The sequence below is a fragment of the Exiguobacterium sp. s138 genome, from assembly GCF_018618775.1.
In the GTDB taxonomy this organism is placed as follows: Bacteria; Bacillota; Bacilli; order Exiguobacteriales; family Exiguobacteriaceae; genus Exiguobacterium_A; species Exiguobacterium_A artemiae.
This window is the reverse complement of record NZ_JACSMW010000003.1, coordinates 518,305-569,179: the sequence shown is the minus strand read 5'-3', so window position 1 is coordinate 569,179 and position 50,875 is coordinate 518,305. Positions and strand designations below refer to the sequence as shown.

General features: G+C 48.2%; 55 protein-coding genes, 3 tRNA genes and 1 rRNA gene (1 of these 59 cut by a window edge). 39 read left to right on the top strand and 20 right to left on the bottom strand.

Annotation, left to right across the window (positions count from 1 at the left end; translation table 11 throughout):
* From rrf to KNP91_RS10030, 8 genes are all read left to right on the top strand, one after another.
* A 5S ribosomal RNA gene (rrf, locus tag KNP91_RS10065) occupies positions 1-98 on the top strand; the annotation flags it as partial.
* Between the two features lie 166 nt (positions 99-264).
* Positions 265-341: transfer RNA gene (locus KNP91_RS10060), tRNA-Met, on the top strand.
* A gap of 33 nt (positions 342-374) precedes the next feature.
* Positions 375-451, top strand: a tRNA-Met gene (locus tag KNP91_RS10055).
* Positions 452-557: 106 nt separating this feature from the next.
* On the top strand, positions 558-1,004 hold the full coding sequence (gene tsaE, locus KNP91_RS10050; protein WP_012371663.1) for a tRNA (adenosine(37)-N6)-threonylcarbamoyltransferase complex ATPase subunit type 1 TsaE: 447 nt from the start codon (positions 558-560) through the stop codon (positions 1,002-1,004).
* Positions 1,001-1,654, top strand: a complete 654-nt coding sequence (tsaB, locus tag KNP91_RS10045) for a tRNA (adenosine(37)-N6)-threonylcarbamoyltransferase complex dimerization subunit type 1 TsaB (RefSeq protein ID WP_012371662.1) — start codon at positions 1,001-1,003, stop codon at positions 1,652-1,654. Before tsaE ends, tsaB begins: the two co-directional genes overlap by 4 nt.
* A complete protein-coding gene (rimI, locus tag KNP91_RS10040) occupies positions 1,647-2,102 on the top strand; it encodes a ribosomal protein S18-alanine N-acetyltransferase (protein ID WP_012371661.1) in 456 nt (151 codons plus the stop codon). The genes tsaB and rimI overlap by 8 nt, the downstream gene beginning before the upstream one ends.
* Positions 2,099-3,109 (top strand): tRNA (adenosine(37)-N6)-threonylcarbamoyltransferase complex transferase subunit TsaD, encoded by a 1,011-nt coding sequence (gene tsaD, locus KNP91_RS10035; protein WP_483297834.1) that lies wholly within the window; start codon positions 2,099-2,101, stop codon positions 3,107-3,109. The genes rimI and tsaD overlap by 4 nt, the downstream gene beginning before the upstream one ends.
* Before the next feature lie 30 nt (positions 3,110-3,139).
* Entirely contained in the window at positions 3,140-3,709 is a 570-nt protein-coding gene (locus tag KNP91_RS10030) for a hypothetical protein (protein WP_214849969.1), read from the top strand.
* A 47-nt stretch (positions 3,710-3,756) separates the two neighbouring features.
* On the opposite strand, the gene KNP91_RS10025 is transcribed toward KNP91_RS10030, so the two are convergent.
* The gene (locus KNP91_RS10025; RefSeq protein ID WP_214849966.1) at positions 3,757-4,422 is read right to left on the bottom strand and encodes a haloacid dehalogenase type II; all 666 of its coding nucleotides are present in this window, start codon (positions 4,420-4,422) and stop codon (positions 3,757-3,759) included.
* 159 nt (positions 4,423-4,581) lie between these two features.
* Here KNP91_RS10025 and KNP91_RS10020 point away from each other — a divergent pair, with 159 nt between their 5' ends.
* Together KNP91_RS10020 and tnpB are read left to right on the top strand one after the other, a co-directional pair.
* Positions 4,582-5,235, top strand: a complete 654-nt coding sequence (locus tag KNP91_RS10020) for a TVP38/TMEM64 family protein (protein WP_214849963.1) — start codon at positions 4,582-4,584, stop codon at positions 5,233-5,235.
* A 166-nt stretch (positions 5,236-5,401) separates the two neighbouring features.
* Complete coding sequence (gene tnpB / locus KNP91_RS10015) at positions 5,402-6,493, top strand: IS200/IS605 family element RNA-guided endonuclease TnpB (RefSeq protein ID WP_214849960.1); 1,092 nt, start codon at positions 5,402-5,404, stop codon at positions 6,491-6,493.
* 117 nt (positions 6,494-6,610) lie between these two features.
* Here tnpB and KNP91_RS10010 read toward each other — a convergent pair whose 3' ends face one another.
* Entirely contained in the window at positions 6,611-7,075 is a 465-nt protein-coding gene (locus tag KNP91_RS10010; RefSeq protein ID WP_012371655.1) for a flavodoxin, read from the bottom strand.
* Positions 7,076-7,172: 97 nt separating this feature from the next.
* Positions 7,173-7,493 carry a winged helix-turn-helix transcriptional regulator gene (locus tag KNP91_RS10005; protein WP_285801099.1) on the bottom strand — a complete coding sequence of 107 codons (321 nt, stop codon included), beginning with the start codon at positions 7,491-7,493 and terminating at the stop codon, positions 7,173-7,175.
* 183 nt (positions 7,494-7,676) lie between these two features.
* Between KNP91_RS10005 and KNP91_RS10000 the strand changes: the two genes are divergently transcribed.
* Positions 7,677-8,075, top strand: coding sequence for a DoxX family protein (locus KNP91_RS10000; RefSeq protein ID WP_214765522.1), 399 nt, complete (start codon positions 7,677-7,679; stop codon positions 8,073-8,075).
* A gap of 21 nt (positions 8,076-8,096) precedes the next feature.
* Positions 8,097-8,690 carry a flavin reductase family protein gene (locus tag KNP91_RS09995; protein ID WP_214765519.1) on the top strand — a complete coding sequence of 198 codons (594 nt, stop codon included), beginning with the start codon at positions 8,097-8,099 and terminating at the stop codon, positions 8,688-8,690.
* Between the two features lie 66 nt (positions 8,691-8,756).
* Here the strand turns inward: KNP91_RS09995 and KNP91_RS09990 are convergent, their stop codons facing one another.
* Positions 8,757-9,149, bottom strand: a complete 393-nt coding sequence (locus tag KNP91_RS09990) for a hypothetical protein (protein ID WP_214765517.1) — start codon at positions 9,147-9,149, stop codon at positions 8,757-8,759.
* Positions 9,149-11,050 carry an ABC-F family ATP-binding cassette domain-containing protein gene (locus KNP91_RS09985; RefSeq protein ID WP_214765537.1) on the bottom strand — a complete coding sequence of 634 codons (1,902 nt, stop codon included), beginning with the start codon at positions 11,048-11,050 and terminating at the stop codon, positions 9,149-9,151. The genes KNP91_RS09990 and KNP91_RS09985 overlap by 1 nt, the downstream gene beginning before the upstream one ends.
* Before the next feature lie 156 nt (positions 11,051-11,206).
* Here KNP91_RS09985 and KNP91_RS09980 point away from each other — a divergent pair, with 156 nt between their 5' ends.
* The 12 genes from KNP91_RS09980 (at position 11,207) to KNP91_RS09925 (ending at position 19,874) form a co-directional block, all read left to right on the top strand.
* Positions 11,207-11,866 (top strand): redox-sensing transcriptional repressor Rex, encoded by a 660-nt coding sequence (locus KNP91_RS09980; RefSeq protein WP_214765514.1) that lies wholly within the window; start codon positions 11,207-11,209, stop codon positions 11,864-11,866.
* Positions 11,866-12,069 carry a twin-arginine translocase TatA/TatE family subunit gene (locus KNP91_RS09975; protein ID WP_214765511.1) on the top strand — a complete coding sequence of 68 codons (204 nt, stop codon included), beginning with the start codon at positions 11,866-11,868 and terminating at the stop codon, positions 12,067-12,069. Before KNP91_RS09980 ends, KNP91_RS09975 begins: the two co-directional genes overlap by 1 nt.
* Positions 12,070-12,076: 7 nt before the next feature.
* Positions 12,077-12,856 carry a twin-arginine translocase subunit TatC gene (tatC, locus tag KNP91_RS09970; RefSeq protein ID WP_214765508.1) on the top strand — a complete coding sequence of 260 codons (780 nt, stop codon included), beginning with the start codon at positions 12,077-12,079 and terminating at the stop codon, positions 12,854-12,856.
* Between the two features lie 107 nt (positions 12,857-12,963).
* Positions 12,964-13,036, top strand: a tRNA-Ala gene (locus tag KNP91_RS09965).
* 245 nt (positions 13,037-13,281) lie between these two features.
* Complete coding sequence (locus tag KNP91_RS09960) at positions 13,282-17,025, top strand: S8 family serine peptidase (RefSeq protein WP_214849957.1); 3,744 nt, start codon at positions 13,282-13,284, stop codon at positions 17,023-17,025.
* Between the two features lie 168 nt (positions 17,026-17,193).
* Positions 17,194-17,352, top strand: a complete 159-nt coding sequence (locus KNP91_RS09955; protein ID WP_012371645.1) for a hypothetical protein — start codon at positions 17,194-17,196, stop codon at positions 17,350-17,352.
* A 93-nt stretch (positions 17,353-17,445) separates the two neighbouring features.
* Positions 17,446-17,895 carry a hypothetical protein gene (locus tag KNP91_RS09950; protein WP_214849954.1) on the top strand — a complete coding sequence of 150 codons (450 nt, stop codon included), beginning with the start codon at positions 17,446-17,448 and terminating at the stop codon, positions 17,893-17,895.
* Between the two features lie 14 nt (positions 17,896-17,909).
* The gene (locus tag KNP91_RS09945; protein ID WP_214849951.1) at positions 17,910-18,065 is read left to right on the top strand and encodes a hypothetical protein; all 156 of its coding nucleotides are present in this window, start codon (positions 17,910-17,912) and stop codon (positions 18,063-18,065) included.
* An 84-nt stretch (positions 18,066-18,149) separates the two neighbouring features.
* A complete protein-coding gene (locus KNP91_RS09940; protein ID WP_214849949.1) occupies positions 18,150-18,386 on the top strand; it encodes a hypothetical protein in 237 nt (78 codons plus the stop codon).
* Positions 18,387-18,406: 20 nt separating this feature from the next.
* On the top strand, positions 18,407-18,868 hold the full coding sequence (locus tag KNP91_RS09935; protein ID WP_214849947.1) for a hypothetical protein: 462 nt from the start codon (positions 18,407-18,409) through the stop codon (positions 18,866-18,868).
* An 18-nt stretch (positions 18,869-18,886) separates the two neighbouring features.
* On the top strand, positions 18,887-19,363 hold the full coding sequence (locus KNP91_RS09930; protein WP_214849945.1) for a hypothetical protein: 477 nt from the start codon (positions 18,887-18,889) through the stop codon (positions 19,361-19,363).
* Between the two features lie 25 nt (positions 19,364-19,388).
* Complete coding sequence (locus KNP91_RS09925) at positions 19,389-19,874, top strand: hypothetical protein (RefSeq protein ID WP_214849944.1); 486 nt, start codon at positions 19,389-19,391, stop codon at positions 19,872-19,874.
* Positions 19,875-20,124: 250 nt separating this feature from the next.
* Here KNP91_RS09925 and KNP91_RS09920 read toward each other — a convergent pair whose 3' ends face one another.
* From KNP91_RS09920 to KNP91_RS09905, 4 genes are read right to left on the bottom strand one after another with little or no spacing between them, the layout of a single operon-like run.
* A complete protein-coding gene (locus KNP91_RS09920; protein WP_214849943.1) occupies positions 20,125-21,132 on the bottom strand; it encodes a FecCD family ABC transporter permease in 1,008 nt (335 codons plus the stop codon).
* Complete coding sequence (locus KNP91_RS09915) at positions 21,129-22,175, bottom strand: FecCD family ABC transporter permease (protein ID WP_051523867.1); 1,047 nt, start codon at positions 22,173-22,175, stop codon at positions 21,129-21,131. The genes KNP91_RS09920 and KNP91_RS09915 overlap by 4 nt, the downstream gene beginning before the upstream one ends.
* 24 nt (positions 22,176-22,199) lie before the next feature.
* Positions 22,200-23,111 carry an iron-hydroxamate ABC transporter substrate-binding protein gene (locus KNP91_RS09910; protein ID WP_026831833.1) on the bottom strand — a complete coding sequence of 304 codons (912 nt, stop codon included), beginning with the start codon at positions 23,109-23,111 and terminating at the stop codon, positions 22,200-22,202.
* 3 nt (positions 23,112-23,114) lie between these two features.
* Entirely contained in the window at positions 23,115-23,906 is a 792-nt protein-coding gene (locus KNP91_RS09905) for an ABC transporter ATP-binding protein (RefSeq protein WP_026831834.1), read from the bottom strand.
* Positions 23,907-24,089: 183 nt separating this feature from the next.
* On the opposite strand from KNP91_RS09905, the gene KNP91_RS09900 reads away from it, so the two are divergent.
* The 3 genes from KNP91_RS09900 (at position 24,090) to KNP91_RS09890 (ending at position 26,747) form a co-directional block, all read left to right on the top strand.
* Complete coding sequence (locus KNP91_RS09900) at positions 24,090-25,148, top strand: NAD(P)/FAD-dependent oxidoreductase (RefSeq protein WP_214849941.1); 1,059 nt, start codon at positions 24,090-24,092, stop codon at positions 25,146-25,148.
* Between the two features lie 155 nt (positions 25,149-25,303).
* On the top strand, positions 25,304-26,599 hold the full coding sequence (locus KNP91_RS09895) for a cation:dicarboxylate symporter family transporter (protein ID WP_214849940.1): 1,296 nt from the start codon (positions 25,304-25,306) through the stop codon (positions 26,597-26,599).
* A gap of 1 nt (position 26,600) precedes the next feature.
* Positions 26,601-26,747, top strand: a complete 147-nt coding sequence (locus KNP91_RS09890; protein WP_214849938.1) for a hypothetical protein — start codon at positions 26,601-26,603, stop codon at positions 26,745-26,747.
* A 77-nt stretch (positions 26,748-26,824) separates the two neighbouring features.
* Here the strand turns inward: KNP91_RS09890 and KNP91_RS09885 are convergent, their stop codons facing one another.
* Both KNP91_RS09885 and KNP91_RS09880 read right to left on the bottom strand, forming a co-directional pair.
* Positions 26,825-27,058, bottom strand: a complete 234-nt coding sequence (locus KNP91_RS09885; RefSeq protein WP_214765486.1) for a DUF4305 domain-containing protein — start codon at positions 27,056-27,058, stop codon at positions 26,825-26,827.
* 21 nt (positions 27,059-27,079) lie between these two features.
* Entirely contained in the window at positions 27,080-27,772 is a 693-nt protein-coding gene (locus KNP91_RS09880; protein ID WP_214849936.1) for a CPBP family intramembrane glutamic endopeptidase, read from the bottom strand.
* A 220-nt stretch (positions 27,773-27,992) separates the two neighbouring features.
* On the opposite strand from KNP91_RS09880, the gene groES reads away from it, so the two are divergent.
* The 5 genes from groES (at position 27,993) to KNP91_RS09855 (ending at position 32,208) form a co-directional block, all read left to right on the top strand.
* Positions 27,993-28,277, top strand: coding sequence for a co-chaperone GroES (groES, locus tag KNP91_RS09875; protein WP_012371631.1), 285 nt, complete (start codon positions 27,993-27,995; stop codon positions 28,275-28,277).
* Positions 28,278-28,296: 19 nt separating this feature from the next.
* Complete coding sequence (gene groL, locus KNP91_RS09870; protein WP_214849935.1) at positions 28,297-29,943, top strand: chaperonin GroEL; 1,647 nt, start codon at positions 28,297-28,299, stop codon at positions 29,941-29,943.
* 234 nt (positions 29,944-30,177) lie between these two features.
* Positions 30,178-30,669: a GIY-YIG nuclease family protein gene (locus KNP91_RS09865; RefSeq protein WP_214849933.1), complete on the top strand. Its 492-nt coding sequence runs from the start codon at positions 30,178-30,180 to the stop codon at positions 30,667-30,669.
* Positions 30,670-30,704: 35 nt separating this feature from the next.
* Positions 30,705-31,280: a GNAT family N-acetyltransferase gene (locus KNP91_RS09860; protein ID WP_214849932.1), complete on the top strand. Its 576-nt coding sequence runs from the start codon at positions 30,705-30,707 to the stop codon at positions 31,278-31,280.
* Complete coding sequence (locus KNP91_RS09855; protein ID WP_214849929.1) at positions 31,267-32,208, top strand: HEAT repeat domain-containing protein; 942 nt, start codon at positions 31,267-31,269, stop codon at positions 32,206-32,208. The genes KNP91_RS09860 and KNP91_RS09855 overlap by 14 nt, the downstream gene beginning before the upstream one ends.
* Before the next feature lie 68 nt (positions 32,209-32,276).
* Here the strand turns inward: KNP91_RS09855 and KNP91_RS09850 are convergent, their stop codons facing one another.
* Entirely contained in the window at positions 32,277-34,079 is a 1,803-nt protein-coding gene (locus KNP91_RS09850; RefSeq protein WP_251135975.1) for an LTA synthase family protein, read from the bottom strand.
* A 184-nt stretch (positions 34,080-34,263) separates the two neighbouring features.
* On the opposite strand from KNP91_RS09850, the gene KNP91_RS09845 reads away from it, so the two are divergent.
* The 4 genes from KNP91_RS09845 (at position 34,264) to wrbA (ending at position 40,518) form a co-directional block, all read left to right on the top strand.
* Entirely contained in the window at positions 34,264-36,423 is a 2,160-nt protein-coding gene (locus KNP91_RS09845) for a hypothetical protein (RefSeq protein ID WP_214849927.1), read from the top strand.
* Positions 36,424-36,627: 204 nt separating this feature from the next.
* Positions 36,628-38,652: an acyltransferase family protein gene (locus tag KNP91_RS09840; RefSeq protein ID WP_214849925.1), complete on the top strand. Its 2,025-nt coding sequence runs from the start codon at positions 36,628-36,630 to the stop codon at positions 38,650-38,652.
* Positions 38,653-38,774: 122 nt separating this feature from the next.
* Positions 38,775-39,809 carry a DUF2332 domain-containing protein gene (locus KNP91_RS09835; protein ID WP_214849922.1) on the top strand — a complete coding sequence of 345 codons (1,035 nt, stop codon included), beginning with the start codon at positions 38,775-38,777 and terminating at the stop codon, positions 39,807-39,809.
* Positions 39,810-39,915: 106 nt separating this feature from the next.
* A complete protein-coding gene (wrbA, locus tag KNP91_RS09830; RefSeq protein ID WP_214849919.1) occupies positions 39,916-40,518 on the top strand; it encodes an NAD(P)H:quinone oxidoreductase in 603 nt (200 codons plus the stop codon).
* A 42-nt stretch (positions 40,519-40,560) separates the two neighbouring features.
* On the opposite strand, the gene KNP91_RS09825 is transcribed toward wrbA, so the two are convergent.
* Positions 40,561-42,996, bottom strand: a complete 2,436-nt coding sequence (locus tag KNP91_RS09825) for an ATP-binding protein (protein WP_214849916.1) — start codon at positions 42,994-42,996, stop codon at positions 40,561-40,563.
* Between the two features lie 250 nt (positions 42,997-43,246).
* Between KNP91_RS09825 and KNP91_RS09820 the strand changes: the two genes are divergently transcribed.
* Positions 43,247-43,420: a hypothetical protein gene (locus KNP91_RS09820; RefSeq protein ID WP_012371618.1), complete on the top strand. Its 174-nt coding sequence runs from the start codon at positions 43,247-43,249 to the stop codon at positions 43,418-43,420.
* A gap of 52 nt (positions 43,421-43,472) precedes the next feature.
* On the opposite strand, the gene KNP91_RS09815 is transcribed toward KNP91_RS09820, so the two are convergent.
* Complete coding sequence (locus KNP91_RS09815) at positions 43,473-44,486, bottom strand: zinc-binding alcohol dehydrogenase family protein (RefSeq protein WP_214765531.1); 1,014 nt, start codon at positions 44,484-44,486, stop codon at positions 43,473-43,475.
* A gap of 179 nt (positions 44,487-44,665) precedes the next feature.
* On the opposite strand from KNP91_RS09815, the gene KNP91_RS09810 reads away from it, so the two are divergent.
* On the top strand, positions 44,666-45,103 hold the full coding sequence (locus tag KNP91_RS09810) for a hypothetical protein (protein WP_214765463.1): 438 nt from the start codon (positions 44,666-44,668) through the stop codon (positions 45,101-45,103).
* Positions 45,104-45,274: 171 nt separating this feature from the next.
* Here KNP91_RS09810 and KNP91_RS09805 read toward each other — a convergent pair whose 3' ends face one another.
* The 4 genes from KNP91_RS09805 to KNP91_RS09790 form a co-directional block, all read right to left on the bottom strand.
* Positions 45,275-45,772 carry a PCYCGC domain-containing protein gene (locus KNP91_RS09805; protein ID WP_214849912.1) on the bottom strand — a complete coding sequence of 166 codons (498 nt, stop codon included), beginning with the start codon at positions 45,770-45,772 and terminating at the stop codon, positions 45,275-45,277.
* 93 nt (positions 45,773-45,865) lie between these two features.
* Positions 45,866-46,783, bottom strand: a complete 918-nt coding sequence (locus KNP91_RS09800) for a metal ABC transporter substrate-binding protein (RefSeq protein ID WP_214849909.1) — start codon at positions 46,781-46,783, stop codon at positions 45,866-45,868.
* Positions 46,780-47,631 carry an iron chelate uptake ABC transporter family permease subunit gene (locus KNP91_RS09795; protein WP_214849986.1) on the bottom strand — a complete coding sequence of 284 codons (852 nt, stop codon included), beginning with the start codon at positions 47,629-47,631 and terminating at the stop codon, positions 46,780-46,782. Before KNP91_RS09795 ends, KNP91_RS09800 begins: the two co-directional genes overlap by 4 nt.
* 5 nt (positions 47,632-47,636) lie before the next feature.
* Entirely contained in the window at positions 47,637-48,380 is a 744-nt protein-coding gene (locus KNP91_RS09790) for a metal ABC transporter ATP-binding protein (protein WP_012371612.1), read from the bottom strand.
* A 235-nt stretch (positions 48,381-48,615) separates the two neighbouring features.
* On the opposite strand from KNP91_RS09790, the gene mgtE reads away from it, so the two are divergent.
* The gene (mgtE, locus tag KNP91_RS09785; RefSeq protein ID WP_214765455.1) at positions 48,616-49,968 is read left to right on the top strand and encodes a magnesium transporter; all 1,353 of its coding nucleotides are present in this window, start codon (positions 48,616-48,618) and stop codon (positions 49,966-49,968) included.
* Positions 49,969-50,055: 87 nt separating this feature from the next.
* Here mgtE and KNP91_RS09780 read toward each other — a convergent pair whose 3' ends face one another.
* Together KNP91_RS09780 and KNP91_RS09775 are read right to left on the bottom strand one after the other, a co-directional pair.
* On the bottom strand, positions 50,056-50,688 hold the full coding sequence (locus KNP91_RS09780) for a hypothetical protein (RefSeq protein ID WP_012371610.1): 633 nt from the start codon (positions 50,686-50,688) through the stop codon (positions 50,056-50,058).
* A gap of 14 nt (positions 50,689-50,702) precedes the next feature.
* A protein-coding gene (locus KNP91_RS09775; RefSeq protein ID WP_014971462.1) for a potassium channel family protein crosses the window boundary here: on the bottom strand, positions 50,703-50,875 show its 3' portion. 154 nt of this gene lie beyond the right edge of the window; only the last 173 of its 327 coding nucleotides appear in the window; its start codon lies off the right edge, out of view; it ends in the stop codon at positions 50,703-50,705.

Sequence of the window (50,875 nt, the reverse complement as noted above, 5' to 3'; positions counted from 1 at the left end):
GTGGTCACACCCGTTCCCATGCCGAACACGGAAGTTAAGCACTTGAACGCCGAAAGTAGTTGGGGGCTTCCCCCTGTGAGGATAGGACGTTGCCAGGCCAGTAAAAGACCGATCTGCATTTTGCAGGTCGGTTTTTCTTTTAAAAGTACTGAAAGAAATGATGTCAGTATAAGTTCTTTTGAAAAAAAGGATCAAAAAATGAAATAAGACTTGTCTTTTTTAAAAGTACATGTTATATTAATATCTGTCGAAACGTTATATCATCGCGGGGTGGAGCAGTCTGGTAGCTCGTTGGGCTCATAACCCAAAGGTCGTCGGTTCAAATCCGGCCCCCGCAACCAATTTTTATAATTCAAATCCGAAACGTTTATCGTCGCGGGGTGGAGCAGTCTGGTAGCTCGTTGGGCTCATAACCCAAAGGTCGTCGGTTCAAATCCGGCCCCCGCAACCAATTTTAAACTTAACTTCAACTTTACTACGAAACGTTCAGCGTTTCGTATTTTTTTTTGTCTTTTTTGTTCGGTACAATGGAGTAAGAGAAAAGGAGGAGGACACCGATGATGGAACTTGAAATGACGAGTCTCGAACAGACGACGACACTTGCCGTTACACTTGGCCACCGTGCCTTTGAAGGAATGGTTATCACGCTTGATGGTGACCTGGGAGCTGGAAAGACGACGTTTACACAAGGATTTGCGAAAGGTCTTGGGGTGACACGTAATGTCAACAGTCCGACTTTTACGATCATGAAAGTCTACGCCGGACGACTGCCGCTCTATCATATGGACGTGTATCGTCTGGAAGGCGGTGATGATATCGGTCTTGAAGAATATTTAAATGGAGACGGTGTCGCTGTCGTTGAATGGTCGGAATTAATTGCCGATGTCCTTCCACCAGAACGTCTTGCGATTACGATTGAACGGACGGGTGATGATTCACGCCGCTTTCGTCTGGAACCGATCGGTGAGAAGTATATCCAACTATGTGAGGGGTTAAAGCAATGAAAATCGTAGCGATTGATACATCGACGAAACAACTGTCTGTTGCGTTATCGGACGGACAACAGATTTTGGCGGAAGCCTCTTATGTGACTTCTTTGAATCATGCGACAAAACTGATGCCTTTACTGGAACGGATGATGCAGGAAGTTAATTGGTCGCCACGTGATTTAACACGGATTGTCATCGCTGATGGCCCGGGTTCATATACCGGTCTTCGGATTGGTGCAACGACAGCGAAGACACTGGCCTATACGCTGGGTATTGATTTAGTCCCGGTTTCGACGCTTGAATTGATGGCAGCATCGGCCGGATCAACCGGACGAATCGTTGCGATTCAGGATGCCCGTCGTGGAACAGGTTTCGTCGGTTTCTATGAAGAGGGTCAACTGGTGGGGGAAGAACAGCATACAGTCATAGCTGACTTCGTCAAGACACTGCCGACCGACACGAAAATCACAGGTGATACAGACAAGTTCACGACGGAACTTCAATCCTTCACTATCGTTGATCCCGCATTCCGTGCACCACGGGCCGGTGTCCTCGCCTTACTCGGTGCTAAACGTGAACCGGTTGAGACCCACGCGTTCGAACCGCGTTATCTGCGTCTCGCCGAAGCAGAAGCCAAGTGGATTGAGGCACAACGCCATGACTAAGGTTACGATTCGAAAAATGACGGTCGTTGATGCACCGGGTGTGCATGCCGTGGAGCTGGAGTCGTTTGCGACCCCGTGGACTTTGGAATCGTTCATCGCGGAGATGACACAAAATCCAAATGCGTATTATCTGGTCGCCGAAACAGAAGAAATCATTGGATTCGCGGGACTATGGCATATTGCTGATGAAGGACATATCACGAACGTCGCCGTTAAACAAAAGGCGCGCGGTACGGGAATCGGAGAAGCACTGCTCGTTGCTTTGATCGAACAGGCGAGACAATTAGGGTTACGGGCAATGACGCTTGAAGTACGGGTGTCGAATACGCCGGCACGAACGTTGTATGAAAAGCTGGGCTTTTTATATGCCGGAACGAGAAAACGATATTATCAAGATAATAATGAAGATGCAGCCATCTATTGGTTGGAACTGGAAGGAGACGAGTGATGACACAGCCGTTGATATTAGCGATTGAATCAAGTTGTGACGAGACAGCTGCGGCTGTCGTCCGCGGAGGGACAGACGTCTTATCGAACGTCGTATCCTCTCAAATTGAAAGCCACAAACGTTTTGGAGGAGTAGTTCCGGAAGTCGCGTCCCGTCATCACGTGGAACGGATCACGTATGTCATCGATGACGCGTTAACGGAAGCCGGTGTCAGAATCGATGAGATCGATGCGATTGCCGTGACGGAAGGTCCGGGACTTGTCGGAGCGTTACTCGTCGGTGTCAGTGCGGCAAAAGCATTGGCATTTGCCCACGGTAAGCCGCTTCTTGGTGTCCACCACATCGCCGGTCACATCTATGCCAACCGTTTGGAACAAGAACTCCGCTTTCCACTCGTCTGTTTGATTGCATCCGGCGGACACACGGAACTGATTTACATGCCGGAAGACGGCGTGTATGAAGTCATCGGTGAAACGCGCGATGATGCAGCGGGCGAAGCCTATGATAAAGTAGCACGGACCTTGAAACTTCCTTATCCGGGTGGTCCCCGGATTGATCAATTGGCGCAAACCGGTCAGGATACATTCCATTTCCCGCGAATTTGGCTCGAAAAAGAGTCGTATGACTTCAGCTTCAGCGGACTCAAATCGTCTGTCATCAATGCCGTTCATAACGCGGAACAACGCGGCGAAGTCATCATTCCGGAAGACCTGGCTGCCAGTTTTCAGGCAAGCGTCGTCGAAGTGCTCGTCACAAAAGCGATCCGTGCCGTCAAAGAAAAGGGCGGCAAACAGTTGCTTGTTGCGGGTGGCGTCGCGGCCAACCGCGGACTGCGGGCAGGATTGACGGAAGCCTGTTCACGTGAAGGCATCGAACTGGTCATTCCGCCGATGCACTTATGCGGTGATAATGCCGCGATGATTGGAGCGGCAGCGATTCACCCTTACCGGGCAGGCCGCCAATCGACACTTGCCATGAATGCCGAACCTGGGCTAGATTTAAAGTAAGGAATTCGAAAGACATGGGGGAAAAATGGAATGAAAAAAGTCATCATCGTGTTATTAGGTGTACTTGTCATTGTCGCAATCGGCTTACAGATTCGTGAAATCGTCAATGCCTATCAAATCGCCTACAAAGAAGAGCTCGTCCCTGATAAAAAAGCCGTCGAGACGAATACGAAGCAGAAGCCGCTGTACGAAATCGGTCGGGCGGAAGGTGAGCAGACACGGATTGAAAAACTGTACGCCTTTGATCAGACGGTTGATGGCAAACTGAAAAATGTGGTGATCGTCGATCGGAAGTATGGTCTGACGAACAAAGCGAGTGATGACTTCTTTACGATTGCACCGGGTAAACCGGCAACCGAACAAGAGAAAAAATCATTCCAACCAATGATTGATCGTCTGGATGGAGAGCAAGTCCAGGCAGAGGTCATTTCGAAACACCAGGTCGTTGCCAGTGAAAACAACAAAAAACGGACGTTAACGCTGTATAAAGTATTTTATAAAGATACCGATCAAAAAGAATATCTGTTCTTTATCGAAAAAGACGGTGGACTGAAGCTTGATCTCTTTAAAAAAGGCTACTCCCGTCTGGCCAATTATTAAACAAAAAGCGATGTTTGCCTGGATGATCAGGCAAACATCGCTTTTGTTCATTTCCATTCCAGCAGACCCGTTAAGTCATCATAAATACTGTCCGGATCGAGATTCAGCTCTTCGACGGGCAGACCCGACCGGTTAATCCAGGCTGTCCGGAAACCGAAACTTTTCGCACCGGTGATGTCCCAACCGTTCGATGACATGAACAGCACGTCCTCCCGTTTGAGACCGAGCGTATTGAGCGCATGCATATAGGAAGCGGGTGTCGGTTTATACTGCTTGATGTCATCGACACTGATGATCTGGTCAAACCGTCCGGCGAGACCGGATTGTTCGATCAGGGGATCAAGCATGTCGTGTGAACCGTTCGAGAAGACAGCGATTTGTTTATCACCCATCTGCTGTAAGACATCATCGACTTCCGGATAATGATCGAGCTTCAAATAGACTTCCATCAGGTCTGCAATATGTTCTTCCGTGACGTGGAGCTTCAGTTGCAGTAAGGCGTAACGGAGCGCATCACGTGTCACTTGGCTGAACGGGACGTACTGACCGTTCAACTGACGTAAAAAGGAATATTCGAGCTGTTTTTGACGCCAGGCCTGACTGATGGCTTCCCCGTGTTCCGGATAGAGTTCCTCTGCTTTCACTTTGACGGAATGGACATCAAACAATGTACCGTAGACATCAAAGACCAGTGCTTTAATCGGTTGTGTCATGATAATCACCTTTCTTGAGTTACATGGTATCTCTATGTAGTTCCCGAAAACGGTCTGAGCTGAAACACACATTGCGAAAGCGGTGAAACGCGTAAGACGGAGCGAATTCGGGAAATGCATAAAGAGAGAGCGTTTATTGCTAAAGACAGGAGATATGTTATGACACGCCAGCAACAATTCATCAGGATTCTAGTGCTTGTTCTTTTGATCGGCGGACTGATCTGGTTCAGCCGTTCCTATCTCAACCTCAGTCCGACCGACATCAAGGACTGGATCTTATCATTCGGGATGTGGGCGCCGATTCTGTATATCTTACTCTATACGATTCGTCCGTTGATTTTTTTCCCGGCATCCGTCCTGTCGATTACCGGCGGTTTGGCGTTTGGTGCCTGGCTTGGAACACTTTACACCGTCATCGGAGCGACACTTGGTGCAATCGTCGCTTTTTTAGTTGCCCAAAAGCTTGGAAATGGGTTGATCAAGAAAAAGGAACAGGCCGGAAAAATCCATCAGATTCAGCAGCAACTCGAGAAAAATGGATTTATCTATGTCCTGATTTTCCGGCTGTTGCCAATCTTCAACTTCGATTTGATCAGTTATGCCGCTGGACTGTCAAAAGTCCGCTTGTTATCCTTTTTCCTCGCGACGTTGATTGGAATTATCCCCGGGACATTTGCCTATAACTTTTTAGGGAGCAGCATCGTCTCGAAGGATCCGCAACTCATCATCGGAGCAATCATCGTCTTCCTCGTATTGACGATTGTCCCGTGGTACATCCAAAAACGCTGGAAAGCAAAAAAAGACCTCGGCTGACAGCAGCCGGGGTTTTTCGCTTAACTAAATTTAGCGAGAATTCTTCCACCTCTAAGCATCTTAGGGCGGAACCCGGCGTAGGTGGGAGATGAATCGCCTGACTTTGCAAGACTCCAATCGTTCGATAAAATGAGTATAACGAATCAAAAGGAAAGGAGTGATTGCTTTGCTGAAGGCGTATAAGTTTCGACTTTATCCGACGAAACCCCAACAAGAATATTTCATGAAGACGTTCGGTTGTGTCCGTTTCGTCTACAATAAGATGCTCGAAGAGCGAATCCGATTGTATGAAGACTCGAAACTGAACCCTGGCGTAAAGCAAAAGCTCCCAACCCCAGCGAAGTACAAGCCTGAATTCCCTTTCCTCAAAGAAGTCGATAGTCTTTCCCTTGCGAACGCTCAGATGGACTTGAACAGAGCGTACCAAAACTTTTTTCGGGATCAGTCTGTCGGATTTCCGAAATTCAAATCAAAGCATAACGACCGAGCCTCTTACACGACCAACAATCTGAAGGGTAGCATCCGTATCGAAGATGGTAAGGTGAAGCTTCCTAAGATTGGTTTCGTGAAGTTGAAGCAGCACCGTCCGTTCGTTGGCGTCATCAAGTCCGCGACGGTCTCGATGACGAAGACCCGGAAATTCTTCATCTCGATCCTAGTCGATCAGACCGAAGAGCGATGGGTTCCCGCCAAGAATAAAGTAGGAATCGACCTTGGTCTGGAGCACTTCGCCATCCTGACAAACGATGAGTGGGTTTCTGAGAAAGTTGCCAATCCTCGTTTCCTTCGAAAGTCCGAAGAGAAGATCAAGAAGGCACAACGCGCCTTGTCCCGCAAGAAAACCGGGAGTAAAAATCGAGACAAGGCGAGGATGATCCTCGCCAAGAAGCATGAGAAGATTGTAAATCAACGTCAAGATTTTCTTCATAAGCTGTCGAAACGGATCGTTGACGAGAACCAAGTCATCGTCGTCGAGACACTGAAGTCGAAGAACATGATGAAGAACCATACGATCGCCAAATCGATCGGAGACGTCAGTTGGTATGAGTTCGTCCGGCAGTTGGCCTATAAATGCACCTTCTACGGACGAACACTGATCAAAGCGGACCAATGGTACGCCTCAACCCAAATCTGTTCTTCTTGCGGAAGGAAAGGTGAGAAGAAAACGTTGGATGTGCGCGAGTGGACATGTACTTGCGGTGCGCATCATGATCGAGATATCAACGCAAGTATCAACTTGTTGCTGTTAGCAGACTGAAACCCCTTCAGGGTGGGAACCACCCGATGAGCTTGGTCAATAACCGTAGCTCGTAAAAGTACGGTCTTCCCAAGAAGCGCCCACTTCAATTTGCGAAGCAAATAAATGGTGAGTAGTTCACGCATACAATCGTTGTGCCCGTTCAAAAAATTCTTCAGCAAACAGACGACAGGCAGTTTGTTTCTCCGGGGTATCCGGATCAAACTCGATCTTCAGACCAGGAGCGGTGATTGTCGCACCGGCTGATTGTAACGTCTGTTCGAGCAGATCGACAGCGGCGCAGTATTTCGGATAATCACGGTCCCCCGAACCAAAGGAGGCAGCTGCCAAGCCGTTCAAGTCACTGTCGGCAAGATCTTCAAGGAAATCTTCCGCTTCATACGGCAAATCGCCGTCTCCCCATGTATAGGAGCCGAGCAATACGGCATCATACTGAGAGAAGTCGGACGGATATAACCGGTCAAGTTCCTGTATATGAACAATGCAGCCTTTTTGTTCGAGTTCCGACTGCAGGAGATGTACGATATCTTCGGTGTTTCCGGACATACTGACAAAGCCGATCATGACATTCATCTGAATCATCCTTTCTCCAAAATGTGAACACTTTCAGTTTAATTGATAATCGTTCTCAATACAATTGAAAATAAAAAGCCTCTCCGGAGTGAAGAGACTTTTCATGTCAGTCTTGGAGCTCGGCCCATTCTTCGATTGAACGAATGACAGGTTCAAGCTGACGACCTTTGTCAGTCAAACTGTATTGAATTTTAATCGGACGTTCCGGAATGACGGTCCGGATCACAATACCTTCCGCCTCAAGTTCCTTCATGCGCTCCGTTAACATACGACCAGACAACTCCGGAATCGCATCTTGAATTTCGTTGAAACGACAGGTCTTTGTCATGAGATGACGTAAAATCAAGCCCGTCCACTTCTTGCCCAAAATTTCAAAGGCATGTTCGACTTTCGGACAAAGGGCAGCCGGAATCAATGTCTCTTCCATCAGCACTCATCCTTTCTATATTTGTAGTATACCCGCTTCTACTAAAAAAATCGAATCATTTTACTTAATGTAACAAAAAGAACAAAAACAAATCTATTTACTTTTAGTAAGTGATAGTTTATAGTCTTATTTGGGTTACTAAAAGTAATTAAAAAACATTAAGTAAAAGGGAGTTTGAGAAAGATGATGGATTTAGGATTATTTTTAATACGCTTGGTGATTGGCTTAACATTTGCCGCACACGGGACACAGAAATTGTTTGGCTGGTTCGGTGGACACGGGATTGAGGGGACAGGCGGCTGGTTTGAGTCGATCGGCATGAAACCGGGTAAAACACTTGCGCTTGCGGCAGGACTTGCGGAACTGGTCGGCGGCGTACTGTTTGCCGGCGGTCTCTTCTTATGGTTCGCAGCAGCACTGATTATCGGATCGATGCTCGTTGCGATCATCAAGGTGCACGGTCAAAATGGTTACTGGGTGACACAGAACGGGTACGAATACAACATGGCACTGATCGTCATCGCTCTTGGCGTCGCCTTGATTGGTGCTGGAGACTATTCACTCGCAGCCATGCTCGGGTAAACAGAGAAAGAGGTTATAACAATGAAGTTTGATGCGCGGTCACTCAGTCCAAAAGAAAACTATAAATTGTTGATCGGGAGTATCATCCCGCGACCGATTGCTTTCGTCACGACAAGAGGAGCGGACGGAACAATCAATGCTGCCCCGTTTTCGTTCTTTACCGTCGCCTCAAGTCATCCGCCTCAACTGTTGATTGCCGTTCAAAAGACGGATCAAGGGGAGAAGGATACGGCTAAAAATATCTTGTTAACGAAAGAATATGTCATCCATATCGTCAGTGAAGAGATCGTCGAAGCAGTCAACGAGACGGCAGCACCGCTTGCCTACGGTGAAAGTGAACTGGAGCGGACGAATCTGACACTGATTGACAGTGATTTGATTGATGTTCCCGCGGTCGCAGAAGCAAAAATCCGGTTTGAGCTGAAGCTGACGCAACACATCGAACTTGAAACAGCCGATTTATTGATTGGCGAAGTCATCCGCTATCATGTCGTGGATGAACTGGAAGAGTCCTTCCGGATTGATGCAGACGGATTAAACGCAATTGCCCGTCTTGCCGGCAATGACTACGCGAAAATCGGTGACATCTTTACGATTGCGCGTCCTACGAAATAAGACAATGCCATACAAATAGACGAGGAAAGCAGATATCGAATCTGCTTCTCTCGTCTTTTTTGTGACTTACTCCATTTTATGACGTTTGCTGTACTGAAAACCGTCGAGCAAATAAAACAGGACGGCAAGTGCCCAGATTCCGACACAGCTGATCAAAAAGGCGACCAGTGGTGAGACAGCACCGTAATACATCATGATCATCGGGTCGTTCAGTTCGACGAACGACTGAATTGTCAACAACGTACAGATCAGACCGGACAATAAGCTGACGAACAGTCCGCTCCAGGTCTGGATGACAAGACCGATCATGCAGGAAATCAGGATGAACAACGGGTACACGGCATTAAAGGCATCCGGACGAATGAAAGCCGAGACATAGTCCGCATACATCGGGACGAAGTAGAGGACACCGGACAATAATCCTTGGATCAGATTGATCAGATAACTTTTCGATCGCATCAGTGGAACGACTCCCACTGTTCCATCAGCTCAAGCAAATCGACGTCGATCTGATCACGTTCTGCCGACAGGGCGGTCGCTTTCGGAATATCATTAAAGACTTCCGGTTCACACAACAGCTGTTCGATTTCAACCGACCGGTTCTCCAACCGTTCGATCTCTTGCTCGAGCTGTTCGAGTTGCTGTTTCTTCTTACGTGCTTCTTTTTGGGCTTCTTTGTCAATCGTCTTCGTCGACGCAACTTTGATTGCTTTCGCTTCTTCCGCTTCGAGTCGGGCAATTTCTTCTTTCTCGGCTTTTTTCTCCATGTAATACGAGTAGTCGCCGAGGTAATCGGTCACACCGTCTGAACTCATTTCGATGACACGCGTCGCGACGCGGTCAATGAAGTAGCGGTCGTGGGAAACGAACAGCAGAGTCCCTTCGTAGTCGACGAGGGCATTCTCGAGGACCATCTTCGAATCAAGATCCAAGTGGTTCGTCGGCTCATCGAGGACCAGCAGATTCGTTTTGCGTAACTTCAGTTTTGCGAGCGCCAGGCGTCCGCGTTCCCCGCCGGATAATTCATGGACGAGTTTGAAGACATCATCACCGCTGAAGAGGAACTGACCAAGCACGGACCGGACTTCCTGTTCGCGCATCAACGGCCACTCGTTCCAGATTTCATCAATGACCCGGTTACGGTCATTGAGTTCCGCCTGCTCCTGATCGTAGTAACCGATTGAGACGCCGGTTCCGAACCGGTACTCTCCGAATAACGGTTTCAGACGGCCGACGAGCACTTTCAGCAGTGTCGACTTGCCGATTCCGTTTGGTCCGACGAGCGCCAGTGATTCCGCACGTTGCAGACGGAACGTGATATTTTTCGAGACGGCTTCTTCATAGCCGACTGCGAGTTGGTTGACCTGCAGCACATCATTGCCGCTCTGCTTTTCAATCGGGAATGACAGAACCGTACTGCGTTCGTCACCGTCCGGCCGGTCGATCCGGTCGACCTTTTCAAGACGTTTGCGGACGCTTTGCGCCCGTTTTGTTGTCGTTGCCCGGGCGATGTTGCGCTGGATGAAATCCTGCATCTTCGCGATATCTTCCTGTTGCTGTTCGAACTGTTTCATTTCCTGTTCGTAGAGCGCCGCTTTTTGTTCGAGATACTTCGTATAATTACCGGTAAACTTCCGGGAGACGTTCCGGGATAATTCATAGACGACGTTGACGACTTGATCGAGGAAATACCGGTCATGGGAAACGATCAGGACAGCGCCGCGGTAACCGGACAAGTAACTTTCAAGCCAGGACAGTGTATCGATGTCCAGGTGGTTGGTCGGCTCATCGAGAATCAGCAGTTCCGGTGCCTGCAGCAACATTTTCGCGAGGGCGAGCCGGGTCCGCTGTCCACCAGAAAGCGTCTGAATCCGTCGGGAATAATCGTCCGGATAAAAGCGCATCCCGTGTAAGACGGAGCGGATGTTGGCTTCGAACTGATAGCCGCCGGCTTCCGAGAAGTCGTGTTGCGCTTGATCGTATGTTTTCAGGAGACGGTCATAGGCAGTCGGATCATTTAAAATGTGCTCCATGCCCATTTCAATTTCCATCCGGCGAAGCGCCCGTTCCTGATCCTGCAGATGCTCAAAAACAGTCAGCATCTCGTTCCAAATCGATTCGTTTGATTCAAGTCCGCTGTCCTGCGCAAGATAACCGATCCGAACTTCCTTGCTTTTCATGATCTCGCCCGAGTCATGTGACAGCTCCCCAGCGATGATTTTTAAAAGTGTCGATTTTCCGGCACCATTTCGTCCGACGAGGGCAATCCGGTCCCGTTCCTGTACTTCGAGTTTAATATTGTCTAAAATCGGCTCGACGCCGAATGATTTTGAGAGTTGGTTTACTTGTAAGAGAATCATATCCATCCATCCTTCCACCCTTTAGTCTATCACGAAAAATCCTGCCGAATATAATATTTGTTACTCTATGTGAAGTGGTTTACAATCAAGGGGAGTAGAATTCTTTGCATTGATTTGGGTGCCACGTCAGAACGTGGCCGAAGGGGGAACTGCAGTATGAATGGGCCAGACACAAAAATACCACAAGCAACGGCGAAACGGCTGCCGTTATATTATCGTTTTATCCAGAGTCTTTATAACTCCGGCAAGTTGCGCGTCTCGTCAGCAGAGCTCAGCGAAGCGGTCAAAGTCGACTCCGCGACGATCCGTCGTGACTTTTCCTACTTTGGGGCGTTAGGGAAAAAAGGGTACGGTTATAATGTTCAACATTTGTTAACATTTTTCCGAAAGACACTCAACCAAGACGAGGTCACGAATGTCGCCTTAATCGGGGTCGGACATCTCGGAACAGCGTTTGCAAATTATAACTTTTTAAAGAATAATAGTACTCGTATCGTCATCGCGTTTGACGCCGATGAGGACAAGGTCGGAACGACGACGCAGGACGTTCCGATTTATCATGTGTCAGATATGAAAGAACAAATCAAAGCGAACAATGTCGACGTCGCCATCTTGACGGTACCGTCTCAGTTCGCCCAGTCAGTGGCAGATGAGTTAGTAGAGTATGGTGTGACCGGCATTTTGAACTTTACACCGGCCCGGTTGAATGTACCGGCCCACGTTCGGGTGCATCACATCGATTTGTCAATCGAGCTGCAGTCGCTCGTGTATTTTATGAAGCATTATTCGCAATCAGCTGAAGGAGTGAAATCATAATGGAAAACTTAATCCCGTTAACACTTGGTATTGGACCGGGGAGCATCGCTTTGATTGGTGTCGTCGCCTTAATCATCTTCGGACCGAAGAAATTACCGGAACTCGGCCGCGCTGCCGGACAGACGTTAAAAGAGTTCAAGAGCGCAACGAACGGCATCATGGAAGATGATAAGGACAAAAAGGACGAAATGAAAGAGAAGTGAGTGAATCATGGCGATCGATCAAGAACAGAGTGTGACATCGCACTTAGATGAACTGCGTAAGCGGATCATCTGGTCGCTCATCATTGTAGTGGTCATGTTTATCGCAGCCTTTCCGCTCGTCCGGCCGCTCGTCCGTTTCTTACAGGCCGACTTAAAGGAACTCGGAATTGGGCTGAATGCGTTTAACGTTGTTGATCCACTGATGTTATATCTGAATCTTGCGTTCATCATCGCAATCGTCTTGGCGTCCCCGTTTTGGATGTATCAGCTTTGGGCATTCATCCGTCCCGGTCTGCACGACCAAGAACAAAAAGCGACGTTGACGTATATTCCCGTGACGTTTTTCTTATTCCTTGCGGGTATTTCGTTTTCTTATTTTTGGCTGTTGCCGTTTTTACTCGAAGTATCGACGGAACTCGGGCAAGAGCTTGGGATTGAACAGGTCATCGGCGTCGAGAACTACTTCAGTTTCCTGATCAGGTTGACGATTCCGTTCGGTGTGTTGTTCCAGTTGCCGGTCGTGACGATGTTTTTGACACGGCTCGGACTCGTGACGCCGTTCTTCATGCGGAAGAATCGGAAGTATGCATATTTTGCGCTGTTCGTGATTGCGGCGTTGATCTCACCGCCCGATATCACATCGCATTTGATGATTTCTGTTCCGTTGTTCGTGTTATATGAAATCAGCATCATCATCTCAGCACGGACGTACAAAAAAGTGCTGATTCTCGAGCAGGAGGCGGAACTGGAGCGACAGGCGGATCTTATGCGTGAGTTGAACAAATAATAGAAGATTCTCCTTTACCCGCAAGGTGAAGGAGATTTTTTTGTAAGCGGTCTAATTTTATATTGAAAAAGTGAACAGCAATGGTTATACTCATTATAGAAACACACGGGGGCTTAGCTCAGCTGGGAGAGCGTTTGGCTGGCAGCCAAAAGGTCGTCGGTTCGAGCCCGATAGTCTCCATATCGCTTTACTTGAAAACCCTTGGGCAACCGGGGGTTTTTTTTGTGTTTTCAGAAAAACGTTCTCTTTTGATAAAAAGGTAAATGAAGGATGTTAACTGATTGATATGCCATAAACCAACAATTATTTTTAAAATACTCCAAATTTAAATTGTATATTAAGAGAAAATTAATTAAACTAAAAATACAGAATTTTCGTTTAATATGTTTTGTTACACATTACATTTTTGGAAAAGAGGAAAAAGAATGAAGAAAAAGAAGATTGCTCTGATGGCGGCAGCCCTCATGACAACTTCCAGCCTAGTTCATGCTGAGGGAAATGTGTCATCACAAAAAGTGGATGTACAAAAGCCACAAGCACTCTCACTGAAAAAAGCGGGTCAGGAAAAGTCATACAGCCAAAACGAAAAAGTACGGATTGTCGTCGAACTCGATCAAAAAGCCGCAATTGAACATGCGCAGGCACAAAATAAACGCTACAGCACGTTAAGCAATACGGAAAAAATCATTCTCAAGAATCAGATCGTCAATAAACAAAAAGAAGTCAAAGCAGCGATTGCTAAAAAAGATATTGCTGTTTCGTATAAAGAAAGCTTTACGACTGTCCTGAACGGTTTCAGTGGTGAAGTCAAATACGGTGAAATCAAAGAGTTGAAAAAGTTAAGCGGCATCAAGAGCGTACATATCGCACATGAGTATGCGCGTCCGGAAGTCGAAAAAGGCGCGACACCAAACATGTTGCACAGTAAAGACATGGTTAATGCAAAAGAAACATGGCAGGACTACGGCTATAAAGGGGAAGGAACCATCGTTGCCGTCATCGATACGGGAATCGACCCGACCCATAAGGACATGGTCCTCAGTCCGGAGACAAAAGTTGATTTGACGTCGTCAAAAGTCGAAGGCTTCAAAGCGTCAAAAGGATTAAAAGGAAACTACTTTACGGAAAAAGTTCCGTACGGTTATAACTATGCCGATCATGACAGTGAAATCCGTGACCTCGGACCAGGTGCTTCGATGCACGGAATGCACGTTGCCGGTACGGTTGGTGCCAACGGCGATGAAACGAACGGCGGGATCAAAGGGGTGGCACCGGAGACACAACTGCTTGCGATGAAAGTATTCGGCAATGATCCGGGGATGCCGTCGACATTCAGTGATATCTACATCAAAGCGATCGATGATGCGATTGCGCTCGGCGCAGATGTCATCAACATGAGTCTTGGTTCAACGGCCTCGTTCGTCCAAAAAGATGATCCGGAACAAAAAGCGATCGTTAATGCGATGAACAACGGGATTTTATGTGCGATTTCGGCCGGAAACTCGGCATTTGCCGGAAGCGGTGCCGGAAATCCATATGCATCGAATCCGGATGTCGGTGTCGTCGGTTCGCCGGGACTGATCAGCGAATCGCTGCAAGTCGCGTCTGTTGAAAACACACAGCTGACACTCGAAGGTATGGCATTAACGGTTGACGGACAGGATGCCGGTTACCTGGCCTACCAAAAACAAGATTCACCGAATCCGATTGCTGTCTTTGATAAAGAGAAGATGGATGTCGTGTATGTTGGTGACGGCAGTGAATCCAACTATGCGGACAAAGACGTCAAAGATAAAGTCGTCTTCGTCGTCCGAAACGGTAACTTTAACTACGCGATGATTCAAGCGGAAGCTGAAAAACAAGGAGCAGCCGGCGTCATCGTTCGCGGTCGTGTCGAACACGGCGATTACGTCAGCATGGCGCTCAATAAACCGACGATTCCACTCGTCTCGTTAAGCATTGCCGACGGAAACGAGCTCGAAGCGAAAGCAAAAGCAGGTAAAGCGTTGACAGTTACGTTTGACGGGAAAGCGGTCTCGACACCAAACCCGGTCGCCGGAGAAATGTCTGATTTCACATCATGGGGTGTGACACCGAACCTTGATTTTAAACCGGAAATCACGGCACCGGGCGGAAAAATCTACTCCACTCTCAACGCCAACGAATATGGCGTCATGAGCGGGACTTCGATGGCAGCACCACACGTTGCCGGCGGAACAGCACTCGTCATGCAACGGATCGATAAGGACTTTAAAGTCAGCGGGGCGACACGTGTTAAACTCGCGAAGACCATTTTGATGAACACGTCTCGTCCGCAACTCGATAAAGGAAAATACAATGCGGAAGCAAAAACCGGTAACTATTACTCTCCGCGTCGTGAAGGAGCGGGTCTGATGGACTTGCGTGCGGCGATGAAAACACCGGTCGTCGTAACGGAAACAAAATCGGGCGAAGGAAAAGCCGCCTTGAAACAAGTCGGCGACAAGTTCAGCTTTACGCTCGACTTGAAGAACTACAGCAATGAAAAACTGACGTACAAACTGGCTGGAACGGTCCAATCGGATCTCGCCGTCCAAGGTCAAAATTTCCTGGAAGCGAACGGTATCTTTAAAAAAGGAACAGTTGATGCGGTCGATGCCAATAAAGGCACGTTCCCGATTTCCTTCACGGTCGGCTCGAAGAAAGCAAGTTCAGTCGCGATTAACGCGAAGAGCACGACAAAAGTCAACGTTACGGTTGATTTAAAAGATACAGTCGATTGGGCAAACGGTGTACCGCTTGAAACCATCTTCGAAAACGGCTACTTTGTCGAAGGATTCGTCCGTCTGATCGATACAAAGAGCAAAAATCCTGAGTTGACAGTTCCGTATGTCGGCTTCAAAGGAGCATGGGACAAAGCACCAATCGTCGATGCACCGGTGTATGATGAAAACACGTTCTACGGCGTCACAGGTCTTGCGACAGAAGTGAAGGATAACTTCAACTTCCTCGGAACGAATGCTGCAGGCGACGTCGTTAAAGAAAAAGTCTCGTTCTCACCGAACGGGGATGGCAGTGCCGATGAGGCCTTCCCGGTCCTGTCGTTCTTACGGAACGCGAAAAAGGTCGAGTACTCGATTCTTGACCGCAACAAAACAACACTCCGTAAACTGGAAACGCAGTCAGACGTCATCAAAAACTATTATGACGGCGGATCGGAAGACGGTTACACACCGGTGACGAATGCGGCGTGGGATGGAACGGTCAACGGTGCAAAAGCCAAAGATGGTCTGTACTACTATCAGGTCAAATCAGTCGTCGATTATCCGAATGCGAAATGGCAGACGGCGTTATTCCCGATCTACATTGATACAAAAGTTCCGGCAGCAACCGTTAAATGGGATGCTGACAAAAAAGCAGTTTCCTGGACAGCCGGTGACCAAGGAACGGGTGTCGCGTCATTTGATATCTTGGTCGACGGAAAAAGTGTCTTGAAAGAGCCGCTTGCTCCATCTGTTAAAAATTACACGCTGACGGATCTGCCAAGCCGCGCGAAAGTCACGTTCGTCGTAACGGATTATGCGGGTAACAGCGTGAAGAAAAACGTCAACACTTCAGGTGTCGACAAAACCGTTCCAAGTGTTCAAATTGATACACCGGAAGCACTCGGCTTAACGACATCACAACAAGTGACGGTTTCAGGAAACGTCGCCGATGAGTCCGGCATCAAATCATTCAAAATCAACGGAAAAGCTGTCAAATTACGCTGGGATGCTGTTCAACAACACTATGCATTCAGCCATGACATCACGTATACGACGGATGGTGTGAAGTCGTTTAAAGTCGAAGCCTATGATGGAAAAGGCAATCGTGTTGCCTTCAGCCGTCAGGTCATCATCGATTCGGAGCGTCCGACAATCCGCGTGACAGCACCAAAAACGGTTTCAAGCAAAACGAAAACAGCGAAAATGACGATTGTCCTGCGCGACAACTACGATGAGTTACGCTTTGATCTGAACGGTAACGCCGAATACCGCCGTTCGTTCAAGGAGCCGTACGAAATGCGTGCGTTCAAGAAAACGATCAATAAGACTGTTACCTTGAAAAAAGGTAAAAACGTCTACAACTTGAAATTAAAAGACCTCGGTGGCCATGTCGTCGAGAAGCAAGTCGTCATCACGAAGAAATAAGAAGTGGAAGACAGTGTTGGTTCCGGTGGATGTCTGCCGGAAGCGACACTGTTTTTTGTTTTGTCACAGAATGAATGAATCGGAACGTCTTCCGAAACGGTTTCCGTGTTTATCAAGTTGAGGGAAGGGGAAATTTCTTTATAGGTTATTTTTTGAGGGGGAACTCGTATGAATCCATTTACTACACTCATTGCTTTCATCGTCGGCTGTCTGGTTCTGTATCTCGGAATTCGCGATAAGAACGGTTGGTTGATCGGCGTCGCGATGATTCCGTTAGCCATCGTTGCATACAGTGTCATCTATCTAATCATTCAGGTCTCGGTCTAGAAACTTCTTTTTAGAAGTTTCTTTTTTTTTGAAACATAATTGGTAAAATGTAAGTATATTACATTAAGAAATGATGGAGAGGAACGTGTTGCAATGAATGCTGTGACAGGACAACAGACGGAATTACAGGAACTTTATCAACACATGCATCAACGGACGACCGCTAAACTGTGGGGCGTCTTGGCACTCTTCTTGTTTGCCAGTAACCTGATGGAACAACCTGTCCTTGCTTTGATCATTCCGATTTTATATTTCGCTTATGACATAATCATGCAACGGCGACGTTTTCAAATCGTTGCCCGTCACACCTCCCAAAGATCAGCAGACCGTCTGTTCCGTCTTCATGTCGGCGTCGGATTGTTTCAGTACGGAGCGCTCGCAGCCTTGATTATTCTGACGGCCAATCGGTCAGGTACGACCTTTTTGCTTGGACTATGTCTTTTCGTCATCCCGTTTTACTGGCTTTGCCGGCGTTTCTTGACGTACCGTTCCAAACAGATTGATCCGACTTATATCAGTGAAACAGAAATCCAGCAGGGATGAAGGAGGAAAGTCAGATGCAAACGGCAAAGGACGAACGGTTACATGAACTGACACTTGCCTATATCGACAAGAGTCAGCTTCAAAAAAACGGCTGGCTGATGGCTGCCGTGGCGGCGACGCTCGGCATTTTTTCGGAAACGATGGATTCCGCCCTTTATTTGGGTCTGTAGCCGCTTGTTTATCTGATTTTTGATCTTCCGTTTCAGCTGGAAAAACGCAGGATTTTAGAACGGTATCTCTCAAAAGACCAGGTCATGACACAATCGATGCTGTGGCTCGGCATTCAGATTGTGTTATATGGCTCATTGCTCATGGTGATACTCGAAACGAGTGATCTGTCCTTATGGAAAATGACGTTTTGGGTCATCCTGATTCTCGCTCCGATTTATTTTGTGACCGATTGGTTGTTTAAAAAAATGGCCCGGTCAGGCGATCCCGACTTCGGCAGTGATCAGGAAGTGCATAAGCACGTGAAGTACTTGGAAGAATGACAGCTAAAGGAGAGAACATCATGCGTACGGCACGGGACGAACGGTTACATGAATTGACGCTGGCTTACATGGAGAAAGACCTGTTAGGAACGAAGTGGTTATGGACAGTTCTACTTTTGATGGGGATCGGGATTTTAATGACATTGTTTGATTCGGTTCTACTGACGCTGTTGTTTCCGGTTGCTTTCCTTGGATCCAATCTGCGTTATCAAGTCAAAAAACGCCAGATTCTTGAATCGTACGTTGGTGAAGAACTAGCAACGACATACTGGCGATTTTGGTTTGTCCAAAACGTTGTGTTAAGTGTTACGTTTGCCATCCTTTTGATACTGACGGTGGATTTGTCGTTTTGGCAGATATGGGGGACGATTCTGATTATCCTGATCCCGATTTACGTGGTGTCTGAATGGTGGTTTAAACGCCGGATTCGGCGCGATGATCCGGATTTTGTCAGTGATCAGGAAGTATACAAAAATGTATAAAATAGGAGCTAACATCAAATGAATACACTGCTTGAAAAAAACGCACGGTTAAATCTGCTTGGACCGCCGCTCAAAAAGCTTCAACATCTGACGCCGGTTCCGGTTTTGGTCTTCGCAGTGATCGGTTGGTTCATTCCGGGTTTTTGGGAGACGGGACTGTTTACGTTATTTTCGATTACCGTACTTTGTCTCGCGGGCGTCGTCCGGGAAATCATGCGTCTGCGGATTTTAAAACAACGTCTGCCGGCTGAGTTATATCAACAGACCGTTTTGAAGGTCGGTCGCGCCTCGATGATTGGGTATTTTGTCCCGATCATTTTATTCTACGTGGGCAATCTCTTCCCTCAGTATTCAGGTGTTTCTTTCGCCCTGATTCTGTTCTGGGTGTTTGCGATTACAGTATACGTCTCTCGATTAAACAGGGTAGCGAAACAGCTTGATCCGGCTTTCGTGACGATGCGGGAAGTCGAACAGTACCGGAAACCGGGAAGTTAATGTAGCGATAGGGGGAGGTCAGGAAATGGATGAAATGAAACGGCAACGAACACTTGAATATCTGCGCTTTACGAAACGTGCCCGGCGTGTTCAGATAGTATTTTTTCTGCTCGTTTTGGTCGTCTTTTTGTTTCTGGCAGATGATTTAAACTTCGCCGAAACCTCAATGCATTACTTTTTACTGCTTCCCGTCCTGGGTTACCAATGGACGGTCCGCTTGTTGAAGTATCGTTATTTCACGAAACGATTTGACCGGATGGAAGTCTGGGATCATCTCGGGTTGCCGTACATCGTCATTACAATTACCGAGTTGCTGCTTGTCGTGGCGTCCCAGTTCTTGATTCCGTATGTGTCGCGACCAACGCTGATCGGACCGATTCTGGTCTTTTTACTGTCCGTCTTGTCACTCGACCGTCTCGTCGATTCCCGGATCAAACGACTTGATCCGACGCATTTATCAGAACGCGAGCTGATTCTCGCGGAACGGGAAGCGCGGCGGGTTAAATATTGAATGATGTAATAAAACGATACGTAAAAAACAACAGCGGCGAGAGGAAGTTTAACTTCCTCTCGCCGCTGTTGTTTTTTTAGAAATGATTTGATTTACGAGACTCCTGCAGGAAGAAGCGCAAGGCAACTTGCGCTGTCAGAGACAAACAAGACCCGGTTTCCTGTCCAAATGGACAGGAAAACTGGCTTGTGTCTCGCCTGAGGAAAGCGAGTGAAACAAGAAATCATTTCTTGTTGGTTGATCAGTTTTCTTACTTTTTCAGAAGCAGATAAATAAAGTACGGTGCACCAATCAGTGCGACGACGATACCGGCCGGAACACCTTCCGGATCAGCGATGTTTCGTCCGATCGTATCGGCCAAGACGAGCAACCAGCCGCCGATCAACAGCGCAATCGGCAAGAACCATTGATGACGTGGACCGACGAGGGCACGGGCGATATGCGGTGCCATCAAGCCGATGAAGGAAATCCCGCCGGTGACGGAGACAGCGGATGCCGCGAGTGCGACTGCTGTCAGCAACAGTTGAATCCGTTCCTTCTCAATCGCGACCCCGACACCAATCGCGACCGGTTCGTTTAAAGCGAGCAGATTGAGTTTATTGGCTTTATACAGCGTAAACGGAATCAAGACGATCAGCCAGGGCAGCAAGGCGTAGACGAATGTCCAGTCCGTCCCCCAGATGTTACCGGCGAGCCATTTGGCGATGAAGTCGACTTTCTCACGTTTCGTCGATGAGATCAAGATGACCATGATACCGGATAAAGCCATCGAGAAGCCGACGCCGGTCAAAATCAGGCGGATCGGTTGCAAGCCGCGATTCCGGTCGTACGAGAGTGCGTAAATTGCGACAGCGGTCACTAAAGCACCTAAGAATGCCGCAACCGGTAAGCCGTAGATGAATGAGCCGACATCCACGGGGAAGTAGAGGAAGAAGATTGCGACTGCGACCCCGGCTCCCGTATTAATCCCGATGATGCCGGGATCTGCCAGTTCGTTGCGTGTGATTCCTTGGAGGATCGATCCGGACAAGGCAAGTGCCATCCCGGCGAGCAACGTGATGACAATCCGCGGCAGACGGAGTGAAAATAAAACAAAGTCTTCTTTGAACGATCCTTGTCCGAGCAGGGTCGGCAACAGACGGTCATATGAGACGGATGCCGGACCAAGACCGATACTTATAACGATCGTGCCGAGCAATAACACACTTAAAATGAAAAAGATCAAGCGTTGACGGCGACGTAAACGAGTTTCCATCATGAGAATGCGTGACCTCCTTTACGGACAATCAATAAGAAGAACGGTAAACCGAGCATCGAGACGATTGCGACGACCGGTGTCTCGTACGGTGCAAACAGCGTCCGACCGATCGTATCGGCAAGCAGCATGAACGTTGCTCCGAATACAGCCGTCATCGGCAGGATGTAACGGTAATCGGTCCCGACGATCGCACGGACGATATGCGGAATCATCAGCCCGATGAACGCCATGTTGCCGACTAAGGCGACGGCAGCACCGGCAAGCAGGATGACGACGACGTACAAGACAGCTTTGATCCGGGTGATGTTCTGACCAAGACCAAGTGCGACTTCTTCCGACAGACTGAGAATCGTCAACTGACGTGAGAAAATCATCGCAATCACCGTCCCGATGACGATGACCGGCGTGATCGCTTGCAGTTGTCCCCACGTCGTGCCGACGAGTCCGCCTGACGTCCACTGAGAGACGTCCTGGGCAATTTTAAAGTAGATCCCGATTCCTTCCGCAATCGCGTACAAGAAGGCGGAAATCGCCGATCCGGCGAGGACGATCCGGAGCGGGGAGAAGCCGCCTTGGCGGGAAGCACCGATTCCGAAAACGAGTGCCGCACCGAGGGCAGCACCGATGAAGCAGGCGAGCATGATGCCGTAATAGTTGATGCCGGGAATGAAGACGATTGCTAAGGCAAGCGCCGCATTGGCACCGGCTGTTAGACCGAGCAGACCGGGATCCGCCAGAGGATTACGTGTCATCGCCTGCATGATGGCACCCGAGACGCCGAGTGCCGCACCGACGAGAATCGCGGCGAGTTCCCGGGGGAGACGAATTTCTTGAATGATTTTGGCTTTATCGTTGAGCGGACCAAACGTCAAGGCGTTCCAGACTTCACGGATTGACGTATCAGCAGCACCAAACGTCATCGAAATCCAAAACATGACGACGAAGAGGACCAGTCCGAATGAAATTTTTAATCCAAAGGGTAGTCGAGCGGATGACACAGGTATCGCCTCCAGTTTGTATGAATCCAAAAAAGGAGGGAGCATTGAGGCTCCCTCCTTTAGTATACGTTACGCGCCAAGGAAACTTTTCTTGAAGAACTCCAGTTGACGTTCCAATGTGAGTGGATCGTTGAAGTAAAATTCTTTTGAATCCACTTCGTAGACTTGCTTGTTCTTAACGGCAGGGATATTTTTGTATGTGTCCGTTTCTGTGAACGAGTTATCCGCTTCTGCTGTCTTGCTGAAAATCAGGTAATCGCCTGCATATTCAGGTAAGACTTCCGGTGATAACGCGTAGTAGCCATCTTTTAACGCCATCTCTGTGACTTTTTTCGGCATTTTCAATTTCATCTCTTGGTAGAGGATTTCTGTGCCGCGGCCCCAGTTGTCGCCGAAGACGTAGAGTTGTTTGTCGAAGCTTTCGATGACAGAAACTGTCGCATCTTCACCGATTTTAGCTTTGATTTCTGTTCCAGCGTCTGCTGCACGTGTTTTGAAGTCTTTGACCCAGTCGCGTGCTTCTTGTTCTTTGTTGAGCAATTTACCGATTTCGATGTGTTGCGTCAAGTAGTCGACTTTGCCGTATGTGTACGTGACAGTTGGTGCGATTTCTTTGAACTTATCGATGTTTTTTGTCGTATCGTATCCGATGATGAGATCCGGCTCGAGTTCGATGACTTTTTCGACGTTTTCTTCTGAGATTTCTTGGACGTCTTTCAGGTCAAATTTCGGATTTGATTTTGACCACGAGTCGACACCGACGAGCGGTACGTCGAGTGCCATGACGTTGCCGGCGAAACCAGCCAGGACGACGACACGTTTTGGATCAGCCGGGACTTCGACGTCACCTTTTTCGGATTTATAGGTAATCGTTTCTTTTTTTGTATCAGCAGACGAGGTCTCTTCTTTTTTCTCCGTGTTGCCACAAGCGGCAATCACAAGCGTTAACAATAAAAGAACCGGTAATAAAAGCTTTTTCATGATTCAGTCTCCCTTAATTAAGTTGTAGGTGACACACATCGGTTTATTCGTGCGCGGATCACGACCGATTTCGGCATCGATATGGAATACATCTTTGAGGACGTCTTTTGAGATGACTTCCTCACACGTTCCGGCTTTGACGACTTCGCCGTGTTTCATGGCGATGATGTAATCGGCGAAACGTGCCGCTTGATTTAAATCGTGTAACACCATCACGATCGTCCGACCTTCTGTCCGGTTGAGTTGTTCGAGTAACTCCAGAACTTCGAGTTGGTGGGCGAGATCGAGGTAGGTCGTCGGTTCATCGAGGAAGATGATGTCCGTTTCCTGCGCAAGGGCCATCGCAATCCAGACCCGTTGCCGTTGACCACCGGATAAGGCGTCGACCGGACGATGCTTAAACGCCATTGTGTCCGTCGCTTCCAGTGCCCAATCGATGATCTCGTAATCGTGTTTCGTTAAACGACCAAATCCTTTTTGATAAGGAAAGCGACCGTATGAGACAAGCTCTGCGACCGTCAGACCACTTGCGCTTTCCGGTGTCTGGGGCAGGATAGCCATTTTTCGGGCAAGCAGTTTTGTACTTTCCTTGGCAATATCGAGACCATCAAGTAACGCGCGTCCCGATTGATGGGGAATGATCCGGGTCATCGCCTTCAGTAAAGTCGATTTGCCGCATCCGTTCGCACCGATGATCGTCGTGATTTTTCGATCAGGAATCTGAACCGTCAATTCCTTGACGATGGTACGATCTCCGTAACCAATACTGATTTCTTCTGTTGCTAGACGTACCATAGACAGAGGCTCCTTCTCGTTTAAAGCTGTTATCATTGATAATGATTATCACTATCGTCCACCTAACCATAACAGTTTCATAAAAACGCTGTCAACATTTTTTCTTGTCTTCAAGAGATGTTCACGTTATCATTGGGAATGAGAATGATAATCAGTCGTGTTGGAGAGCGAGGAGTGAGTAAGATGGAGCAGCAGGAATTGTTCGATGTAACGGTAATTGGTGGAGGCCCGGCCGGGTTATACTCTACTTTCTATAGTGGACTACGCGGAATGAAGACGAAATTGATCGAATATCAGGCAGAACTGGGTGGAAAGATTCACGTCTATCCGGAAAAGATGATTTGGGACGTCGGGGGTCAGCCACCTATTACCGGTGCAAAGCTTATGGAACAGCTGGTCGAACAAGGCTTGACGTTCAATCCGACCGTTCATTTAAACGAAAAAATCATTTCCATCACGAAGGATGTTTTTGGCAACTTCGTCCTTGAAGCAGAATCTGGGATGATTCACTATTCGAAAACAGTCATCGTTGCCGTTGGCGGCGGAATCCTCAATCCGCAGAAACTAAAGATCGAGGGTGCGGAACGGTATGAGGTGTCGAACTTGAACTACACCGTCAAATCAATTGAACGGTTTAAGGATAAGACGGTCATCATTTCCGGCGGCGGTAACTCGGCCATCGACTGGGCGAATGAACTGGAACCTGTCGCGAAAAAAGTTTACGTCACGTACCGGAAAGACTGCTTCACGGGGCATGAAGCGCAAGTCGAACAGCTCGTTAACAGTTCCGCCGTTTGTCTGCTAAACACGACGATCCATAAGCTGGTTGCGAGTGACGATCATCACCGGATTGCCTCGGTCGAACTGATCGATTGTACGACGAACGAGACGGTGGCTTTGGAAATTGACGAAGTCATCATTAACCACGGCTATGAGCAGGATGCCGAGCTGCTGGCGAACTGTGACCTCGACTTACAACAGGTTGATGATTTTTATATCGCCGGAACAGCATCAAGTGAGTCGAGTGTACCTGGTCTCTACGCGGCAGGGGATATCCTGTCGCACGAAGGAAAAGTCCATCTCATCTCCGGTGCTTTTCAGGATGCGGCGAACGCCGTCAACCGGGCGAAGAAATATATTGAACCGGAGGCACCAAAAGTCGCGATGGTATCGTCCCACAATGAAGTCTTTAAAAAGCGGAACCGGGAATTGATTCAGGAAATGGTCAATCAAAACCGTTGAAAATAACGAAATAGCAAAGAGACGGCTTCTGTTTTTTAAACGGAAGCCGTCTCTTTTTTTGTATTGTACTATAACAGTACGGTTTGACAACGGTCTGTATTTAGGACAAAATGCTCTTATGTGTTTTTAAATGTGTGAAATTAAGGAGGAAAATTATGGCAGTAACGAAACGTAAGCCACTTGGTTTGGCTTGGCAGATTTTAATCGGATTGATTCTCGGGATTACCGTCGGTGGTATCTTTTACGGGAATCCACATGTCGCGGAGTGGCTGAAGCCAATCGGTGATATCTTTATCCGGATGATGAAAATGATCGTCGTCCCAATCGTCTTTACAACCATCGTGCTCGGTGTCTCGTCAGTCGGAAGTCCGAAAAGTCTCGGTCGTCTCGGCGTCAAGACACTCGGTTACTTTACAATCGTCACGATGATTGCCATCTTTACCGGTTTATTCGCAGCAAACCTTGTTGAGCCGGGAGCCGGCATCAACATGGCGACGCTCGACAAAACGGATATCTCGACATATGTCGAGACGGAAGAAACAACAAAGGATCAAGGTCTTGTTGAGAAGGTCGTCAATATCGTTCCGACGAACATCTTGGACGCGATGGTGCGTGGCGATATGCTGGCCATCATCTTCTTCTCCGTCCTGTTCGGACTCGGTGTCGGCTTCGCCGGCGAAAAAGGGTTACCGGTCGTCCGCTTCTTCGAAGGCGTCGCAGCAGCGATGTTCAACCTGGTGAACATCGTCATGAAGTTCGCTCCGATCGGTGTCTTCGCTTTGATTGGTGTGACGGTCTCGACGTTCGGAATCGAATCACTCGGATCGCTCTTTAAATTGATTGGAACATTGTATGTCACGGCACTTCTCTTCATGGTCATCGTTTTCGGATCAATCATGAAATGGGTCGGGGTTCGTGTCTCGGATTTCGTCCGTGTCTTCAAGGATGAATTGCTCCTGACGTATTCGACGGCCTCGTCGGAAACGGTATTGCCACGTGTCATGGAAAAACTCGAAAAAATGGGTGTTCCAAAGTCGATCGTCAGTTTCGTTGTTCCAACGGGTTACTCGTTTAACCTCGATGGATCAGCACTGTACCAAGCGATGGCAGCCTTGTTCATCGCGCAGATGTACGATATTAATTTATCAATCGGGACACAGTTGACGCTCGTCTTCGTGTTGATGCTAACATCTAAAGGGATGGCTGCCGTACCGGGCGTTTCGTTCGTAGTCCTGCTCGCTACACTCGGAACGGTCGGGATTCCGCCTGAAGGTCTTGCCTTCATCGCCGGGATTGACCGGATCATGGACATGATGCGTTCTGTCGTTAACGTAACAGGAAACACGCTCGCTTCACTCGTCATTGCGAAGTGGGAAGGTGTTCTGGATTCCGACCAGCTCGACGAATTCATGTCGACGGAAGGCAAGCAGGATAAAATCAAGAGTGCATAATATGACAGCAGACCAGATGAATCGTCATCTGGTCTTTTTTGTATTCCTGTGGTGTCATGTTTGTCGCGCCCGTTTTTCTCTGACGACAGCGGCTTGTCTGTTCCTGACGGAAGCGGAGCTTCCTTTTCCCGTAAAAGTCGGGCGGTGAACGACACCTGCTCTTCTACGTCATAGATGCCAATAAAAAATGAGATCACCGATTAAAGTCAGCGATCTCATTTTGCGTTATTTCTTGTCGTCCTTTTTTTCCTGTTCTTTTTTGATCATCTTCTTGGCTGCCATCCGGAAGCGGAAGATGAGGTAAAGACGATAAAAGTCGACGGCTGCGAACAGTGTTAAGAGAATCGTCCAGAAGTTAAAGACTGTTCCGGCCTCAATCGAGTTGGTATAAGCGAGGTACATGAACAGAATACCGAAGATGGCATAAAACAATGCCATGAAGTTTGAACCTTGTCGCATGAAAACACTACCTTTCGTTAATTAAGTCGTTGCGTAGAGGGCAAGCACGACGATGCCGTTATTAAAGACGTGAATGGCAATCGGTGCGATGATGCGGCGGGTCTTGACGAAGACGAGCGAGAAAACGAAGCTCATCGCGACGTAAATCAAAAATTTATTATCTCCGTGAATCAAACCGAAGATGACACCGCTGAGAACGAAGCTGAAGATGAAGTTCAGTTTGGTCGACAAATTTCCGAACATGATATGGCGGAATAAAAACTCTTCCATGATCGGACCAAGCAGGACGACCATGACTTGAAGAATCGGAATGACCTGGATGGCTTTCATGATTTCATCCGTATTCTGTGATTTCGCGATGTTCTCGATACCACCGGATAGCCAAGCATCCACCAGATTGACACTGATCAGCGAGACATACAACAAGACGATTCCGATCCCGATCCACTTTAACGTATCCATCGTATCAGTCTGATTGCCTTCAGCTTTCCACTTCTGCCAATCGGGACGTAAACAATAGAAGGAAACGATGACGGCTACAGTAAAACCAATCGCGAGCCACCAGCCGAGAACGCTCGGAATCTGACTTTTGGAGAGGAAACTTGGGAAGGTTGCCGGGACAAGTTGCACGATTAAATAAATCACGATCGGAATGACGTGACGGATTTGCCACTTCTCTGCCATGTTGAACGGCAGATTGACGGAATTTTTCATTGTTCGGGACACAACTCCTTTGTAATGAAGGTACTGTCCCGATTGTAACAAACAAACCGACCGGGCGCACGAATGGTGATGGTTCAAAGATGGCGATTTCGGGAAAACGCATAAGGGTTCGGGCTTGAATTCCAACTGAAAACCGTTTAAGATAAAAATATGTTAGCACTCCAATTAAGTGAGTGCTAAAAAACAGTCATGTTCAAGGAGGATGTTTCGCATGTTAAAACCACTTGGTGATCGCATCGTGATCGAAGTCGTTAAAAAAGAAGAAACAACACTCGGAGGAATCGTTCTTCCTGGGTCAGCGAAAGAAAAGCCGCAAGAGGGTAAAGTCGTCGCTGTCGGTACAGGCCGTGTGACGGAACAAGGTGTCCGTGTACCACTTGAAGTGAATGTCGGGGACCATGTCATCTATGCGCAATACGCAGGGTCAGAAGTCAAAGTCGATGGCAACGAATACTTAATTTTACGCGAAAGCGATATTTTAGCAGTAGCAAACTAATCAAAGGGGGATTTCAGTCATGGCAAAAGATATCTTATTCAGTGAAGAAGCACGCCGGGCGATGCTTCGCGGAGTAGACGCATTAGCGGACGCAGTCAAAGTGACAATCGGACCAAAAGGACGTAACGTCGTTCTCGAACGTAAATTCGGTTCACCACTCATCACGAATGACGGTGTGACGATTGCAAAAGAAATCGAACTCGAAGATCACTTCGAAAACATGGGTGCGAAGCTCGTCGCAGAAGTCGCGTCGAAAACGAACGAAATCGCAGGGGATGGTACGACAACAGCGACAGTCCTCGCACAAGCGATGATCCGTGAAGGACTTAAAAACGTCACAGCGGGCGCAAACCCGATGGTCATCCGTAAAGGAATCGAAAAAGCAGTTCGTCGTGCAGTCGAAGAACTCCACGCTATTGCAAAACCAATCGAAGGCAAAGAAGCAATCGCTCAAGTAGCGGCGATTTCAGCAGCTGACGAAGAAGTCGGTCAATTGATCGCGGAAGCAATGGAACGTGTCGGTCAGGACGGCGTCATCACAATCGAAGAATCACGCGGCTTCACGACGGAACTCGATGTCGTCGAAGGAATGCAGTTCGACCGTGGGTATGCGTCACCGTACATGATCACGGATTCCGACAAGATGGAAGCGGTCCTTGAGAACCCGTACATCCTGATCACGGATAAAAAGATTTCGAACATCCAGGAAATCCTGCCGGTCCTTGAGCAAGTCGTTCAACAAAATAAACCGCTCTTGATCATCGCGGAAGACGTCGAAGGCGAAGCACTTGCGACACTCGTCGTCAACAAACTCCGTGGAACATTCAATGCGGTTGCCGTCAAAGCACCAGGTTTCGGAGACCGTCGTAAAGCGATGCTCGAAGACATCTCGATCGTGACAGGCGCAGAACTGATCACGGAAGAGCTTGGTCTTGATCTGAAAGAAACACAAATCACGCAACTCGGCCGTGCGTCGAAAGTCGTCGTTTCAAAAGACAACACGACAATTGTCGAAGGAAACGGACACAGTGATTCAATCACAGCGCGTGTCGGAGCGATCCGTTCGCAAATCGAAGAAACGTCAAGCGACTTCGATCGTGAAAAACTGCAAGAGCGTCTTGCAAAACTCGCAGGCGGCGTAGCTGTCGTCAAAGTTGGGGCAGCAACGGAAACGGAACTGAAAGAACGGAAACTCCGGATTGAAGATGCACTCAACGCGACACGTGCAGCCGTCGAAGAAGGAATCGTTGCCGGTGGAGGAACAGCCTTCATCCACGTCACGAAAGCCGTTGAATCGATTCTTGCCGTCACGACTGGTGACGAAGCGACAGGTGTCAACATCGTCCTTCGTGCCCTCGAAGCACCGCTCCGTCAAATCGCGGAAAACGCCGGGCAAGAAGGTTCTGTCATCGTCGAGCGTCTCAAACATGAAGCGCAAGGCATGGGTTACAACGCAGCAACGGACGAGTACGTCGACATGATCGAAACAGGAATCGTCGATCCGGCGAAAGTCACGCGTTCAGCACTTCAAAACGCAGCATCTGTTTCAGCGATGTTCCTAACGACAGAAGCCGTCATCGCCGATAAACCGGAACCAGCCGGTGCACCTGCAATGCCTGATATGGGCGGCATGGGCGGCATGGGTGGAATGGGCGGCATGATGTAATCTAGCTGAGAGCCTAAATCACATCTTTTTATTTTCACTAATTATGTAATATAAAAGACATCTTCGAATTCGCTAGAATTTGAAGGTGTCTTTTTAATTTATTTAAAGGTTGAGTTAAACGAACTAGTGCCTATTTATAAAACAATGATTAAGGAATATAAAAAGTAAATATTTATGATAGAATCAAGTTTGTAATTGGTAAATTTATCAATATTAATTTAGAAAGGTGATTATATGGAAGCCATATTTATATTTGGAACTTTGATACTGATGGTGCTTATTATTATTGTTGCTTATAATGACTACACAGTAAACAAAATTAAAGAAGACATTAAAGATCAAATAACAGATTTAGCTAATAATACACTAGAAGTAACACCAAAGGAATTTTTTGAAATGCGAAATAAAAGTTTTGGAGGTAGAGCATTATATTCCAACAACTTTAATTTTGCAGGTGTCTACATACTGTACAATGAATCAAAAGATTTATATTACGTAGGTCAAGGGAAACAGGTCTTAAACAGAGTAAATAGTCATTTTACTGGTAAAGGTAATGGAGACGTATACGCAGACTATAAATACGGTGACTATTGGACAATTAGGATGATAGCACTTGAAGGTTCTGGTTTCAGTACATTGAATGAGTTAGAACGACATTCTATCGATACATATAATTCATATGAACAAGGCTATAACAAGACAAGAGGTAACAGACCCAAACAATAAATACTCGAGAATTTTCGTGAAAGGAAAATTGTTGTATGAAACAAAAAATGACGATAGTGATCAAGCCGTTAAAGAATCAATTCATAAATATCGTGAACAATGCCAATGAATCGTTCTCAATCATCGGTAAGCTTATTCCGAATTTTTCGAACGGCATCTGGTCCTATGAAGAAGAGTTATATGATACTCCATCTGAAATCCGCTTTCCGGATGACAAATTGGATTGGTCTGCTTATATCGACAGCAGTGAAAAAATTGTCTTGTTAGCTTTCCATGAAGACACTTGCATCGGACAGATCCGTCTCGTGAAAGACTGGAACCGTTTTGCCTATATTGAAAACATCGCTGTCAAAAAGGATTTCCGGAAAAGCGGTGTCGGTCACTTGTTACTTGAAGCAGCAGAAACCTGGGCGAAGGGACAGTCGTTGATCGGCCTATCGCTTGAAGCGCAAAACGATAATCTGATTGCCTGCCGTTTTTACGTCAAAGAAGGATTTGTCCTCGGCGGAGTGGATACGCTGAAACAATCCGCTAATCCGAACATTGATCTGACACTATACTGGTACAAGATTTTTTCGGGAACTGAAGGAACTGCCGATGAACAAGGATGAATTGATCGCATTAGCGGAACAGATGTCGATCGATGAGTATGTGTACGATGAAGAACGGGGTTATTCCACGAGTGAAGGTTCGCCGTCTGACTTGGCGTATGAAACAGCACGTCGCTTTCAGGATGTTCAAATGGTTCCTGTGTTAATGGACCTGCTTGAACAGACGAAGCGACTAGAAATGAAACAGTATTTCTACTTTATGCTTGGCACGATTGGTACGAATACAGGTGACGTCCTTGTTGCTGATTTACTGTTAAAACGGCTGGCACAGGAGACGAAGCCGACACTGATTAAAAGTATCCTTGATGAACTGGCGAACCAGGAACGGGTGGACGATGCGACGGATATCATACAGTATGTCGAGGATTTCCGTTCGGCTATTCGAAATTCGGCAATTGATGCACTCGGCTCCTGTCGGGGGGCTTTAGCAGAAGAGGCGTTAATTCGATTTATTACGACCTCCACCGATTCGTTTGAGATCATGAGTGCGAATTTTGTGTTGGCAACTATCGGGACGAAGCGGGTGATTCCGCATCTGTTACCGCTCCTCCATCATCCGAAAGGTGATGTCCGGCACTCGGCGTTGAATGCCATCAGTGAACTCGGAGACGATACGTTCCTGCCGGTGTTTATAAAAGGTTTGGAGGATCGGTCAATCGACGTCAAAACGTATGCATTGCTCGGAATTGTGAAACACGGAGATGCATCCGCCATTCAGCCGGTCATCAAACGGCTGAAAATAATGTTGAAGCGGAAGCGGCAGATTCAAAGTGACGAAGGCCTGGTTGCACTGCGTTTTTTAAATCGCTATCGACAATCCGACAAGACGATTCCGGTGTTATTTGACTGGATCGTCGCGAAAAAATGGAATGTTTTGTTTGACGACGAGCAAGACTGGCTGAATGAGCATCTCGAAGGCAACAGATGATCTGTATAATCTAGATTCATCAACAATAAAAAAAGACGAAACCGGATTAAAGTCCGGCTTCGTCTTTTTTACTTCAACCCGTTCTTTTCAATGATCGCGTCCGACAGACGCAAATCGTTTCGGACCTGTTTCGTCTGCGGTCGGCACATGTCGCGCGCGACCGCTTCTTTTGTCGAGACGTCATAACACGTGCCGTTGCCCGCTTTCCCGGTCAGCTTCGCTTGGTAATAGTAACCTTTATAGCGGAATGAACCGTCGCGAAACGCTGTTAGGTTTGGTTCGTCATCGAGTAACGAGTGTCCTGCCATATACGGGGCATCGAGATTGAGTAAATCGACGATCGTCGGGGCAATATCGATTTGCCCGCCGTTTTCTTGAATTGTTTCACCCGTGTCCTGATTCGGTTTTTTGATGAACAGCGGTACGCGGCGGTCGAGTTCAAAAGCATCGACGGCATTGTCGATTTGCGCTTTTTGCTGCATCTCCCCGTCTTTGTTCGTCAGACCGCTGTCATGGTCACCGTAAAAGATGACGAGTGTGTCATCCCACATGTCTTTTTTCTTCAATTCCTTGACCATCTGTCCGACGGCCCCGTCGACATAACGGATCGTTTGATAATACCGTTTCAGCATCGGATCCTTGTAACTCGACAAATCCAGTTGCTGTTCGTCCTTCGGAATTTCATATGGCGTGTGACTCGTCAAAGCGACGAGGAAGGAAAAGTACGGTTCTTTTAACGTTTCCATGTGTTCAATCGATTTTTGGAAAAATTGTTTATCATTTAATGCCATACCGATTTTCTTTTGTTTCGGATAATCTTCCTGGCTGAAAAAATGTTTGAAGCCGATATTTTGATAGACTTGATCGCGGTTCCAAAAGCCTTTTTCATAGGCATGCATGGCAGCCGTGTCATACCCATTCGTACGCAACAGATCCGGCAGCGCGTCAAACTCGTTATCCGGGAACCGGGTGTAGACGGAACCGGATTTCAACGGATAAAGCGACGTGTTCGTAATGAATTCGGCGTCCGAGGTCCGCCCTTCGTGTGTCTGATGATAAAACGACGGGAAATACAGCGATTCTTTTTTCAATTTGTTTAAGTTCGGTGTTAAGGTCTGACCGTTGATCTGTTGATCGATGACGGAAGCCTGGAATGATTCGAGCTGCACCAAAATGATGTTCGGTTTCTTCGCAGCACCACTCGTGCCGGAAGTCGTATTTTTATCGACTTGCTGTTGTTCGGCCTTCGTCAAACCGTCTGTTGAACCAAGTGCACTTTGAATGCCTCGAACCAGGTCGACTCCGTGGTATCCCCAAAATCCGAGCTGGTAATAGTCACGCATATCGGATACGGACCGGCTGAGATGCTGGTCTTCTTTGACGATGCTGTACGAGAGGGGGACGGCAAACAGAACGGCACCGGTGAGAAAAGTCAGTCCGGCTGTCTTGCGGCGTGTCTTTTTCGCGATAGAAAACGTCCGATGTCGCATAAAGAATAAAAATCCGAGGAAAATCAGGCTGTCCGCAAACAGTAAAAAGTCCTTCGGCAGGATCAAAGCGGCAAATCCGCTGCTGACATCACCCATCTGCATCATCTGTGACATCAGGGAGACGGACAGGAAATCGTTAAAATAGCGGTAATACCACATGTCGGAAATCAGCAACAGGCTGTGGGCGATCAACAGACCAAGCCAAATCCAACGGCGTTTTTTCCATTCAATCAATAAAGTCCAACTTGATAACAGCAGCATGCCGCCGAGGTTCATGAAAAATAGGTCAACCGGGAAAGCTGTATCGGTATAAAAGCTGAACAGCACGAATTTTAACGTGCCCAGTAATAAGTAAAAAGCGTAGCCGAGTCCAATCATCATTTGCTCCTAACGTTCGTCGTAGTCGTGAGATAATCTATACCCTTAACCGGACGGGAACGAACGTTTGAGTCGGCTGTAATGTGGAAAGTCCGTTGACCTGATTTATCAAAAAACATCGGAATAAAGAGAAAAAATGGAATAAAATAGAATTAATCACTGAATTTTGAAAGGATGTTCTACATACATGAACTGGAAACATTGGATGGGAAGTGTCGCGGTCGTCTGCGGAACCTGGTTAACACTGACGACATTGACAGAAGCAGCACCGTACGACATTAAAAAGAATGATCAAGCCATCATCGGGTTTTATGATCTAGAAACGAAGCAGACGACACCGTATCCAAGCGGCGTTTCACCGTATGCGTTCCTGCGGGCGGACTCTGCGGACAAGACATGGTTCCTGTTCCAGGACGATTATTTTGACGAAAGTTTCCAGCCGTACTATTTGATGAACGCCAAAACCGGTACATCGGAAGAAGTAAAGCTTCCGGCCAACCTGGAATATTTACGGGTTCTCGATCAAAATCATTTTATGGCACGTGGGATTTCGGATGCGTTTCATGTAGTAGAGCGGCAGGGAAATGAATTCGTCATCAGCGACACACTAAAAGATGGACGCAGTCCGTCCGTTCAGTGGATCAGTCCAAATCGTTTCTCCCTGATCCGGGATGGGATTGCCGACTGGTACGATGTGAAGACAGACGGGACGTTTGAAAAAGTCCGGACCGTCGAAGTAAACAGCTTTTCTCCGTTGACCGGCGACTGGATTCTTGATTTCAGCAAAACCGCAGTGATTCGGAATGTCGAAACGAATCAGACGTATGCTTTACCGAATAAACGGACTGACCAGATTGTCCGCGGCGCCTATGAAGCGGCAGACCGTTTGTACATTCAATTGACGGAAGAGGACGAGACTAAAGACGATCATCAATCCACTTCTCTGTATGTTTTAAACAAGCAAACAGGACAAGTCACAACACTCGTCGACTATTCCGATCATTTGGCACAAGAACTCCTGACCGACGGACGCGCCGTGTACCGGGTGAACGGACAAACGACGCTGCTCGATTTTAAGGATTACTTGCGTCAGCCGATTGCGATTGATGATCAGACGAAAGCGGACACGGTATTTCTAGAGAAGGCGGTATTGACGCCGGAAGTCCAACTGACGCGAATTGACGGAACGACGGAGCCGCTTGCACTTCGAGATGTTACGTTTACGGGAGACGTCGATCAGGAAAACGGCGTCCGGATTCCGACAAGTCAAAAGCGGATTTACAATACGGCCTATACCGTCGCTTATACGGCAGAAACAGGTGTCGTCCTGAAAGACACGACGCGTTATCAGCATAAACGCTATTTGACGGCGACGCTTGATTCATTGAAAGAAGTCAAAGAAGGAGTCTATACGTATCAGGTTAATCTGGGACAAGCCGATGTACCGGTCAATGTCTTCCGGCAGGATGGAACACGCCTCAACAGTGCGGTATCGGATGAGAAGGGGATGCTGACCATCGGACTCGGCACGACCGGATTACTCGGACAACCGGTCTCGTTTAAAATTGGTGACGAAAATACGTTCGATCAGAAAACGACTGTGCAACGGACGATCGCCGGATACGAAATTCCACGTGTGACCCAGTCGACGAATACGAACTTTAAAACCTTTACGTACCGGTTGGAGAGTAAACAGGACGGTGGAACGTATACCGTCTATCAGGGAAAGAAAAAAATCACAGCCATTCCGGCAACGAAGAAAACGGAAGTGACGATCCCGTATACCGATCAATTGGCCGAGTACCGGATTGTCCGTTCCGGCAGTTACGTCTCGAAATCACTGTCGTTAAAAGACAGCGTGATGTTGTACAGTACGTTAAACAACCCGTTGAACGACGAGCAGACGACGATTGACGGCGCACTTGATGCAGATGCGTGTTACGGAAAACTCTACATCGACGGCAAGTACACAGCGTATATTGATCGGAAGAAAACGCGGATTTTCGCCATCCCGACCAAACCGTTGAAAGCCGGTCAGGTCGTCAAGCTCGTGACACGCAAAGGAACACAACTGCAGGTATCCGAGCAACGGGTCGTTGCAGCCGGTAATCCGACGCTGAAATCGTACACGACGACACTAAGTCCGACAAGTACAGCCTGGAAGGTCAAAGCGACAAAAGGAAAAACGATTGTCGTGACGATCAATCAAAAGCGGTATACAAAAACCGCGACAGGCAAAACGCAGACGATGACGTTCCCGAAACAAAAACGCGGCACACGGGTGACGGTCCATGCGGAATCAATCAAATTACGCAAGAGTAAAATCTTTACGCTGACTGTAAAATAAGGCAGATAGAATACGACTCTTCCACGCTGGAGGAGTCGTATTTGTTATGGGGAAAAACGAATACATTGTAAAATTTAATTTCTAAATGTTGTGGATTTTATGAGTATTTTACTTTAGGATGAATTGGTGCGTGTCTAACGATGAAGGAAAAAATTTCAATTCAATTTTTTCGGCATAAGAAAAAAGTATAGGAGCTAATACAAAATGAATCAACCGAATTACCAAGAAATGCAGCCTCAAAAACTCATTAACACCAAAAGTCAGTTCCGGCCTGAAATCGAGGGGTTGCGCGTTGTCGCCGCCTTGCTCGTCGCGGTCTATCATATCTGGTTCAACCGTGTCTCGGGTGGTGTGGATGTTTTCTTCGTCATCTCCGGCTTCCTGATTACGACGTCGATTATCTCGACAATCAACCGGACGGGTGAATTTCGTTTCCTGCCTTACGTCACGAAACTCATTAAACGGCTGTTGCCGTCGGTCCTGTTTATTTTGGCCGTCGTCCTGATTCTCAGCTCGTTTTTACTGCCGCAATCGATTTTAGAGAAGACGGTTCGTGAAGTCGTCGCCTCGATGTTCTTCTATCAAAACTGGCAGCTTGCCATCTCGAGTACAGATTATCTGGATGCAAGCCAGATGAAATCACCGGTCGAACACTTCTGGGCCCTGTCGATTCAAGGACAGTTCTATATGATCTGGTTCGTTCTGTTCTCATTCATCTTATGGATGGTCAAGAAGTACACGATTCAAAATGCAAAACCGATGATTAACACGATTTTAGGCGTGTTGTTCGTGACGTCTTTAAGCTATTCAATCTATTTAACCGAAGTCAATCAGCCGTGGGCGTATTTCATCACGATGACGCGCGTCTGGGAATTTGCCTTAGGCAGTCTGCTTTGCATCAACCTGTCCTCGATCCACATTCCGAAATGGATGGCGACGTTGATGGGCTGGCTCGGACTGATTGGTCTGGTCCTGACCGGGATCCTCTTTAACGTCTCGCAAATGTTCCCAGGATACATCGCCCTTTGGCCGATGACGTGTGCGCTGTTCATCGTCCTGTCCGGAACACGCGACACGACATTCGGCATCAAACGTTTCCTCGGATCAAAGCCGATGGTCAAACTCGGAGGAATCGCTTTCGGAATTTATTTGTGGCACTGGGTCCTGCTTGAGTTCTATCGTTACAACGTCCAGCAGACACCGGGGATGTTGACAGGAACATTAATCATTCTGTCGTCGATTCTCTTATCGTATCTGATGACGGAATTCATTGAGAAACCGATCCGCAGTGCAAAAGTCGATCGGTCGGCTTTCAAGAAGCTCGGTATCATGATCAGTATCAATGTTCTGTTGATCGGCTCACTCTTCGGACTGAAGTATTTCGAAGAACAGGAATTAAAGAACGGTGTCAGCGCCAGCGATTATCCGGGAGCAATGGCCGTCAAGAATCCGGAGAAGACGCCGGAGCACGATCCGTTCCCGTCCTATGCGAACGTCTTTGACGACTTGCCGCTTGTCCACACGGACGGCACCAATCAGGTACTGAGTAAAAGTGACATCAAAGTCGGCGAATACGGTGAGACCAAAGACTATATCGCGACGATTGCCCTGGTCGGCAGCTCGCACTCGGAGCAATGGTTCGGAGCGATTCACGAAGCGGCAAAAGGTGAAAAGTACCGCATCTTGAACATCACCCGCTCCGGGACACGCTTCTCGACGGGTTACGAGGATGACACCTTAAAAGGCATCTGGAACAAAAATGTGCTGGAGTATTTGAAGGATGCTGATGTCGATTTGATCATCTCGCACGTCACGGCGGCGAATTCGACAAAAGATAAGATTCACCAACAGATGGTCGACCAGATGCAGTATGTCAAAGACGAGTACGGTATCGACGGTCTGGCACTCCGGGACAACCCGCGTTACAGCTTCAACGTCCTGGAGTCGCTTGAGACGTCGAGCATCAAAGAAACAACGAAGAAAATGAATGCCGAAGTCAATCAACGCGATGAAGCGTACTGGAAAAACTTCGAACAAACGAATAAGTCCCTCTATAAACTCGACTTGACGGATTACTTCCGTGTCGACGGCGAATTCCGTCCCGTGATCGGGAACGTCGTCATCTACCGTGATATCAGCCATATGACGAATTCCTATGCGGAAAGCTTCGGACCGGTCTTCAAACAGAAACTGAATGAAGTCGTAACGGATATCCTGGAGAAAAAATAATCGGATTAAGCATCAATCAAACTCTTCCCCCTGGTTCAGGCGGAAGAGTTTTTTGATGGCGAAAACAGGTTCTTGGAATAATTTAGGGAATATAACAGGGAACGTAAAAGGGGGAATCATCAATGATAGAAACAGAACTCGCACAACGCTTTCGGATCTTTGCCGAACGGGAGTGCCGCGACTCCAGTCCGTTATACGAATACCTATCACTCGAAATTGCTGAGGATCCGGGCATCCTCGATCTATGCCGGCATGCGCGCGACGTTCAGCCGGTCCCGAACCTGCTGTTTGGCGCCGTCCATTACCTGTTGCTCAAAGGCATCGATCATCCGCTTGCCGCTTATTATCCGAGCGTGTCGAAACAGCCGAAGCCGTTTCATGATGCGTTTGCCGATTTTAAGTCATTTTGTACGACATATGAAGCCGAGTTGATTCCGCTCCTTGCGCAACGTCTCGTCCAAACGAATGAAGTCCGGCGTTGCACCTATCTGTATCCGGTCTTCAGCCAAATCCATGAGCAGACACAACAACCGCTTGCGTTGCTTGAAATCGGGACGAGTGCCGGATTACAGCTGCTGTTTGATCAATACGGTTATGAATACGGGAACGGGGAGACGGTCGGGAATCCGGCATCACGTCTTCAGCTGACATCGGTCATCGAGGGGAACGACACACCGGTCATCCCGCAGACACCGCCACCGGTTACGATGCGGACGGGACTCGATCTGAATATCGTCGACTTGAATGATACAGACGAACAGTTATGGCTGAAAGCATTAATCTGGACGGAACACCGGGAGCGGCTCGCGATGTTCGAGGCGGCAGCCGGTTATGTTGAAGAATTACCGTTGAAGCTGGTCGAAGGGGACGGAGTCCGTTTATTGCCGCACTATGCAGCCGAAACACCGGACGACAGCATTCTCTGTATCTTTCATACGCATGTCGCGAATCAGATGCCGCTTGCGGTCAAAAAAGAACTGTTGCACGTCGTCGGGGAAATCGGCCGGACACGGAATCTTTACCATGTGTATAACAACGTCCAGGACCGGTATTTGCATCTCGATGCCTACATCGACGGTGTGTTGACCGAGCAGACGATTGCCGAGACGGACGGACACGGTCGCTGGTTCAAATGGTTAGTTACGCAAGAGGTATAATTTTTTCTTGAATTCAAGATAAAAAGCGTTACTTTATCCAAAAAACGGGAAAAGACGACATGTACCTCCATCGTCCGTCACTGTTTTTGAAAAAAGGAGCGAAGTCATGTCTAATGTGAAACTGGCTGTCATCTATTACAGTTCGACCGGAACCAATCATCAACTCGCCACCTGGGCGAAAGAAGCAGGAGAAGCGGCCGGCGCTGAAGTCCGCCTTGCGAAAATCAAGGAGACGGCACCGGCAGAAGCGATTGCCTCGAATCCACTCTGGCAAAAACATACCGATGCGACACGCGACGTCGAAGAAGCGACACCCGACCTGCTCGACTGGGCGGACGCGATCATCTTCAGCATCCCGACCCGTTACGGACACGTTCCGGGACAATTCCAACAGTTCCTCGATACGACAGGCGGTCTTTGGGGACAAGGGAAACTCGTCAATAAAGTCGTCAGTGCGATGTCGTCTGCGCAAAACCCGCACGGCGGACAGGAAGCAACCGTCCTTGCCGTCTATACATCGATGTTCCACTGGGGTGCGATTGTCGCAGCTCCGGGCTATTCGGATCCCGTCCTGTTCGCAGCAGGCGGAAACCCTTACGGCACAACCGTCACTGTTGATCAGGACGGAAACATGGTTGAGTCAGTCGAACCGGCCGTTCGTCACCAGGCGAAACGGACGGTCGATATCGCCAGCCGCATTAAAGGATAAGGAAAAACCGCGCCGTTCCGAAAAGGAACTGGCGCGGTTTGCTTATGCATTAGGTTGTGTTAACGGTAAGTCGACCGTAAACGTCGAACCTTGTCCTTCGATTGATTCGACATGGATTTCGCCGTCGTGGGCACGGGCAATCTCACGACAAATCGATAACCCGAGTCCTGTTCCACCGATTTTTCGGGTATCCGAATTATCGACACGATAAAACTTTTGGAACAGTTCGCTCATCGCGGAAGCGGGAATTCCGATTCCGTGATCGGTAATCGCGATGGTTACCCGATTAGTGTGTTCCGTCAAACGAACTTCAATTGAGCCGCCTGCCGGGGAATACTTAATCGCATTGTTAATCAAGTTTCCGAACAGCTGACGAATCTTTTTCGTATCGGCCTCAATCAAGAGCGACGAAACGTCAGTCAAGATGCGAATGGTATGTGTAGAAGATGAAAGACTATGAAGTTGCTTCAAATCCTTCAGCATCGCAAGTAGATCAAACGGTTCAAATGTATACTGCTGCCGGTTGGCTTCCATCCGTTGCAGGTCGAGGAAGTCGTTGATTAACAAGGACAGTCGTTCGGTTTCCGAATGGACCGCTTTCAGATATTTCTTTTGACGATGTGGAGGGAGATCCCGTTGGATCATCAACTCGGTGAATCCGTAAATCGACGAGAGAGGTGTCCGTAATTCATGGGAAATTGTTGAGACGAGTTCGTTTTTAATTCGGTCAATTTCGACTTCATTCGTCACGTCACGTAAAACGAGAAGAATCCCGCGGAATTTTCCGCCGTAATGGATTTCTTCCGAGTATGTCTTGATGAAACGTTTTTCACGATCGATCGAAAAGGTAATACCTTCTCCGGTTTCACGATTAATGAAGGTTTGGTGCAGATATCGTTCGAATTCAGAGAGCTGATCCACGCGATTTTTCAGATAGGTGATCGAGTCGTCGATTTCAATCAACCATTCTGCTTTCGAGTCGACGGCAGATGGGTGATCGAATAAATCGAGTAACGGACGATTGATTAATTGAATCGGTCCGTCGGGTTCGATGTAGACAATCGATTCGCGGATCGAGTTCAACAAGCGGGCCGTTTTTTCCCGTTCCCGTCCAATCTCGTCAAACGTCCGCATCCGGAGTAACGATAAGGCCAGCTGACGTGCAAAGGCAGCAAGCTCTTCTTGTTCCTGCGGGTCAAATGGATGATGGAGACGCATCAGGTAGATATAGGCGATGATCTCATCGGTGCTGGCATCAAGAACCGGTGTGACGGTAACCGCGCGTTGGGCAAACTGAGCGATGTGCGGCACTTTATCCTTTCGTGCGCGGCGGATGACAGGTTCGATCGTCGCAATTAAATCATCTTGTTCTTGTTCCGTCAGGCCGTAGGAAATGATATTCGTCACCGTTGTTCCTTCTTTGAAGATCAAGGAACCGTTCGTTGAATCGGTAATCTCGACCATCTTTTCGATGACGGCCGGATAAGCGGTGACTGTGTCACGGGAAGCAAGCGTTTCCGTCAGCTGATTCCGGATTTTCAAGTGTGCTTCGTTCCGTAAGGTGAGTCGCAGCGCTTGTTCTAAATTATCATTGGATGACATCAACCGGTGTTTATTATCGGTCAGGGCCGTCGCCATTTGATGGAACGATTTGCTGAGCTCACCGATTTCGTCGGTCCGATTCATCGGAATCAGCGGTGCGGTATGTTGCCCTTGGGCGAGCAGCTTACTTTCTTTACTGAGGAGCTGGATTTGACGTGTCGTCCGTTCGATGAACGGTCGAATGATCAACAGGATGACAAGAAAGAGAACCAGTAAGTTGACAAGCCAAATCCATTCCGCATATTTCGTTTGCTTGATTAGTTTGTCCTTGGCCATCATTTCTTTTGCCTGGAGACTCGTCCGGTAACTCGTGAAGACACTCTCCATCGTGTTGACGCTTTTTCGCATCGTTTCGCTGTCGGAAGCATTCATCTTAAATTTCCGGTCCGGATCCTGTTTGACCTGCGGCATCATTGATTTCAAACTTGGCATTTGCAAAAATGCTTCATCGACGGTGCCGTCTTGTTTTGCTTTGACATATTTAATTAAACTCGGCATGACGAACGTCGTATACGACGTGTACAGAGAGCGGACGTCGTCTGCATAAATTTTATCCCCACGGTAAATCCCGTTTTCTTCAAACCATTTCGTCTGTGTTTCGAGAGAATCTGCTTTTTCCTGAACCGTTTTAAGTACGTCATCATCTCCAAAGACAAGATAACCACGCATCTCATACTGTAAGGACTGCCAGTCGTCCCACAAGGACGTCGCCCGTTCCTGACGCTCACTGATCGCATCAAGACTTTTTTTTGCGTCCATCACTTGATGGTTTGTATAAAAATAAGCAGCAATCGAAGAGACGGAAAGGGTAAGGAGTATGAGGTAAAAAGCAGACATGATTTGCCGGCTGATTTTTTGATTGAACCATTTTTTCATATGATTGTGGATGCCCCTTTGCTTCAGCGTTCCGTATTGAACATAGATGTAATTACTATACCTATTTCTTACCGTAATCGTACATTTTTTAGACTCAGAAATACAGTGTTATTAGAAAATTATCTTAAATACAAGAAATTCATACCAGAAAGTGCTAAATCAAGGGTAAGGATTAAGTTGAAGGGCAGATGTCCTTTGGCAGGGAGAATGCAGAAGTACTAACAGTTTGAAATGAAAGGGGAGAAGAAGGATGAATTATCGATTTTTAGCGGTGCTGTTCGCAGCGGATGCTGCCATCCTCATTATCGGAGGAATGTTGCTGCGCGATACATTTCAGTACGCACCGGTCATCGGCTGGGCGGGAGGACTCCTGTCATTGTTTGCGGCCATCGTCTTTTCAATGAAACGTCAAAAAAGCAGATAATCGAAAAACAGGATGTTCTTTCTCTTTCGAGAAGAACGTCCTGTTTTTTAGCTTAATGCTGTTCGACGACAATTTTACCAATCGTCTTGCCACTTTCGACGAGGCGGTGGGCTTCTTTTAAATTCTCTGCATTCAGTCCGATCAACGTCTGAGTGACGGTCGTCTCAAGTGTTTCTTCCTCGAGCCAAGTCGCGATGCGGGTCAGAATTTCATGTTGGCGAATCATGTCCGGTGTCTCGAACAGGGAGCGGGTGAACATGAACTCCCAGGCGAAAGTGGCACTCTTTTGTTGCAAAGCGCTGAGATTGAGTGCCTGGTCCGTCTCGACGATACTGCAGATAGTCCCTTGCGGTGTGATGACATCGACCATCGCATCAAAATGCTGATCGGTCGCATTCAGACAAAAAACGTAGTCGACATACGAATAACCGAGTTGTTCAAGTTGTTCCCGGAAATCTTCGTGATGGTTAATCGTATGATGGGCGCCGTGTGCTTTCGCCCAGTCGATCGTTTCCGGACGGGAAGCGGTCCCGATGACGGTCAGGCCGGCATGGTTCGCAAGTTGTGTCGCAATCGATCCCACACCGCCTGCTGCACCGATGATTAGAATCGTCTTCTTGAGATTTGATTTGGCATCAAACGTGATATGCATTCGGTCAGTTAAAGCTTCATAAGCTGTCAAGGCAGTGAGGGGAAGCGCCGCCGCCTCGCTGAACGTCAAACGTTCCGGCTTCTTCGCAACGATTCGTTCGTCGACGAGCTGGAATTCACTGTTGGAACCCGGACGGTTGATGGCGCCCGCGTAGTAAACTTCATCCCCGACGGAAAAGAGGGAGGCGTGATCACCGACTTCAACGACGACGCCGGCTGCATCATAGCCGATGATTTTCGGTTCCTGTTCGTCCGTGCCCTTAGCCCGGACTTTCGTATCGACCGGATTGACGGAAACGGCTTTAATTTCGACTAGCAGATCGTGTCCTTTTGCGACGGGACGTTCCAGTTCAAGATCAATCAGACTGTCGGCTTCCGTAATCGGTAAGTGTTTGTGGAATCCAATGGCTTTCATCTGTTGCATGACAAAACATCCTTTCAGAGATAAGTATCTTTTGAACTTTTCCACGCGTCATGAAAAACGAAACCCGTCTGAAATTAGAAAACCGGTTTCCTTCCTGTGAGGTCCGTCTATTGGATTGGAAATTTGTAGTAAAATATAAACGGTGGATCTCACTAAAGGAGTCGAACTGTATGCATGATGTCATTTCTTTTCCGGCTGCCCCGACACAATCGATCATTGAACAGTATTTAGTCCATGCCCATCCGTACCCGCGCTCTTATCAACCGGCAAAGCTGATTGCGCTTCGGCGGGAACGGGGAGTCATGAACCGGCTTTACCGGACGGAACGGGAACTGATTCTCCGGCCGGGCGAACCGATTGCTCCGCAAGTGCAACGTCTGTCGCTCGAGCAACAACAGCGTTTGCTCGGCTATATCGAAGCGCGGCAAAACAGTTTCGGATTTGAAGAAGCCGAGACGTACAAGTTTTATCTGCTGGAAGTCGCTTATGAATTACGTCATCTCCCGCGGACGAGTCAGCCGCTTCGGGCCCATACGTATTATCAGCTGGAGGAATTGCTGTCCGGCAAACCCTTTGTTCTCCATGCGACGGCTCGCCGGCGACGGTAAGTTTTCCTTTTCAAAAAGAGGATGACGCAAAAAAGAATCACTCTCTTCACGCCCTTTCCTGTAGGAGGCGCGTGAAGAGAGTGATTCTTTTTTTTCGGAAGAAGAGTGGTAGAATTGTACGCTGTTCCCATTATCTTTGGAGACTGATTACTGAGTCAGCCGATGTTTGATTTAGAGGGCCGGAGTCGGAGTCGGTTTGGCACCCGTCTTCGCATAGGCCGCATCAATGTCAGAGCGGATTTTTTTGACCGGCGTACCTTGTTGGTAAGCGACGATTGATTGGGCGGCGATATCAAGACACGTTCCGCACGTAATCCCGTGTGTCGTCCAAGTCGTTTTTCCGTCTGCCCTTTGATCGGCAATGAAGCAATCATAGTTACTTGTGTGTCCGGCGGATTCCCCGCACCCGCAATAACACGGCATCTTTTCAAGCAGATCCCGATGTTTGGCGACAGACAGGTAGATCGTCTGAATCGAAGAATCCGTTTCTTTTAGGAACGCCGGTGCAACGCCTGGCGACGTCGTCTGTTCTAACTGATCGGCACTTGTGTGCGTCTCATGGGCCTCGTGGTCAGTATGCGGCGCACTCTTTTGTTCCGTCTGTCCGCAGGCACCGAGGGCAAGCGTCGCCGACAGTGTCATGATCATCCATCCGGGTTTTTTAGGCATCTTCATTCCTCCATCACTCATTGATTCTTTCCTTAGTATACGGTGGAAGAATCCACGAAAGGAAAGACAGGGATGGCGATTCGATGACAGTTCTTATTGCATCAATTGTTTTTCGATGGTCTCGAAATTTGCTTCCATCATCTTCAAGTACGTTGAACCGTTTTGTCCCTTTGCCCCGAGGGAGTCGGTGTAGAGGGTTCCGCCGATCGGAACACCAGTTTCGCGGGAGACCGTCTCCATACTGCGCCGGTCGACACTCGTTTCGACGAACAGCACCGGAATATCCTGTTGCTTGATCAAATCAACGATCCGCCGGACTTGATCGGGCGTCCCTTGATTATCGGAATTAATTTCCCAAATGTAGTCGGCTTTAAAGTCGTAGGCGTCGCTAAAGTATTTAAAGGCGCCTTCACTTGTGAGCAGATGGCGCTTGGCGTCCGGAATCGCAGCAAACCGTTCCTTCGCTTTTGTGTCGAGCGTCTTCAATTCTTTGATATAAGCCGAAGTGTTTTTCTCATAATCGGCTTTATTTGCCGGATCTTCTTTAATTAATCCAGCTTTGACGTTTTCAACGTATTGAATACCGTTGTTGAGGTCAAGCCAGGCATGAGGGTCAGTTTCCTGTTCTTTTCCGGCGGCCGTCAAATACTTTGGTTCGACGCCTTTACTTAAGGCGTAGACCGGAGCATCCTTGCCGTCCTTATTTGTACTGGAGCGGAGTTTATTAAACCAGGAACCGCCGGCTTCAAGATTCAGACCGTTGTAAAAGACGACATCAGCGTCCGCCATCTTCCGGACATCGGTCGGCAACGGATCGTATTCGTGCGGATTTTTGCCGACCTTGACCATGCTGTGGACGTCGACATGTTCACCGCCGACGACACGGGTCATATCTTCTAAAATCGAATAGGTCGTAACGACTTGCAGTTTTCCATCGTCGGCAGAATCGGGAGCACAGCCGGTCAGTAAAACAGCGAGACCGGTTAAAGGGATTAATCGTTTGAACATCATGTCGTCAGCTCCTTTTTGGCAGATTTCCATTTTCGCAGTAATCCGTGGCGCGGTGAGAAAATGAACACCAGCGCAAACAAAGCGGTCGCGACCAGGACGATGGAAGCGCCGGACGACAGATTATAGGTAAAGCTGAAGTATAAACCGATGACGGAAGAAATCGTTCCGAGACCGGCAGACAGGAAAATCATCCGCGACAACCGGTTCGTTAACAGATAGGCGGTCGCAGCCGGGGTAATCAGCATCGCGACGACGAGGATGATACCGACTGTCTGGAGAGATGCGACCGTGACGAGGGTCAGCATCGTCATCAGCAGGTAATGGATCAATCGTGTTGACAGACCGTAAGCAGCAGCCATCGTCGGATCAAATGACGTCACGAGCAGTTCTTTATAGAATAGGAAAATTGCAGCGAGCACAATCAGACCGATGGCAAGCGTCATCCACATATCGCTTGGACGGACGGCAAGGACGTTTCCGAACAGAATATGATAGAGATCACTGCTGCTGCGTAAAAAAGAAATCAGGATGATACCGAGTGCGAAGGCTGACGTAAATAAAATGCCGATCGCCGTATCATTTTTGATCCGGCTGTTTTGACTGACGAAACCGATTCCGAGTGCGGTCAAAAGACCGGTTGCGACAGCACCGATGAAGAAATTGATTCCGAGCAGATACGAGATGGCGACACCGGGCAGGACTGCATGGGAGATGGCGTCACCCATCAGCGACATTCCGCGTAAAATGATGAAACAACCGATGACCCCGCAGATGATGCCGACCATGACGGATGTCACGAGGGCTTTCTGGAGAAAATCGTATTCCGTCAGGGCGTGGATGAAATCGATGATCGTCATGACGAAACCTCCACTTTCTGCAGGAAGGCAAGCGGATTGCCGTAAGCTGCTTCGATGAGATCAGCATGCAGGACGTCTTGTGGCGGACCGACCGAAATGATCCGTCGATTGAGAAGCAGCAACGTGTCGAAATAGTCGGCTGCTTTACTTAAATCGTGGTGGACGACGAGGATCGTCTTGCCTTCATCGCGCAACACTCGCAATAAATCGATGATGACTCCTTCACTGCCGGCATCGACCCCGACGAACGGTTCGTCGAGTAATAACAGGTCGGCTTCCTGCGCTAAGGCGCGGGCCAAAAAGACACGTTGTTGTTGACCGCCGGACAGTTCACCGATTTGACGGTCGGCGTAATCGAGCATGCCGACCCGGTCGAGACAGGCGCGCGCCCGCATCCGGTGCTGTTTCGTCGGCCGCTTGAACAAACCGAGCTGCGGATAACAGCCGATCAGGACAGCATCGATGACCCGAATCGGAAAATCCCAGTCAATCGCACTGCGTTGGGGAACGTAAGCAACCTGTGTCCGCGCCTGTTTCGCGGATTGACCAAGCAGACGGATTGAAGTCGCTTCTGCCGGAATCAATCCCATGATGGCTTTGATGAAAGTCGATTTGCCGGCACCATTCGGACCAATGATTCCAATGAGTTGACCGGATGTCAAGCGGACGGACAGACGTTCAAGTGCAGTCGTCTCGAAATAGGAGACGGATAATTGGTCGACTTCTACTGCATGTAGCATAAAAAAACTCCTTTCCGGTTCATGAACTTTGATTAGGTAATGAATGTTTCCTTAGAGCAACAAAAAGTGTAAAAAAAAGAGTTTGTTTATTGTCAGTTATTATTCTTTAGACTAATAATGTTTCCTTAAGGCAAATTTTAAGGTGCGACGAAAGAAATGTCAACTGCTTTCATCAATCGCTCTTTTTGAAAGCATCGTGCTAAGATGGGAGAGGAGAAAAAGTGGGGGTGAGAGGATGAGTCAGCCGGAGGAACAGCAGTGGAAGCTGCTGTTACTGGAAGCATTGGTGAAAGAACGACGGGAAGAAGCACAGCAGGTAATCGAAGAAGTCTATCCATACGACTTAGCGAACTGGTATGGTAAACTCGGAAAAACGGAACAGGAACGGCTCCTCCGTTACCTGGATCATGAACGGTTGGCCGACGTCATTGAGGAACTGGAGATCGATGAGCAGCTTGAGGTCATACGGCGTTTAGATGTCGATCACGCGGGACACGTCATGGATTTAATGGAAAATGATGATGTGGCAGACATCCTGGAAGAACTGCCGGACGATGAAGTCGATCGTTTATTATCCGGCATGCGTCCGGATGAGGCACTTGTCGTCCGCAACTTATTGACGTATCCGGCCGAGACGGCAGGACGCCTGATGACGAACCGGTTCATTTGGGTGACGGATGAGTCGACGGTTGGCGAAACGATTGAAAAGATGCGCGATTACATCGAATACTCGGAGACGATCAATTACGTTTATGTCGTCAATCAACTGAGTCAGCTCGTAGGTGTCATTTCCTACCGTGATTTAATCCTCGCAAGTAACGACGAACGGATTGCGGACGTCATGGACCGGAAAGTCATCAGCGTCTCGTCCGAGACCGATCAGGAAGACGTCGCGAAGATGTTTGAACGCTACGATCTGGTCTCGTTACCGGTCGTCGAAGGGGATGTCCTCGTCGGATTGATTACGGTCGATGATGCCCTTGACGTCTTACGGGAAGAAGCAAATGAAGACATCGAAAAGTTGTCGGCGTCCGGGAAATCGATTGATTTTGATACGAAACCGTGGGTGGCCGCAACCCGGCGTCTGCCGTGGTTGATTTTGTTATTATTTATCGGACTCGTGTCCGGATCGATTATCAGTCAGTTTGAAGAAACGTTATCCAAAGTGGTCGCGTTGGCATTTTTCATGCCGATGATTGCCGGAATGACGGGAAATACCGGAACGCAGTCGCTGGCTGTCGTAGTCCGTGGTCTGATTACGCGTGAAGTCGACAAACGGGTCGTCACGCGGCTGATCATTCGGGAATTACGGGTCGGTCTGATCATTGGTGTGACGTGTGGGATTTTGATTGCCATCATCGCCTACGTCTGGCAGGGGGATCCGATTCTTGGTCTCGTCGTCGGCAGTTCACTGATCATTACATTGATTTTTGGAACATTAGCCGGAACGATTATTCCATTGATCTTGCACCGTCTGAATATCGACCCGGCCATCGCATCCGGCCCGCTCATCACGACGCTGAACGATATCCTGTCGCTGCTCGTCTATTTCGGGATTGCGACGGCCTTCATCAGCCGTTTGATGTAACACAAAAAAGTATCGTTCTGCCGAATCTGTCGAGATCCGGTAAAACGATACTTTTTTTGACTTTCATTTAGAAAAGAAGTTCTCGGTTCAGCGGATCCAGACGGCAAGTGGTCCAATATCATCGAAGCCGGCTTCAAGTGCCGTGATCAATTGATCGCCATACTCATAGCCGACGAGAGGCTGTCCCGGGAAGTGAGCCGAACTGAGCCGGATGATATCATCCCAGAGTCGTTCATCGAGATAATCGGACGTCAAATGCGACAGTCCGGTCGTTTGACCGTTGGAATAGGCGATAAATCCGGTCTGCTGCGCATCCGAAAAGAACAGCCGGACATCGGTTCGTTCGAACAACGTATCCGGCAAGTCGTGCGTCTCGATGAAGGCGAAGAAACGTGCTGCTTCCTCGGAAGTCGTCACGACAGTCCAGTCTGGCGGGAGCGCACGCCGGTCGAGAATCGGCGGACGGACAATCCATTCCGCCGTGAACAGGTGTGTCAGACCGGCAAGTGAAAAATCATAGCTGGCGGTGCAATCCTTGATACTGTTGACACCGGTCAGATCGAGTTGCTGTTGATGCGCCCGGACCATCATTTCCGGATAGAGCGGCGGGACGTCGCCGGTCGCTTTCCAGTGATCCTCTGTTTCCGTGACGGTACATCCGTTCAGCTCGCAAATCAGACGACACCAGTCGAAGTTATTTTGAATGGCTGCTTGCCGCATGAAGGCATCTCCTTTCAGTCTTCCTGTTCCTTAATCAAGACATAGGCGAGTGTAGCAATCAATGTAAGGAACAAACCGCATCCGATCGTAATATAGGCCATCGTGAAGACTTTGCCGAGTGTCGTAACGGGAGCGAACGTCGGATGCCCGACCGTGCTCAGCGTCGTGATACAGAAATACAGCGCGT

Coding starts and splice junctions, on each gene's coding strand:
- tsaE (WP_012371663.1), top strand. CDS start 558: ATGATGGAACTTGAAATGACGAGTCTCGAACAGACGACGACACTTGCC.
- tsaB (WP_012371662.1), top strand. CDS start 1,001: ATGAAAATCGTAGCGATTGATACATCGACGAAACAACTGTCTGTTGCG.
- rimI (WP_012371661.1), top strand. CDS start 1,647: ATGACTAAGGTTACGATTCGAAAAATGACGGTCGTTGATGCACCGGGT.
- KNP91_RS10030 (WP_214849969.1), top strand. CDS start 3,140: ATGAAAAAAGTCATCATCGTGTTATTAGGTGTACTTGTCATTGTCGCA.
- KNP91_RS10025 (WP_214849966.1), bottom strand. CDS start 4,422: ATGACACAACCGATTAAAGCACTGGTCTTTGATGTCTACGGTACATTG.
- KNP91_RS10020 (WP_214849963.1), top strand. CDS start 4,582: ATGACACGCCAGCAACAATTCATCAGGATTCTAGTGCTTGTTCTTTTG.
- KNP91_RS10010 (WP_012371655.1), bottom strand. CDS start 7,075: ATGATTCAGATGAATGTCATGATCGGCTTTGTCAGTATGTCCGGAAAC.
- KNP91_RS10005 (WP_285801099.1), bottom strand. CDS start 7,493: ATGGAAGAGACATTGATTCCGGCTGCCCTTTGTCCGAAAGTCGAACAT.
- KNP91_RS10000 (WP_214765522.1), top strand. CDS start 7,677: ATGATGGATTTAGGATTATTTTTAATACGCTTGGTGATTGGCTTAACA.
- KNP91_RS09995 (WP_214765519.1), top strand. CDS start 8,097: ATGAAGTTTGATGCGCGGTCACTCAGTCCAAAAGAAAACTATAAATTG.
- KNP91_RS09990 (WP_214765517.1), bottom strand. CDS start 9,149: ATGCGATCGAAAAGTTATCTGATCAATCTGATCCAAGGATTATTGTCC.
- KNP91_RS09985 (WP_214765537.1), bottom strand. CDS start 11,050: ATGATTCTCTTACAAGTAAACCAACTCTCAAAATCATTCGGCGTCGAG.
- KNP91_RS09980 (WP_214765514.1), top strand. CDS start 11,207: ATGAATGGGCCAGACACAAAAATACCACAAGCAACGGCGAAACGGCTG.
- KNP91_RS09975 (WP_214765511.1), top strand. CDS start 11,866: ATGGAAAACTTAATCCCGTTAACACTTGGTATTGGACCGGGGAGCATC.
- tatC (WP_214765508.1), top strand. CDS start 12,077: ATGGCGATCGATCAAGAACAGAGTGTGACATCGCACTTAGATGAACTG.
- KNP91_RS09960 (WP_214849957.1), top strand. CDS start 13,282: ATGAAGAAAAAGAAGATTGCTCTGATGGCGGCAGCCCTCATGACAACT.
- KNP91_RS09955 (WP_012371645.1), top strand. CDS start 17,194: ATGAATCCATTTACTACACTCATTGCTTTCATCGTCGGCTGTCTGGTT.
- KNP91_RS09950 (WP_214849954.1), top strand. CDS start 17,446: ATGAATGCTGTGACAGGACAACAGACGGAATTACAGGAACTTTATCAA.
- KNP91_RS09945 (WP_214849951.1), top strand. CDS start 17,910: ATGCAAACGGCAAAGGACGAACGGTTACATGAACTGACACTTGCCTAT.
- KNP91_RS09940 (WP_214849949.1), top strand. CDS start 18,150: ATGACACAATCGATGCTGTGGCTCGGCATTCAGATTGTGTTATATGGC.
- KNP91_RS09935 (WP_214849947.1), top strand. CDS start 18,407: ATGCGTACGGCACGGGACGAACGGTTACATGAATTGACGCTGGCTTAC.
- KNP91_RS09930 (WP_214849945.1), top strand. CDS start 18,887: ATGAATACACTGCTTGAAAAAAACGCACGGTTAAATCTGCTTGGACCG.
- KNP91_RS09925 (WP_214849944.1), top strand. CDS start 19,389: ATGGATGAAATGAAACGGCAACGAACACTTGAATATCTGCGCTTTACG.
- KNP91_RS09920 (WP_214849943.1), bottom strand. CDS start 21,132: ATGATGGAAACTCGTTTACGTCGCCGTCAACGCTTGATCTTTTTCATT.
- KNP91_RS09915 (WP_051523867.1), bottom strand. CDS start 22,175: ATGCTCCCTCCTTTTTTGGATTCATACAAACTGGAGGCGATACCTGTG.
- KNP91_RS09910 (WP_026831833.1), bottom strand. CDS start 23,111: ATGAAAAAGCTTTTATTACCGGTTCTTTTATTGTTAACGCTTGTGATT.
- KNP91_RS09905 (WP_026831834.1), bottom strand. CDS start 23,906: ATGGTACGTCTAGCAACAGAAGAAATCAGTATTGGTTACGGAGATCGT.
- KNP91_RS09900 (WP_214849941.1), top strand. CDS start 24,090: ATGGAGCAGCAGGAATTGTTCGATGTAACGGTAATTGGTGGAGGCCCG.
- KNP91_RS09895 (WP_214849940.1), top strand. CDS start 25,304: ATGGCAGTAACGAAACGTAAGCCACTTGGTTTGGCTTGGCAGATTTTA.
- KNP91_RS09890 (WP_214849938.1), top strand. CDS start 26,601: ATGACAGCAGACCAGATGAATCGTCATCTGGTCTTTTTTGTATTCCTG.
- KNP91_RS09885 (WP_214765486.1), bottom strand. CDS start 27,058: ATGCGACAAGGTTCAAACTTCATGGCATTGTTTTATGCCATCTTCGGT.
- KNP91_RS09880 (WP_214849936.1), bottom strand. CDS start 27,772: ATGAAAAATTCCGTCAATCTGCCGTTCAACATGGCAGAGAAGTGGCAA.
- groES (WP_012371631.1), top strand. CDS start 27,993: ATGTTAAAACCACTTGGTGATCGCATCGTGATCGAAGTCGTTAAAAAA.
- groL (WP_214849935.1), top strand. CDS start 28,297: ATGGCAAAAGATATCTTATTCAGTGAAGAAGCACGCCGGGCGATGCTT.
- KNP91_RS09865 (WP_214849933.1), top strand. CDS start 30,178: ATGGAAGCCATATTTATATTTGGAACTTTGATACTGATGGTGCTTATT.
- KNP91_RS09860 (WP_214849932.1), top strand. CDS start 30,705: ATGAAACAAAAAATGACGATAGTGATCAAGCCGTTAAAGAATCAATTC.
- KNP91_RS09855 (WP_214849929.1), top strand. CDS start 31,267: ATGAACAAGGATGAATTGATCGCATTAGCGGAACAGATGTCGATCGAT.
- KNP91_RS09850 (WP_251135975.1), bottom strand. CDS start 34,079: ATGATGATTGGACTCGGCTACGCTTTTTACTTATTACTGGGCACGTTA.
- KNP91_RS09845 (WP_214849927.1), top strand. CDS start 34,264: ATGAACTGGAAACATTGGATGGGAAGTGTCGCGGTCGTCTGCGGAACC.
- KNP91_RS09840 (WP_214849925.1), top strand. CDS start 36,628: ATGAATCAACCGAATTACCAAGAAATGCAGCCTCAAAAACTCATTAAC.
- KNP91_RS09835 (WP_214849922.1), top strand. CDS start 38,775: ATGATAGAAACAGAACTCGCACAACGCTTTCGGATCTTTGCCGAACGG.
- wrbA (WP_214849919.1), top strand. CDS start 39,916: ATGTCTAATGTGAAACTGGCTGTCATCTATTACAGTTCGACCGGAACC.
- KNP91_RS09825 (WP_214849916.1), bottom strand. CDS start 42,996: ATGAAAAAATGGTTCAATCAAAAAATCAGCCGGCAAATCATGTCTGCT.
- KNP91_RS09820 (WP_012371618.1), top strand. CDS start 43,247: ATGAATTATCGATTTTTAGCGGTGCTGTTCGCAGCGGATGCTGCCATC.
- KNP91_RS09815 (WP_214765531.1), bottom strand. CDS start 44,486: ATGAAAGCCATTGGATTCCACAAACACTTACCGATTACGGAAGCCGAC.
- KNP91_RS09810 (WP_214765463.1), top strand. CDS start 44,666: ATGCATGATGTCATTTCTTTTCCGGCTGCCCCGACACAATCGATCATT.
- KNP91_RS09805 (WP_214849912.1), bottom strand. CDS start 45,772: ATGCCTAAAAAACCCGGATGGATGATCATGACACTGTCGGCGACGCTT.
- KNP91_RS09800 (WP_214849909.1), bottom strand. CDS start 46,783: ATGATGTTCAAACGATTAATCCCTTTAACCGGTCTCGCTGTTTTACTG.
- KNP91_RS09790 (WP_012371612.1), bottom strand. CDS start 48,380: ATGCTACATGCAGTAGAAGTCGACCAATTATCCGTCTCCTATTTCGAG.
- mgtE (WP_214765455.1), top strand. CDS start 48,616: ATGAGTCAGCCGGAGGAACAGCAGTGGAAGCTGCTGTTACTGGAAGCA.
- KNP91_RS09780 (WP_012371610.1), bottom strand. CDS start 50,688: ATGCGGCAAGCAGCCATTCAAAATAACTTCGACTGGTGTCGTCTGATT.